Here is a 54,777-nt window from a genome sequence, read left to right as displayed (position 1 = left end):
GCACCGCCGGCAAGGACCGCACCGGATTCGCCTGCGCGCTGATCCTGTATACGCTCGGCGTTCCGGACCAGGTGATTTCGGAGGATTATCTCCTGACCAATCGCTTCTACCGGCGGGATCCCACCGCCAGCAGTGACCTGCCCGACGACGTCAAGCAGGTGCTCGGCTCGGTACAGACATCGTTTCTGGCCGCCGCGTTCGAAGCCATCGATGCCGACTATGGCGATCTCGAAGACTATCTCCGCGATGGCCTCGGGCTTGGCGCGGCCGAGCGCGCCGAATTCGAGGCGCGCTACCTCGAAGCCTGATTTGGGAGAGCTTCTCTTTAAGCCGCCGCTTCGGCTTCCATCTCGGCGTCGAGGTCGGCAATGACGTCCTCGAATGCCGAAATCGCCTGCTGGACCGCGGCGATCTGGATCAATTCCCAGCCGTTCACCGGCCCGTTGCGATTTTGCAATGCGACGACCAGGTCCCGCCGCTGCTCCTTAAGCTGAACAAGCGGTAAACCGTGGTCGGGTAGATATCTCATGGCGCAGCCCCCCTGCATGGGATGAACTCCGCTTATAGGCCAAGGACCGCTGCGATCGACTTACAGAACTCCGCTAAATTTTAGCGATCGGGCCCAATCCTTAGTCTTACGTAACGCCCTCCGCCTTCACGGCCAGTTCGATCGAACTGGTCAGGGCCTGCGTAATACAATTGGTCGCCCAATCGCTGGTATGAAGTTGTGTGTCAGCGCCATCGTCCAGTTCCTCGATCGGGATTTTATCGTCGACCCATCGCTGCATCAGGGCGAAACGACGAAAAAGATTGACGCCCTTGTCCCGGGCGACGTCCGATATCATCGACGTAATCTTGTTCGACAGATCAAGCTTGCCCGGTGGCTGCACGACCGCCCGGGTGTATTGCGAATCCATCAGCACCACATCGATCGGCCGGCCCGCGAGCAAATCCAGCCCGACGGTGATCGCCGCCTTCACCTCGTCTGGGTTATAATCCTGGCTTCGGTAGACCGCGTTGGTGCCTACCTGCCAGATGACAAGTGCCGGATCTTCGCCGATGACGTCAGACTCAAAGCGCGACAATTCCTCCGGCGCCTCCTGTCCCCCGATCCCTCGGTTGAGAACGTCGATCATCCGGCCGTAGAAGCCCTGCCGCAGAAACGTTTCCAGCCGGGGAGGATAAGGCAAGACGCCATCGGCGCCGGCCGTCGATGACGATCCGACCGCCACGACCTTGACTTTCCGTTGGTGTTTGAGTGCCTTCGCAAAATTCGGAAGCGGCTTGAAATTGAAGAGATCGAGATGCTGGTCGCACGGTCGCGCATCGGGCATGTGAACATCCTCAGCGGGAATGACGTATTGTACACCCGTATTTGGAGGCAAAGTCCCGCAGCATTGCAAATGAAATTCCCCTGACTGTAGTGTGCGCTCCCTGTGTTCGGCCGGGAGACCCATCATGAACGGAAAAGTCGTTGTCATTACCGGCGCTTCGGGCGCACTCGGCAAGGTGGTCGCCGAACAGGCGCTGGCGCGCGGCGCCCGGGTGGCCGGTATCGACTATGCGCCGGCGCAATTGCCGGCGACACCGACCCGGCTCGAACTCGGCAGCATCGATTTGACCGACGCGGCTGCGGCCAAAACGGCGATCGACGCCGTCGCGTCGCATTTCGGCAAGATCGACGCGCTGATCAATATCGCCGGCGGATTTGCGTACGAGACGGTCGCCGATGGCGATCCGAAGACGTGGGCGCGGATGTATGCGCTCAACGTGACGACGGCGCTGAACGCCTCGCGCGCGGCGATTGCGCATCTCACCGCCTCCAGCGCGGGCCGGATCATCAATGTCGGCGCGATGGGCGCGCTGCAGGCGGGCTCGGGCATGGGCGCCTACGCCGCCTCCAAGGCCGGCGTGCATCGTCTGACCGAGGCGCTTGCCGCCGAACACAAGGGCAAGATCACCGTCAACGCGGTGCTGCCGTCAACCATCGACACCGCCGCCAACCGCGCCAGCATGCCGAACGCCGATTTCGCCAAATGGGTGACGCCGAAAGAACTCGCCGATGTGATCCTGTTCCTTGCCAGCGACGCGGCCTCCGCCGTCACCGGCGTGCTGCTGCCGGTGAGCGGGCGGGTTTGAGGTAGCCAACGGCGCAGTTCCGCGGCTTCCCGCTGAACTCCTCGGGTGTTATATTGCTGGAATGACAACAGCCGAAGATATCGAAAAAGCCATCGAAACATTGCCTCCTCGGGAACTGGCGCGTTTTCGCGCCTGGTTCGAAACGTTCGACGCGGATCGCTTCGACGCAGCCATCGAACGGGGTGCCAACGCCGGCAAGCTTGACGCATTCGCGGAAGAAGCCCTTGCGGCATATCGTGCCGGGCAATCCCGCGAGTTGTGAAACACTCCGCCTCGCCAAAGTTCTGGGCGGCTTACGACGGATTGCCGCCCTCAATTGGAAACCTGGCTGACGCCAGCTTTGCTTTGCTCAAGCACGACCCACGCCACCCATCCCTTCAATTCAAAAAGGTCGGGCGATATTGGTCAGTCCGTGTCGGCCTGCGCTATCGAGCCTTGGCCGTTGAAGCTGACGATGCGCATCTCTGGTTCTGGATCGGTTCTCACGCGGATTACGATCGGCTGATCGGTTAGGAGTTCAGCGTCTTCCTCGACTTCGACTTGAGACCCATCAAACCGGGATCAACAGCCGCAGCTTCGATTTGAATCGAATGCTCTGCTTGCCGGCCAGCGCGATACCGTCGCTTTCGGCTCCTTCGTCGGTATGGGTTCCGATATATCCGATGGTCACCACCTTGCGTTCCCAGATCGGCCGCTCGCCGAAGGTCGGCGAGTGCCCCTGGTTGGTGACTTCGCCCTTCCATTTGCCGTCCGCGCAGGTGTAGGTGCCGTAGGCGTAAAAGAAGGAGTCGCCGCCGCGCAACGCAGCGTCGCGCACCACCATGACGCCCTGATCGCCACCCTGGACGCCGTCAAGCATCTCCACGGTGATATGGTAGAGGCCGTTCCTGATCATCCCGTGCGCGCCCGTCTTGTCCCGCGTACAGGATAGCCGTTCTGGCGCAGCAGGATCAAATCCCGCTGCACGCGCCCGCGGCAATCCGGGCTAGACTTGAGGCGACTGAGTCGCCCTACGCCACCGGAGCTATCTTGGAAACCGCGCTTTATCTGCCTGTCAAACGCTTCCTCGAAAAGCTCGGCTTCACGGTCAAGGGCGAAGTCGGCGGCTGCGATCTGGTGGCGCTGAGCGACGACGATCCGCCGGTCGTGGTGATCGGGGAATTGAAACTCACCTTCAATCTCGAACTGATCCTGCAGGCGGTCGATCGTGCCGGCGCCTGCGACGAGGTTTGGCTGGCCGCCAAACTGTCCCTGCGCGGCAAGGGCCGCGAAAGCGATGCGCGTTATCGCAATCTCTGCCGCCGGCTCGGCTTCGGCATGCTCGCCGTCACCAATACCGGCGACGTCGAGGTGATCGTCACGCCACCCACCACCGCCCCGCGCCGCGACAACAAAAAGCGCTCGCGGCTGGTGTCGGAGCACCGGCGGCGCAAGGGCGATCCGGCGATGGGCGGCAGCACGCGCGCGCCGATCATGACGGCCTATCGCCAGCAGGCGCTGGCCTGCGCCTCGGCGCTGTCGGCGGGACCACGGCGCGTGAAAGACCTGCGGGCCGAGATTCCCGATGCCGGAAAAATTCTAATGCATAATGTCTATGGCTGGTTCGATCGCGCCGAGCGCGGCATCTACGTCTTGACCGATGCCGGACACGCCGCACTGAAACGCTGGCCGCAGCAACGGATCGACTTTGCGGCGGCCGGCGACGCCGCGCCATAGCGACAAGCGCCATAGCGAACAAGGACGACGGAGAAACGGGGGATCAAATGATCGTGGTGACCGGGAGCGTGACGGCGCGACAGGATTCCTTCGATGAAGTTCTCCGATTAAGCCTCGAGCACGTCCATCGTTCGCGCGGCGAGCCCGGCTGCGTCTCGCATGCCGTGCATGTCGACTGCGAAAATCCGCTGCGGCTGGTGTTTTTCGAGCGATGGACCGATCGCGCAGCCCTGTTGGCGCATTTCGCGGTCCCCGCCTCGCGCGATTTCGTCCGTTCGCTGCAATCGCTGGCCGCGGCCGATACCACCATCGAGCTGTACGATGCGACCAGGCTCGAAAAACTCTAACGCATGGCTGTATTGCCACGCCAATTTCATATTGCAATGCAACATAAGGGCACCTAGGTATCTCACGATCAGATGCGAGGCCCCCGATGAGCGAAGACTGGAACACCAAATACGGCACCCGGCGCGTGCGGCGCGATCCGCCGACGCTGGAGGAAGCCATCTTCGCCGCCGTCGGCATTACCGAAGATCCGCAGCAGCAGGCGGAAATCGCCGCAGCGCTGATGGGACTGCCGTATGAGGAAGTGCTGGCCGAAGTGAAGAAGACTGGACGCGCCGTGGCGCGAACCGTCACCCGCGTGATCACGGGCGAGCAAGGCGCGCAGCGCTCTGTGGTGGTCGAGCGCCGCGTGGTCAGGCGATTCGGCAACGACAAGCGCACCGGCACCTGACGCGCGGACAAACTCGCGCCATCCACAGCATTTTCCAGCGAAAGCCTGCCCCGGACCCGATCCGGGGTGGACGCCGGTTCGCGTCAACAAAACCGACAAAGCGAAAATACCAGAGCCCGGCTCTGATTTAATCAGAACCGGGCTCCAGGATTAGCGAATGGCCGCCTGGACTCGCTTAAGCGTCAGGCCGCCTTATCCCACCCGTATATCTGCAACAGCATCTTCCAGTACGCGCGATTGAAATTCGCGATCGCGCGGCTGGCGTCGAGCGAGGTTGCAAAGGCGGCCGGCGCAGGCACCGGCTGCTTCTGCTGGGTCAGGTCGATATTCCCGGTGGATTCACCGAAGCGGAAGCTGAGATGCGCGCCGAACTTGTTGGCAAGCGCCCGCATCGCCTCGTTCTGCGCACCGGTGGTGATGCGCAGGCTGCGATAGCCCTTGGCGCGGGCCTCCGCGATCAGCTTCCTGAACAGGATGCTGCCGACACCCTTGCGCCGCACCGACGCTTCCACGCTGAAAGCGATCTCCGGTAATGAATCCGGCGATTGTTCGGGCGGATGCAGCTCCGCCGCGCCCCGAACCACGCCATCCTCGATATAGGCCATGATGATGGTGCCATCATTGGCGCACTTCTCGGCGTAGCCCTCGATGAAGCTGTCATCCATGAAGCCATGGAAGCGATCGTGGCGGCTTGTCCGGTCAAGCCGCAACAGATGATCGCGCAACAGGGGCAGTTCTTCCTGCTGGCTTAGTGTCCGAACGATGCCCTTGGCGGGCACTGGGCGGGTAATTTCATAGCTCATTTCATAAACTCCTCGTGGAAGCCCTCGAGGAGGCGTCGAATCCCTAGATGATCTATATTGTGCATCGCAACATGATACGCAAGTCCCTAGAATGCCTCATAAAACGTCAAATTTTGTTAACCGATTGTTAACCTGCCGCGCCGCTCGGCAGGCTATTTGCAGGCACTGGATTTGAGCCGGACTTTGGCCCAAACTCGCCCGGTTCCTGGAGGTCCATCGTGGCTGTCGTGCTCAACACGAGTTCTTCAGTTCCGGATCGGCGGCTTGCGGTTTGGCAGGACATCGTCTGCGACACCTTTGTCGGGCTCGATTGCCGTTCCGACATGCACGAGGCGTTTTGGGGCGCGGTTTCGCAATCGGCGGTCGGCCCTGCGGCGCTTACGCGCGTCGATTCCTGCGCCCAGCGGGTGTTCCGCACGCCATCACGGATCGCGCGCGCCAGCGAGGATTACGTGCTGGTCGCCTTGGGCAACAGCGGCGTCAACGGCGTGTATCAGGACGGACGCGAAGCGGTCGTGTCCGCGGGGCAGTTCGTCATTTACGACACCACCCGCCCCTACGAGCTGCGCTTTGACGACAGCTTTTCGCAGACCATCCTTCAGATGCCGCGCAAACTGCTGCAACAGCGCATCGGCGCGTTCGACGCGCTGACCGCAACCACGTTCTGCGGCGATCGTCCCCTCGAAGGTCTGGCCTATGAGTTCCTGGTCAGCATGAGCAAGGTCATCGATCATGTCGATCCCGCCACCGCTACCCGTCTCCTGGATCAGGGGTTGGATCTGATCGCGATGGCGTTCGCCGAACGGATGCATCAGCGTTCGCCCGACCAGTCGTTTCACCGCTCCGCGCTGCTCTATCGGCTCAAGAACTATATCCTGACGCATCTCAGCGACCCCGAACTGTCGATGTCGCAGGTAGCCGCGGCCATCGGCATCTCACCGCGCTATGCCAGCGATTTGATGGCCGACGAGCAGACCTCGTTCCGCAGCTACGTCCAGACGCAACGCCTGGAACGATGCAAACGCGATCTGTCGGATCCCGCCCACGCCGCACGGCACGTCGGTGACATCGCATTCGCGTGGGGCTTTAACGACCTCGCCCATTTCAGCCGGATCTTCAAGCAGAGGTTCGGTGCCTCGCCGCGCGAATGGCGCGAGCAGCTTCCGCATTAGTCTCCGCCACTTCTCATCGGCTTCCCCCGTCACTGCACCTTGCGCTCAGCGGTCGCCTTGGGCCGCCGATCCGCCAGTTAAGACAAGTTTTCGTGCCGCCGCGGACAAGCGCCGCGGCCGGGCGCGGCTGTAGGCTCTTGCGCAACGATTGTCTGTCTCACGAACCGGAAGGACGATGTTCATGGGTCTCGTTCATCAGAAATACAAGGTAGCGGTGGTTCAGGCGGCGCCGGTTTGGCTCGATCTCGATGCAACCGTGGACAAGACGATCGCATTGATCGAACAGGCCGCCGCACAAGGCGCGAAGCTGATCGCATTTCCCGAAACCTTCATTCCCGGGTATCCGTGGCAGATCTGGCTTGGCGCTCCGGCCTGGGCGATCGGCCGCGGTTTTGTGCAGCGCTATTTCGACAACTCGCTGTCCTATGACAGCCCGCAGGCCGACAAGATCCGCAAGGCCGTGAAGCGCGCCAAGCTGACCGCGGTGATCGGCCTGTCCGAGCGCGACGGCGGCAGCCTCTACATCGCGCAATGGCTGATAGGGCCGGACGGTGAGCCGATCGCGAAACGTCGCAAGCTCCGCCCCACCCATGCCGAACGCACCGTGTTCGGCGAAGGCGACGGCAGCGATCTTGCCGTCCATGACCGCGCCGACGTCGGACGGCTCGGCGCCCTGTGCTGCTGGGAGCATCTGCAGCCGCTGTCGAAATACGCGATGTACGCCCAGAACGAGCAGGTACACGTCGGCGCCTGGCCGAGTTTTTCGCTGTACGACCCGTTCGCGCATGCGCTTGGCTATGAGGTCAACAACGCCGCGAGCAAGGTCTACGCGGTGGAAGGTTCCTGCTTCTTTCTGGGGCCCTGCGCGGTGGTCTCGCAGGCCATGATCGACGAGCTCTGCGATAGCCCCGAAAAACACGCATTCCTGCACGCCGGCGGCGGCCACGCCGTGATCTACGGGCCGGACGGCAGTTCGCTTGCCGAGAAACTTCCACCCGATCAGGAAGGCATTTTGTATGCCGACATCGATCTCGGCATGATCGGCGTGGCGAAAAACGCCGCCGATCCCGCCGGACACTATTCCAGGCCCGACGTCACCCGGCTGTTGCTCAACACCTCCCGCGCCAACCGCGTCGAGCATTTCACCTTGCCCGTCGACGCCGAGGTCATGAGCGAAATCAGGCTGCAGGCCTGACGGTCTTCAGAAGAGCCCGCCAACCTCACGAGGAGCCCGCCATGGAATCCGCGATCCCAGAGCATCTCCGCAGCGCCCGCACCCGTCACCGTCGCGTTCCCGACGATTATGCGCCGCCTTACCCGTCCTTTGTGGCGCGCCACAAACCGAGCGTGGCGCAGGTGGTGATGGCCTATTTCGGCGTCCAGACCCGCGGCACGCCGTCGAAAGCCGCCGAGCAGGCGCTGGCATGGATCGTTTCCCGCTTCGAGCAGAATGGCGGCCCGACCCATTGGGACCGGGCGCGATATGTCGACGAAGCCGGTTTCACCAACGTCGTGACCGTGGCCTATTGGGACGATCGCGCCAAATTCGACGGCTGGTTTCCGGCAGCACGCGACGGCTGGACCGGCGAGGCGCGAACCGCTGACGGCTTAGGCACGTTCATCGAGGTGCTCTATCCATCCGTGGAAGGCTACGAAACCCTGTTCTCGTCGTTGGGTAGACCCGAGGGCGTCGCGCTGCTCGCCGACGGCATGAGCGGCGAGGTTCAGGAACATGCCTATTGGGGCGGCATGCGCGATCGCATTCCCAAGTCGCAAACCAGCGAGATGGCGCCGTCAGGCGCGGCGCATGCCGTCCGCGACGGCTCGCGTATTCGGGTGATCCCCCATGATAATCTCTGCCTGATCCGCTCCGGTCAGGATTGGGGCGACACCGAAGCCTCCGAACGCAAGATGTATCTCGACGACGTCGAGCCGGTGTTGCGGGAAGGCATGGATTTTCTGCGCGACGATGGCCGCTCGATCGGCTGTTATGCCAACCGCTACATGACGGTCGTTGCGCCCGACGGCGGGCCTCTCGAAAAGTCCTATGGCATGAGCTGGTGGAAGAGCCTCGCGGCACTGGAGCGATGGGCCGAATCGCATCCGACCCATGTCCGGATCTTTGGCGCCGCCATGAAATATCTGTCGACGCTGGGTCCATCGGCAAAGCTGCGGCTCTATCACGAGGTGACAGTCGCCCGGGCCGATGAGGCGTTCTTCGAATACGCCGGCTGTCACCCGCAAACCGGAATGTTGAACGCCGTGCAGACGGTGGATGCCGCATAGGTCGCGCACCGTCCGCGCTCCTACAACACCATCTGCGTCTGCGTCACGATCGCGACCAGCTTGCCGTCTTCGGTCTCCAGCCGCGTCTGCCAGACTTGCGTCCGCCGTCCGCGATGCACCGGCGTAGCGGTTGCGACCACGGTGGTTCCCTCCTTGGCGCCGCCGATGAAATTGGTCTTGCTTTCGATCGTGGTGGTGCCCTTGGCATCGTCGGGCAGATTGATGACCGTCGCGGCAGCCCCCACCGAATCCGCGAACGCCATGAGCGCGCCGCCGTGAATGGTGTGGTTGAGGGTGCAGAGATCGGGGCGCACCGGCATCCTGGCGACCACGCGATCCCTGTCCGCCTCGGTGAAGGTCACGCCTTTCAATTCCGCAAAAGGCATCTTCATCGACTGGATTTTCTCAAGCGGCGTCATGCATCCTCCCGTTTTTCTTTCGAGCAATTTCTTAGGAGAATGGCTGGCCCAGGTAAATCGGGCAATGACCCCTGAGGTAATGGCCACGGTGACAAGGCGCCGGGAATTCTGCATACCGTTGGCGATGCGCCACTTCCCTCCCCGCCGGATTGTCTGCCTCACCGAGGAAACGGTGGAGACGCTGTATCTGCTCGGCGAGCAGGACCGCATCGTCGGCGTCTCCGGCTATGCGGTGCGGCCGCCAAAAGTTCGGCGCGAGAAGCCGCGGATATCGGCCTTCATCTCGGCCGACATTCCAAAAATCCTGGCACTCGAGCCGGACCTCGTGCTCGCCTTCTCCGACCTTCAGGCCGGCATCGTTGCCGACCTCGTCCGTGCCGGCGTCGCCATCCATGTCTTCAACCAGCGCGACGTCGCAGGGGTCCTGGCGATGATCCGCACGCTCGGCGCGCTGGTCGGCGCGGCCGGGCGCGCCGACCAGCTTGCCGGCAGCTATGAGGCGCGCCTCGCCGACATCGCATCGACGGCCCGGCCTTCGCCAAAACCAAAAGTCTATTTCGAGGAATGGGACGATCCCCTGATCAGCGGCATCGGCTGGGTTTCCGAGCTGATCGAGATCGCCGGCGGCGAGGACGTGTTGCCGAAATTGCGGTTTCAGCAGGCCGCCAAGGACCGGATCATTTCGCCCGATGTGGTACGCGACACCGCGCCCGACGTGATCCTGGCGTCGTGGTGCGGCAAGAAGGTCGTGCCCAACCGGATCCGGCAGCGGCCGGGCTGGAGCGAAATTCCGGCGGTGCGCAACAACCGCATCGTCGAGATCAAGTCGCCGCTGATCCTGCAGCCGGGACCTGCGGCGCTCACGGACGGGCTGGATGCGATCGTCGCGGCGTTGTGGCCACAGTGACGTCGCCGCGACCGATGATCCTCCTCTATCACCCGAACCAGGGTTCGCTGCGATTTCCTGCTACTCCGCAGCAAACGAGATGGTGGATTGATCGTATTCTCCCGATCCCATTCGCCCTTCCGCAAAAATCTTGTGCTCTGCGATCCAGTCGAACGATTGCTCGAATACTTCCTTCGAATAGATCTCGAACACGATCCGCTCACCCGGACCCCACCGACGCGTATCCATGACGGCATGGAAACGATCGGGGAATTCGTTCTTGTAGTAGTGCGTGTAGGCTTCCGGCCGGAGATCGATGTCGCGCTGCGCGCTGCGCAAGGCGCGGAAGTATCGCCTGACGTCTTCCGGATCCACCGCGCCCTTGATCATGGCGGCGATCATGAAGGTGGTATCGATCACCTTGCGGAAGCCCAATTGCTCGGCCAGATAATACGGCCCGTTGAAAAGCGCCGCCGCCGGGCTCTTGCCCTCGATCAGAAGCTCCATGCGGTGAAACAGCATACCGTCTTCGAATGTCAAGTTGATCTCGCCCGGAGCCATGTACTGCTCCAGCGCCTGTATCGTCGAGTAATGGCTTCCCGACTGAAATCCGACGGAGATAGGTAAGCCCGCTAGATCGCTTGGGGTGCGCACCGGGGAATCCGCAGGCACGAAGATTCCGGAGGGCGCGACTGAATAGACGTCGGCATAGAGCTTGGCGTGACCATTGGAGGCGGCCACGTTCACCGTCCAATGGCAGGCACAGCTTACATTGGCTTCGCGCCCCTTTTCGATGCTCTGGAAGGCGCCCTGATTGGCCTTGTTGTGATGCTGCCCCTCGGTGGAGCGGATCAATTCGCGAAATTCATAGTCGAGGCCTTCGGCGCGGAAATAGCCCTTCTCCTCGGCGACCCATTCCTGCAGGCGAAAATGCGGCTCGATGATGAATTTGCTCACGGCGGATCTCCCTTAAAGCGCACCCTTGAAGGTTTCCATTTGACAGCAGCGTACCCGATGCGCGTCAATGGCGCCATGTCCGCACGGGAATAGATCATATGGCCGAAAGGGCATCATCGGAGCTGAACCTGAGAGAACTGCGGATCCTGAACGCCCTGCTGCACGAGCGCAGCATCACGCGGACCGCACAGCTTCTGGCGACCACGCAACCCGGCATCAGCAAGGTGCTCCGGCATCTCCGGGCGCAATTTGCCGATCCCCTGTTCGTCCGAAACGGCCACGCGATGCAGCCGACCGCCAAGGCCCTCGACATCGCCGATCAGTTGCGCACGCTTCTCGGGGCTGCCGACGGATTGCGCGCCTCCGTGTCGGCCTTCGATCCCGACCAGTCGGACCGCTCGTTCAGCCTGTTGCTGACCGATGTCGGAATGATCCGTTTCCTGCCGCCGCTGATCGCCCACGTTGCTGCGATCGCGCCGAGGGTCAAAATCCGGGCAACGCCGCTGGACTCACGCCAGTTCGAGCTCAAGCTGGAAGCGGGCGAGGCAGATCTGGCGCTTGGCGCGTTTCCGAAGGCGGCGCGCCACCTGCGGCGTCAGCGATTGTATTTCGACGGTTATGTGACCGTAATGCGCGATGGCCATCCCAGAATGTCGACCTTGCGGTCCCGCACCGGCTTCCTCGCCGAGCGGCATATCCTTGTCACGGCATCAGAGACCGGTCATGCCGCGCACGGGACCGCGCAGCGCGTGCTGGCGTCGCAAATATCGCCTTCGAACATCATGCTGCAGGTCCCAAGCTTCATCGCCGGCGCCATTGTCGCAGCCGAAACCGACGGCCTCACGACCTTGCCGGCGAATCTGGCGAAGCGCCTCGCCGGCCCGCTCGGGCTGACCGCCTTCGACACGCCGATTGCCTTGCCGCGCATCGAAATCGCGCAGTATTGGCATGAACGGTATCATCGCGATGCCGCACACCGCTGGTTCAGGTCGGTCACGTTCGATCTGTTTGGTTCAACGGCGCACAAGCGCCGCCGATGAACTGAGCCTGCGAAACGATCGACTTAGATCGCTTCCACTCCGCACCATTCCGCGATGAACAGCGCGGTTGCCTTGGTCGATTTGCGCAGCGAGTCCAGATCGACATATTCGTTGAATCCATGCATCGCCGCCCCGCTGGCGCCGAAGCACAGGCTCGGGATGTTGTGGTTCAGCCCATAGAACCGCGTGTCCGTCAGCGCGGTGAAAACATGGTCCTGCACCTCGCCGCCATAGACCGCAGCATACGCCTTGCCGAAGGCGGCTTCGGGGGCGGCGGAATCCTTCAGCTCATAGCCCTCGGACAGAAATCCGGACCATTCCACCTCGGGCGGATTGTTGGAGAGGAAACGATGATCGCGCGCCGCGGCCGAGACGCAGGCCAGAATCTCGTTCTGGCAATCGGCGACCGACCAGCCCGGCAGAACCGCGATCCGACAATCGACGTCGCACCAGGCCGGCACGCTGGAAGCCCAGTCGCCGCCCTTGATGATGCCGGGATTGAAATTGATCGGATGTGTCAGCGTTTTGAAATAGCGATCGCTCTTCGCGCGCTCGTTCCATTCGGCCTCGAGCTTTTGCAGCGCATGTATCAGATGATACGCCGCCATGATCGCGTTGGCGCCGGAGCCGGCCTCGAACACGTGCACGGGAAAACCGCGCACTTTCAGGCGAAACCAGATCACGCCGACCTGCGAGCGAACCATCTTGCCGTTGGTCGGCTCGGGAATGAAGCAGGCGTCGGCGCGGTAGCCGCGCTGCAAGGTCGAGAGCGCGCCGACGCCGGTGCTCTCCTCCTCGATCACGGACTGAAAGTGGATCCGCGCGGTCGGCTTCAAGCCGGCCGCCTTGATCGCATCGAGCGCATAGAGCGCGCCGATGGTGCCGGACTTCATGTCGCAGGCGCCGCGACCATACATCTTGCCGTCCTTGACGACCGGCGAGAACGGTGGCGTCTCCCACATATCCAGCGGCCCGGCAGGTACGACGTCGCAGTGGCCCTGCAGGATCAGCGACTTTCCTGCATTGCGCGATGGCCGGTAGGTACCGACCACGGTGCGGGCCTTGGAAAAATCATGCTCGATCGGGCCGAAGCCGCGCAGATCCTTCAAATCCTCGACGTCGATATGCCAGTCGTCGACCTCATAGCCGCGCGCGCGCAGGAGATCCGCGATCATGTCCTGGCAGGGTCCTTCGGCGCCGCGGGTCGATGGTATCGCCACAAAATCCCGTGTGGTCGCCAGCTGCGCATCAAAGCCGGCGTCGACGGCATCCAGGATTTTTTGTTGCGTATCGGCAGTCATTGCGGCAGCTCCAATTGCGAGTTTCTTCTTTGGTCGTGAGAGCCGGCACCCTAGCCCGGCCTCAGCCGCCGGGATATTGCACAAGACAGGCATCGCGCAAGGCTTCTTCGAGCAGACGGCCTTCCGAATAGCCACGCAGCGATTGCGGCCGCCCGACGCGGTCGCGCAGCCGCGGGCAAGGTTCCGGCGCGCCAAGCACCGTACGCACGGGAATGCGCTCGGCATATACAGGCAATTCGTAATCCTCCGCATCGTCGGCCACGCCTCTTGAGCGAATCTTGGCGGACGCCTGTTCGATCTCCATCGCGATGACCGCGGTCGCCTTGATTTCCTGTGCCGTGCTTTGCCGCAAGCTCGCGGTACGATCGGGAAAGCACCGGTCGACCATCGCGACCAGCGCGCGCTTCTTCTCCTCGGGATCGGTGACGAGGTAAGCGGTGCCGAACGCCAGGGCCGCCGCCGGTGTCGAGGGCTGGCTGTTGGCGGAAACTTACTTTCGCGCGCGACCGTTGCCTGGGTTCGTGCTTGGATTTGCCGGTCACCCCATTCCGCAGCTGATCGCGTCAGCTGAAAAATTGGCGAAGGCATCTCTCCTCGCACTGCGCGCGAACCGCAAGCCGGGCAGCGGTGGAACCGGCATCGTCAAGATGTCGAAACCCGCATCCTCGCCGTCCCGATCGGTCGGCTGAAACAGGCGCCTATGAGAATCGCCACCGCATGAATAAACTCCATCGTTGGAATAAGCGTCTCGATGGAGCTACCGGATGCCCGGCAACCGCAACGTCCTGTATCTCATCATCGCGGCGCTGGTCGTGGCCGTCGGCGTGCTCAGCTACAATCTCTATCAGGCCAAGAAGGAACCCGAGGGCCTGCAGATCAATGTCGGCCCCGACGGGCTGAAGATACAGAACAAGTGAAGGAGGCCGATTTGGCGATCATGAAGGCCTCACGCACGGCGTTGATTGCCCTGGCCGGCAGCCTCGGCCTGTGGATGCTGGCAACGCCCGCGGTCGCCGAACAGGTCTCGCGCGAGCAGGACATTGTCAATCTGCGACTGGGTCAGCGCATTCTTGTCGACGACGGATCCTGCCCGGTCGGGCAGATCAAGGAAATTTCGGGGTCGCAGATGACCGTAAACGGCGTCGTCCGCGTCCGCAAATGCATTGCGCGGCTCGGCACGAAACGATAGCCGATCGCCGCCTCGGCGCGCGGTCGCGTTACCGGCAACATTCCTGGATGTCTGAATTGCGAAATACGGCCGGGCTGGCGCCAGCTAGTTCGAAGGCTCGAACATGCACTGCAGCGTCGGCTTGGCGATCTTGGTGAAGGTCGCGCCGATTTCGGACTGCTTCGACGGCGGCACCCAATCGGTCTCGATCGTCGGCACGCCGGTTTCGCTGATGCCGCGCAGCAGGGCCTCGCGCAGGTCGGGGTCATCCACGGTGGCGGCGGCGTAGTCGTGCAGGCAGCCGCAAACAGACTCAGGATGCGCCCAGCGTCCCACCATGTGCGGGGCGCACAGTCGCACGAACTCGCCGCGCGGATCCGGCACCTTGAACAGCGACCGGAATTGAATCGTCTGGGGTTGGGGAATTTGCGGCACTTGGGCCTGCGCCGGAGCGCCCACAAGGAACGAAGCCAGGATGGCGGCGGAACAGATACGAACCGACATACAGAACCCTTACCGGCAGTTTTTTGGACGTTCCTGGCAGCGCTCAGTTTGCAGCAACAACGATCGACTGCGGAGCCTGGATCGTAACCGGCGAACCGTTGTAGGAGAAGGTGCCGATGCCGGGCAGCGAATTGTCCGAAGAACCCGCCATCGAGGGACCGGCCAGGACAAAGGCGAAGGCGAGGATGAAGCTGATGGTCCGCATCTGACTGTCTCCGGTTTCGGTGCCGGCGGTTCCCGCCGTTTCGTTGGCAGTCTGATAACCACCCGCTGTTTCCGGATATCTGCACTAAAACAGAAAATGGTTTCGTCGCACTGCAGAATTGTTTCGTCGACCTGCTGCGACGAAACAATGGCACGAAAAATTCAATGATTTCAGTCGAATGATGCGCGGAAAGCGGGACCTTGAGGGGCGAAAGATGCCGCTCGGCGCCGCTAAGGCTTGTCGATTGAATTTTGCGGCATCACGGGCCGATTGCGGCCATCACGTCAGGCGCCGGTGTCACAATGGGTGACCCGCAATAGGTGAACGTCCCGATCCCCGGCATGTCGCGATCGGCGCTGCCGGCCAGCGACGGGCCGGTCAGAACGAAAACCAGGGCAATCACATAGCTGAGTGCGCGCATCTGAATTTCTCCAATAGCCATTTGAAAATCAGACGCGCGCGGCGGCCCGCGGGTTCGACGCAGGCCGGCAAGTTTTTAACCTTTGTCTGCTGAATAAGCCGCACTGCAGCAGGGCCGGTGATGAACCAAAGCATCCCTCCGGCCGACTCAGTCGAACACCCTGCAACCTTTCTCAGAGGTTGTGCGTTGTCGTAATCCCAGTCCCGTAATCCCAGTCCAATGAAGGATAACAGTCGTGGGCAATGACAACATCGGCGTTGGCAATGGAACCGCGGCCCGCAAACCGGCCCAGCAGATGGCGGGTGCGATGTCGCAACAGGGCGGCAGTGTCCTCGGGGACAATCAATGCACCCAGCAGAAGCTGGTGCGGCTGGTGGGGTGCCGCGATGCCAAAGCCCAGTCCGACAAGGCCCGCCCCTACAAGGCGGGCGTCGAACCGAAGCAGCGGCAATTCGATTAGGCCGCCGTTCTGGTTCCCCGCCCCACTACTGGATGAACTCGCCGCATTTCTGCACTGCGCTATCGGCTGTCCCCCAAGGCATGATCGGTACCGAGGAGGTGGAGTTTTTGGGTGAGCCTTCGATCAGCTTGTCCGAATAAACCATGTAGACCAGCACGTTCCGTTTGGCATCGCAGCCACGGACGATCTGCATCTTCTTGAAGAACAGCGAGCGGCGCTTGCGGAACATGTCGTCGCCCTGCTCCAACTTGTCCTTGAATCGGATCGGGCCGATCTGGCGGCATGCCAGCGAAATATCCGAGACCTCCTCGGCAAGCCCGATCCAGCCCTTGAAACCGCCCTTCTCCGGCACCGTGAAATGACACGCCACCCCCTCGACCTGGGGGTCGTCGACGCCATAGGTCGCGAGCTTGTCGTTGGGGCTCATCCATTTGAACACCGTCGAGCGGCGGAAAATCAGGTCCGGCTCGTCAGCGGCGGCGGCCGGGCAAGCCTGCCAGAACGTCAGGGCCGACACCGCCAAAGCCAGATTTCTCCACCTTTTGTCACGCTTACCAACGGCTTGGGATATCATGAATGTCTCCGCTGAGGGCTTGCGGCCTATGTAGTGCGGAAAAGCCGCGCAGGAAGGCTGACGGCAGCGGACGACCAGCGCCGTTTAACCTATTGTGAGGCTTTTTTGCTACGCTTGCGACGAAAACGCCGGGATCACGGAAGGGTTAGAGGCCTCCCGCTGGTGAACGCGTTTCGCGTCTGCGACAACAAATGACTATCTGGACTGGGAATCGAGGATTATGCGCGTGAGCGGGCGTCGGATTTCTATAGCGAATATTGCGAACGAGCGGTTTTGGCAGATTGCGATTTTGACTGCGGTTGGCACCATCGGCGCCGCGTCGCAGGCAGACGCCGCGCTCTATTACTGGCAGGATTCTGATCCCGGCTACTATCGGCCCGATCCGATGGCTCAGCCGCGGCGACAAAAAGTACGGCGGCACCAGGCCAGGAAGGGCGAGGTGACGGAAAAGGAAACCGGCGCCAAGCCGCAGGGACCGCTGATCATCGCGGTCTCGATCGAAAAGCAGAAGGTGCGGATCTACGACTCCAACGGGTTCTTTGCGGAAAGCCCGGTCTCCACCGGCATGGCCGGCCATTCGACCCCGATGGGCGTCTTCAGCATCATCCAAAAGCACAAATTCCACCATTCCAACATCTATAGCGGCGCACCGATGCCGTACATGCAGCGGATCACCTGGTCAGGTGTCGCGATGCATGCCGGCGTGCTGCCGGGATATCCGGCGTCGCATGGTTGCATCCGCATGCCGATGGCGTTTGCCGTGAAGATGTGGAACTGGACCAAGATGGGCGCGCGGGTCATCGTCACACCCGGCGAGATGACGCCTGCGAATTTTTCGCATCCGTTGCTGGTGGCGCAGAAAGTCGCGCCGCAGCCGGCGATCGCCGACGAGCCGAAGACGGATGTGCCCGCGGTAAAGACCGACAAGGGAGCGGACGCCGGCACGGCGATCAAGCCGGAGAACTCTGAAGCGAACCTGGAGCTGAGATCGACCGTCGGTCACGCGCCTGCGTTGCCGTTGCGCGAACAAACCCACACCGCAGATGCCAGCGCCGCCATGCCGTCGACCAACGCCGCGGTCACGATGTCCGATGCCGGTAGCGCGCGGCCCGCGCCCAGCGAACCTGTTTCCGTCAAGACCGCCCCCGCGCCAACCGCCGGCGACGCCGCGAAGACCGAGGTCACGGCAAGCGAAAGCGCAAAAGCCGAGGACAAGCCCGCCGAGGCGAAGGTCGAGGCCAAGTCAGACGATGCCAAGTCGGACGACGTCAAGACCGAGGCCGCCAAAGCTGAGACCTCCACGGTAGACACATCGAAGGCCGACGAGCCCAAGGCTACGGACAAGGCTACGGACAAGGCTACCGACGAGGCGACCGAGAAGGTTGTTGAAAAGCCTGCAGAGCCCGCCAAGGCGGTCGCAGATGCCCCCGCCGCGGCTCCTGCCGATGTGAAAAAAGACATGGCGCGCCTGCCCGGCGCCGAGAAGGCCGTCGCCGCGAAACCGGAACCGCTGAAACGTACAGGCCCGATTGCGGTGTTCATCAGCCGCAAGGATTCGAAACTTTACGTTCGGCAGGAATTCAAGCCGCTGTTCGACGCCCCGGTGACGATCGCGCCCAGCGACCGGCCGTTGGGCACGCACGTGTTCACGGCGCAAGCCGACAAGAACGACGCCAATTTGTTGCGCTGGTCGGTGGTCACGCTGCCAGCGGCACGCAATGCGGCCCGAAACGACGATGACGACCGCCCTGCCCGACGACGCAAGGGCATGGCCCCCGCCGAGACGAAACCGATCCCAGTGCCGGACAGCCCGGCCGAGGCGCTGGACCGCATCGTCATCCCGCCGGATGCGATGGCGCGCATCGCGGAAGCGCTGACGACCGCCAGCTCGATCGTGGTGTCCGATCAGGGCATCAACCAGGGTGAAACCGGCGAAGGCACGGATTTCATCGTCTCGCTGCGCTAGAGCGATCGATCCAGCCATAACGGCTTGTTGAGCAGCGGCCAAACGGTCGTTGCGCTATATCCATTTGGCACGAATTCGCTGTGGTGGAGGCCGGCCATGATGAACCGCAGGACCATGATGACGGCGGCGCTGGCTGCGCTCGCCGGCGCGGCCTCGACACGGATCGCAATGGCGCAGGGCGGCATGAGCAGGATCACCGCTTACGCGTTTTCATTTCCGGCACTGACCGGCGGCGACATCAGGCTCGCCGAATTTGCCGGCCATCCGCTGCTGATCGTCAATACCGCCTCGCTGTGCGGCTTCACGCCGCAATATGCCGGCCTGCAGGAATTGTGGACCGAGTTTCACGGCCGCGGCCTGACGATCATCGGCGTTCCCTCCAACGATTTCGGCGGGCAGGAACCGGGCGGCGCGACCGAAATCGCCGAGACCGCGCAACATCAGTATGGCGTCACCTTTCCGATCGCGGCGAAGGCCGTCGTCAAAGGCCCGGACGCACATCCGTTCTACAAATGGGCGGCGCAGGCGCGGCCGAAGGATGTTCCGCGTTGGAACTTCCATAAATATTTGATTGGCCGCGACGGCTATATCGCGGACGTCTTCCCCGAATCCGTAGAACCACGGGATACGCGGGTGAAAACCGCCATTGCACGGGCGCTGGCCGACTCCTGAATTAACCGGTTCGGGGACAAATCGACCACCGGTAACGACAGCCGTTGCCTTGGCTACGCCGCTCCAACTAGGGTATTATGGGTTGGGGCAGGAATCGGACCGACGGCAAAGAGCCGGGAACGGGATCAGGATCTAAGGAAAACGCCATGCGTATTGCAGCAGGTCTGGTTTTTGCGGGCGCGGTTTCATTGCTCTCGTCTGGCGCAGCATGGTCGCAAACGCCGCCGGCCGCCAAGGCCGCCGTTGCTCCTCTGACTGCGACGGCCGCGCCGGCTCCGGCCGCAGCGCCTGCTGCTGCCGCCGCCGCTCAACCCGCGAGAGCCGCTTGCACCAACCCCAACGCACTCGGCGTCGGCCGCACTGTCGAAATCGACACCACAGGCGGACCGGGCTTCGGCTTCGAGCATTTCAAGCAACTCGACTTCCTGCGTGACAAGGAAGTCGTGCTGACCTTCGACGACGGTCCGTGGCCGGTCAACACGCCGTCGGTCCTGAAGACGCTGGCGGACGAATGCACCACCGGCATCTTCTTCTCGATCGGCAAGCACGCCACCTACTATCCGGAAATCCTGAAGCAGGTCTATGCAGCCGGCCATACCGTCGGCAGCCACACCTGGTCGCACGCGACACTCACGAACAAAAAGCTCACCGACGACCAGAAGAAGGAAGAAATCGAAAAAGGCTTTAGCGCGGTGAAATGGGCGCTGGGCGGGGTTTCGCCGTCGCCGTTCTTCCGCTTCCCGGCGCTGCAGCACCCGCCGGAAATGGTCACCTATCTCGGCGAGCGCAACATCGCGATGTTCTCCTGCGATCTCGACTCCTTCGATTTCAAGGCGAGCAAGGCGCAGCAGGTGATCGACGTCACGATGAGGAAGCTCGACAAGCTCGGCAAGGGCATCATCCTGATGCACGACTTCCACAAGCACACCGCAGAGGCCCTGCCCGAACTTTTGAAGAGGCTGAAGGCCGGCGGCTACAAGGTCGTTGCGATGAAGGCGAAAGCGCCGGTGCAGACCCTGCCGCAATACGACGAAGAACTTCTCAAGGACGCCAAGCTGCCGACGGTAAGCTCCCGCCCGGTCTCCAGCGTCGTGCAGACGATCTCGGAATAGTCGGTTCACAGCTCGACAAGCCTGTGCCGGCGCTGCGCATTGAGGGTTACGTCATCGTGTCGGGCGACGGCATGCTGGCTAATGCCGATCGCGTGATGCCGGAAGGATTGAAGTTTGACGGCGACAAGCGGTTCTTCACCGCCGCCCTCGACCATGCCGACCTGATCGTGCACGGCCGCAATTCCTACGAAGACCAGCCGAACTCGCCGAAGCGGAAGCGGGTCGTCCTGACCCGGAATGTGCGCGCGATCGCGCCCGACCCGGCCAATCCCAAGGCCACCCTGTGGAATCCGACGGGTGCATCGTTCGAAGCCGCCTGCGATCGCGCCGGCGTTGATTCCGGCACCATCGCGATCATCGGCGGTCCCTACGTGTTCGGGATGTTCATGGACCGCTACGACACCTTTTGGCTCTCGCTGGCGCCGCACGTGCGGCTGCCGGACGGAGAGCCCTGCTTCCCCGGCGTGCCCGCGCGCACGCCGCAGCAGATACTGGCCGCGCATGGCCTTAAGGCCGGCGAGCCGCAAATGCTCGACCCGGCCCATGACGTCAGCGTCACGCCGTGGCGGCGCAGCGCCTGAAACCCTTTGTTTTTGCGCGTTTGCTTTATGCGAACCGCTATCCACCCCGGATCAAGTCCGGGGCAGGCTTTCGCTCGAAAACGCTACTACGCGTCCCCGTAAATCGGCTCCGACGATCGTGGCCCGCGGCCATAGCCCGCGATGATGAACAGCGCGCCGATGATCGACAGGTTTTTCAGCGCATCGATAATCGCCTTGTCCCGGTCCGGGCTCGCGGGATTCCAGAAATCGTGGAAATAGAAGGTGACCACCAGCACGAACAGGATCAGCAGAATTGCAAAGAATCTTGCGCCGAAATTGAGCGCGATCATCAAGCCCGCAATGACCTCGAACGAGCCGACGGACAGTGCCAGCAGTTGCGGCATCTTCATGTTTGTCATGGTTTCGAGCTGCAATATGTAGGGATCGAGCAGCCCGGGGATAATGACTTTGCTCGCAATTGCCTGTGCCGTTGACTGAACGTCGAAAAGTTTGGCTGCTCCCGAATAGATAAAGAGCACGGCGAACAAAATTCGCCCGAAAGTAATCAATGCTGGCATGGGTCGGCCTCACTCAATGGCAATGCGCAAAATCGCAAGCGGCGGAGCGAAACGATTATGGGCGTTTCGCCTGCGCTTTTCAAACGAACAAATCGAAACCGCCGGCGACCCGAGCCATTTGATTTGAACTAACCAAACAGGGTCGGCTGCTGGCGGCCGGCACGCTCCTGGGCTTCGACCGCAGCCACCGCGGTCATGTTGAGAACGCCGCGCGCGGTCACCCCGGGCGTGAGAATGTGCGCGGGGCGCGCCGGCCCGATCAGGATCGGGCCAACGGGAAGCGCGTCCGCCAACACCTTGATCGTCTGGTAGGCGATGTTGGCGGCATCGAGATTCGGCATGATCAGGATGTTGGCCTCGCCTTCCAGCCTCGATTGCGGCAGCACGAGCTTCCGCGCCACCGCCGACAATGCGGTATCGGCCTGCATTTCTCCGTCCGCCTCGATCTCCGGATGCTTCTCCTTCAGAAGCTGGGTGGCCCGGCGCATCTTGCGCGAGGAGTCCGTGTCATAGCTTCCGAAGTCGGAATGCGACACGAACGCTATTCTGGGCTTGAAATTGAAGCGCTGGACATGGATCGCCGCCAGCGACGCCATCTCCGCCAATTCCTCCGCGCTCGGGTTCGGCCGCACCTGGGTGTCGGCGATGAAATAGGCGCCTTTGCTTGTGATCATCAGCGCCAGCGCCGCATAATCGCTGACCCCCGGCAGGAAGCCGATGATCTCGCGCACATGGCGCAGATGGCTCATGTAGCCGCCCTCGACGCCGCACAGCATGGCGTCGGCTTCGCCGCGCACCACGGCGAGCGCCGCGATCACGGTGTTGTTGGTGCGCACCACCGTGCGCGCCGCATCCGGCGTGACGCCGCACCGGCCGGCGACCTCGATATAGGACGTCACATAGGAGCGATAGCGCGGATCGTCCTCGGGATTGATGAGGTCGAAATCCCTGCCAGCCTTGATCGCAAGGCCGAACCGCTTGATGCGCGCCTCGACCACCGAGGGACGGCCCACCAAAATCGGCCGCGCCAGTTTCTCCTCCAGCACCACCTGCGTCGCGCGCAGCACGCGCTCGTCCTCACCCTCGGCGTAGATCACACGGACCGGCTGGGTCTTGGCCTTCGCGAATACCGGCTTCATGGTCAGGCCGGAACGGAACGCATAGCGCTGAAGCTGGGCGCAATATTCGTCGAAATTATTGATCGGCCGCGTCGCCACGCCGGAATCCATCGCCGCCTTCGCCACCGCCGGCGCAATGCGCAGGATCAGGCGCGGATCGAACGGACTCGGGATCAGCGAACCCGGCCCGAAACCCTGCGTCTCGCCGGCCTCGAAACCATGCGCGACCGCATCCGACGGCGGATCGCGCGCGAGCTGGGCGATGGCATCGACCGCCGCATGCTTCATCTCCTCGTTGATCGCGGTGGCGCCGACATCGAGCGCGCCGCGGAAGATGAACGGGAAGCACAGGACGTTGTTGACCTGGTTCGGGAAGTCCGATCGTCCGGTGCAGATCATCGCGTCGGGGCGGGCTTTGCGCGCCTCGTCCGGCATGATTTCCGGATCCGGGTTTGCGAGCGCCATCACCAGCGGCTGGTCCGCCATCGCCTTGACCATCTCCGGCTTCAGCACGTTTGGCGCTGACAACCCCAGGAAGATGTCGGCGCCGCCGATCACATCGCCCAGCGTGCGCTTGTCGGTCTTCTGCACATAGACCGCCTTCCAGCGGTCCATCAGCGTGTTGCGGCCCTCATACACGAGGCCGTCGATATCGCAGACCCAGATGTTCTTGCGTTGCGCGCCCAGCGACACCAACAGATTGAGACAGGCGATCGCTGCGGCGCCCGCGCCGGAACAGACGATCTTGATGTCTTCCAGCTTCTTGCCGTTCAGCCGCAGCGCATTGGTGATCGCGGCGCCGACGATGATGGCGGTGCCATGCTGGTCGTCGTGGAATACCGGGATCTTCATGCGCGCCTTGAGCTGCGCCTCGATCTCGAAACACTCCGGCCCCCTGATGTCCTCGAGATTGATGCCGCCGAAGGTCGGCTCCAGCGCTGCGACCGTCTCGACCACGCGCTCGATGGTGTCGGCGGCGATTTCGATGTCGAACACGTCGATGCCGGCGAACTTCTTGAACAGGACCGCCTTGCCCTCCATGACCGGCTTGGAGGCCAACGGGCCGATATTGCCGAGGCCCAAAACCGCGGTGCCGTTGGAGACCACGGCGACCAGATTGGCGCGGGTGGTCAGGGAAGCGGCTTCGGCGGGGTTTTTGGCGATCTCCATGCAGGCGGCCGCGACGCCCGGCGTGTAGGCCAGCGCGAGATCGCGCTGGTTCGCGAGCGGCTTGGTCGCCTGGATCTCGAGCTTGCCTGGTCGCGGCAGCCGATGGTACGCCAGTGCCGCGGAATCAAGATCTTCAGAATAGGACGTCATACGTACTCCCGCGTTTCCGACCCCGAACTTTGTTTCTTGGCTACGTCCAGAAGAGGTCAGCTTTCCGGCAGATTGAGCCGGATGTGAAGCACGAGCAACCGCTTGGATGCAACATCCGACGGTTTACCCATCAACAGGCCAGCAACTGGCCGATCGACGCAAATTGTCGATGCCGCCAGCACATGCTCCTCCCTCATCCGGTCATTCGACCGACAATATGACAAATTGCCCCCTGCACAATCGCCAACCGGAGTTGACCGAATGGTAAAGATACGGATGGGTCTGGCTGCCGCGATCGTGATCGCAGTGGGCGCTTTCTTCGGCCTCCAGTTCTACATGCAGCATCGGGTCGCCGGCGAGGTCGAGGCCGCGTTCGAGCAGATCCGCGCCACCGGCGGCAAGGCAAGCCATGGCAAGGTGTCGTTCGACCTGTTGAACCGCACCGTGACGGTCGCAGACATTGCCGGTGAAACCGCCGCGCAACCTCCGGTCAGCGTCAAGATTGCGAGCGTTACGGCTGCAGGCGTCAGCCAGCCGAACCCGACGCGATTCGCCGCCAACACCATCGAAGCCACCGACATCGAGGCCGGCCTGGCGATGGCCAGCCCCGGCTTGAATCTCACTTACAAGGTGCCACGGATCACCTTGAAGGATTATTCCGGTCCCGCCAGCCTGCAACGGCCACCGGCTTCCTCGTCCTTTGTCGACGTCTACCGCTTCGCCCTCGAGCAATTCGCGACCATCACCGCCTCGTCGATCACGGCCCCCAGCCTTGCCGGAACCATGAACTTCGCCGCCGCGACGCCGGGCGGAGGCGAGTTTACGTATTCGGGCTTTGCGATGCAGGGCATCAAGGACGGCAAGATCGACGTCACGAAGGTCGATGGGGTCGTTTTCAACGTCGCGATGCAGCAGGCGGGCAAGACGGAGAACATGACCGGCAGCCTTGCAAATATCGCCTCGTATGAGGTCGATATCAGCGCAGCTGCGGCCATGTTCGATCCGCAGAAGGCCAACGACGACCGCTATTACCGCGCTTACCGGCAGATCTCGGCTGGTCCCTATATCGTCACGTCCGGGCAAGGCCTGACGATGCGGATCGACGGCATGACCATCGATGACGTCGGGCTCAGGCCATCGCGGCTGCAACTGCCGGCGCTGCTGGCGATGATACCGCCGGCCGGCGCCGCGCCGCCGACGCCGGCGCAAGCGCGCGAGATGATGGAGAAGGTGGCCAAGCTCCATGAGGGCGTCCGAATCGGAAATGCCGAGATGCGCGGGCTCTCGGTCGAGACGCCGCAGGGTCCGCTGAAGCTCGCAGCAATGCGGTTCAACATGGAAAGCGGCAAGATCGGCGAACTTGCTTTCGAAGGCCTCGATACGCGTTCGCCGAAGGGTCCGGTCAAGGTCGGACGTTTCGCGCTGAAATCCCTCGACATCTCCAATTTGATGCGAACGGCGGCGCAGTTCGCCGCGCAACGGCCCGGGCCGGACCAGGCGCTGGCGCTGTTGCCGCTGATCCAGGGCGCCGAGGTAAAGGGCCTCGTCGCGCCCTTCAAAAACACCGACAAGCTGGTCAACGTCGACACACTCAGCCTGGACTGGGGCCAGTTTGTCGGTCCGATCCCGAGCCAGGCGCACTTGGTGGCGAAGCTGACCACCCCGATCGAAGCGGCCGACGCCCCGATGCTGGTTGCGGCCGGGATGAACATTGCGGCGATCGACTTCGATCTCGGCGCGGCCTGGACCGAAGCGCCGCACACCTTCGTACTGGAACCCGTGTCGCTCGAAGTCGGCAACCTGTTGAAGGCCACCGCGCGTGTCGCATTCGCCAACGTGCCGCGGGGCGCATTCTCGATCAATCCGGCGCAGGCGGCCAACATGGCGGCGCAAATCGAGGCCGGGACCATCGAACTTACGCTGCGGGACCTCGGCGGCGTCGACCTCGCGATCGCGCAATATGCGCGGACGCAGAACCTCAGCCCCGACGAAGCGAGCCGCGCCGTCATTGACGACATCAAGGCCAGCACCGCGGATGCGGCAACGACCAATCCGGACGTGGCGGCGCTCGCCGACGCGCTCGCCGGCTTCGTCGAGAGCCCGAAGGGAACGCTGACGCTCAAGCTCACGCCGCACGGCAAGGTCCCGGCGATGCAGCTGATCCAGGTGCTGAAAATCGACCCGCTGACGGCGCTGGCGCAATTTCAGGTGGAGGCCTCGACCACGCGGTGAACTTAGCCCTTGTCCGGCAGATTGAGCCGGATGTGAAGCTCGCGCAGCTGCTTCGGCGCGACGTCTGACGGCGCTCCCATCAGTAGGTCCATGGCCTGCTGGTTCATCGGGAATAGCGAGATTTCGCGCAAATTGGTGGTGCCGCAGAGCAGCATGACGATGCGGTCGACGCCCGCTGCCATGCCGCCATGCGGCGGCGCACCGTACTGGAAGGCGCGGTACATGCCGCCAAAACGCTCGACGACGTCTTTCTCGCCATAGCCCGCGATCTCGAACGCCTTCACCATCGCCTCGGGGCGGTGGTTGCGGATACCGCCGGACGCGATCTCGTAGCCGTTGCAGGTGATGTCGTACTGGAACGCCTTGATGGTCAGCGGGTCCTGCCCGTTGAGCGCGTCGAGGCCACCCTGCGGCATCGAGAACGGGTTGTGCGAGAAGTCGACCTTCTTCTCGGTCTCGTCATATTCGTACATCGGGAAGTCGACGACCCAGGCGAGCTCGAACCGGTCCTTGTCGATCAGGTTCAGCTCTTCGCCGAGCTTGGTTCGCGCCAGGCCTGAAAACTTCCAGAATTTGTCGGGATCGCCGGCGACGAAGAACGCTGCATCGCCCTCCTTCAGCCCGAGCTGGGTACGGATCGCCGCGGTCCGCTCAGCGCCGATGTTGTTGGCGAGCGGACCCGCGCCCTCGCCGCCCTCGCGCCACATGATGTAGCCGAGGCCGGGCTGGCCCTCGCCCTGCGCCCAGGAGTTCATGCGGTCGCAGAACGCGCGCGACCCGCCGCCGGTACCGGGAATCGCCCAGACCTGGTTCCTGGGGTCTTCCAGCATCCGCGCAAACACCCTGAAGCCGGAGCCGCGAAAGTGCTCGGAGACGTCCTGCATGATGATCGGGTTGCGCAAATCGGGCTTGTCGCTGCCATATTTGCGCAGGGCTTCGGCGAAGGGAATCCGCGGCCAGCCCTTGGTGACCGGCTTGCCCTTGGCAAAATCCTCGAACACGCCGGTGATGACGGGTTCCATCGCCGCGAATACGTCGTCCTGGGTGACAAAGCTCATCTCGACATCGAGCTGGTAAAACTCGCCCGGCAGACGGTCGGCGCGCGGGTCCTCGTCGCGGAAGCAAGGCGCGATCTGGAAATAGCGGTCGAAGCCCGACATCATCAGGAGCTGCTTGTACTGCTGCGGCGCCTGCGGCAGCGCGTAGAACTTGCCGGGATGGATGCGGGACGGAACCAGGAAGTCGCGCGCGCCTTCTGGCGAGGAGGCCGTCAGGATCGGGGTCTGGAATTCAAAAAATCCCTGCTCCTTCATCCGCTTGCGCATCGAATCGACGATCTCGCCGCGGGTCATGATGTTCTGGTGCAGTTTCTCGCGACGAAGGTCGAGGAAACGGTACTTAAGCCTTATATCTTCAGGATATTCCTGGTCGCCGAACACCGGCAACGGCAGTTCGGCCGCCGGTCCGAGCACCTCGATCTCGCTGATGTAAAGCTCGACCGCGCCGGTCGGCAGTTCCGGATTATCGGTGCCATCAGGACGGCGGCGCACCTTGCCGTCGATCCGCACCACCCATTCCGAGCGCAGTTTTTCGGCGTCCTTGAACGCCGGGGAATCCGGGTCGGCGACGCATTGCGTCAGGCCGTAATGGTCGCGCAAATCGATGAACAGCACGCCGCCATGGTCGCGGATCCGATGGCACCAGCCCGACAGCCGGGCGGTCTGGTCGATGTCGCTGTCGCGGAGCGCGCCGCATGTGTGTGACCGGTAGCGATGCATGGAATTTCCAAAAACAGATATTTGAGGGGTAGAATCGAGCGGCCCAAAGGGCCTGCCCGAAGTGCGGCAGGGTTTACCCGACGAGGTCAGGCGCGGCAACCAGCGCCGGGGCCGTTTTGGCCCCAAAAGCGGCGTTTTGAACCCGCCGGACTTCAACCCTTTGCCTATTCCCCAGGCGCGCCTATCTTGTTGCTCATGACCGTTCATTTCCCGTTCCAGAACACCTACGCGGCCCTGCCGGCGAACTTTTTCGCCCGGGTGGCGCCGACTCCGGTCGCCTCCCCCCGGCTGATCAAACTGAACCGGCCGCTCGCCGTCCAGCTCGGCCTCGACCCGGACCTGCTGGCCACCCCGGAAGGGGCCGAGATCCTCGCCGGCAAGCGCGTCCCCGACGGCGCCGACCCGATCGCGATGGCCTATGCCGGCCATCAGTTCGGGCAATTCGTGCCGCAGCTCGGCGACGGCCGCGCCATCCTGCTCGGCGAAGTCATCGACAAGGACGGCGTCCGCCGCGACATCCAGCTCAAGGGCTCGGGACCAACGCCATTCTCGCGCCGGGGCGATGGCCGCGCCGCGCTCGGCCCCGTGCTGCGCGAATACATCGTCAGCGAGGCGATGTTCGCGTTGGGCATTCCAACCACCCGCTCGCTCGCCGCCGTCATCACAGGCGAGAACGTGATGCGCGAGACCATGCTGCCCGGCGCGGTTCTCACGCGCGTCGCCGCCAGCCACATCCGCGTCGGCACCTTCCAGTTTTTTGCTGCCCGCGGCGATACCGACGGCGTGCGGCAGCTCGCTGACCACGCCATTGCGAGGCATTATCCGGACGCCGCGAAGGCCGAGCGCCCCTATCACGCGCTGCTGCAAGGCGTCGTCGCCCGCCAGGCCGATCTGGTCGCGCGCTGGCTTTTGGTCGGCTTCATCCACGGCGTCATGAACACCGACAACTGCTCGATCTCCGGCGAGACCATCGACTACGGCCCGTGCGCGTTCATGGACGACTACAACCCGGCCACCGTGTTCTCCTCGATCGACGAACAGGGCCGCTACGCCTATGCCAACCAGCCCCGGATCGCGCTGTGGAACCTGACGCGGCTGGCCGAATGCCTGCTGCCGCTGTTCTCCGACGACAAGGACAAGGCGATCGAACAGGCGCAATTCATCCTCGGCGAATTCGCGGAGAAATTCACGACCGCCTTCGGCGCGGGCTGGCACCGGAAGCTCGGCCTGTTTACCACGCAGGACGGCGACGATGCGCTGGTGCAGGATCTGCTCGATGCAATGGCGAAAAACGACGCCGACTTTACGCTGACCTTCCGTCGGCTGAGCGATGGCGCGGGCAATGCCGACGACGACAGCGCCAGGGCACAGTTCACCGATCCCGCAGTGTTCGACGAATGGGCCGTGCGCTGGCGCCAGCGCATTGCGGATGAGCCGCAATCCGCCGCTGAACGGCAGGCCGCAATGCGCGCGGTCAATCCGGCCTTCATCCCGCGCAACCATCGCGTCGAGGCCGTGATCCAGGCCGCTGTGAATAACGACGACTACGCGCCGTTCGAGGAATTGCTGACGGTGCTGTCGAAGCCGTTCGAGGATCAGCCGGCGTTTGCGGCGTATGCCGATCCGCCGATGCCGGACGAGCGCGTGCTGCAGACGTTTTGCGGGACGTAGCATCGTCATTGCGAGCCAACGGGTCGCGCGAATGCGCGCCCGATGACAGGCTCCGCGAAGCAATCCATCTCGCCACGCAATGAACGAATGGATTGCTTCGTCGCTTCGCTCCTCGCAATGACGTTGACAGAGCCGCCCCAAACACTGCTGTCATGCCCCGCGAAGGCGGGGCATCCAGTACGCTGCGGCGTCTCGGTTCTATCATCAACGTCTCTCGGATACTGGATCACCCGCATACGCGGGTGATGACGACTGGGGGTAGCGCTGACCTGTCCGCGTCATTGCGAGCGAAGCGAAGCAATCCATCTATCAGCGCAAGCGGAGCAATGGATTGCTTCGCGGAGCCTGTCATCGGGCGCGCATTCGCGCGACCCGTTGGCTCGCAATGACGGCTTGCTACATCCTGCACAACATGAATCCGCATCCTCGCGACGCCACGCGTCCGAGCTTTGATCTCAACTTCCGCCCTCGAAAACAGAGGGCGCAGGGAAAGCCGGGTGCGCGCTGCACCCGCGGTCTCGCGTGCAATTTGCACAAAAGAAAGCGCACACGAGCATACAGGTTCAGCGGAGAACATCCGGCCTTCCCTGCGCAATGGTTTTACGGCTTATAGCGCGCTCTCCCCGGCGACCGGCTCTCTTGCCACCGTCACTTCGCAAATACTTCCGCGAAGCTTGACGCCAGCATCGGGGCGTCAGGACCACACGACTTCGCCGTCCGCATCGGCCGCGCTCGTCAGTCGCAGCTTCCGCGTCCACCGCATCCCACCGCGCGTTTCGTGACGATCGCGAGCCGCCCCTCTTCCTGGGTGAGACGCGCGGAGAAACACCACTGATTTGCCCGACGCGACAAGCGGAATATTTTTTGTAAGGGGGCTGGACAGGATTTACTGATTTGCCCGTCGGGCAGAAATTGTAGGATCGGCTTCGCTGCGCTCTACATGGAGTAGAAATTGTAGGATGGGTAGAGCGCAGCGAAACCCATCAATAGCTCGTGGATGCTGATGGGTTTCGCTGCGCTCTACCCATTCTACGTACTACGCGCTAATCCTCATCGGCTTCCTGCGTTGACTGCCATCGCGCCTCATCGGCCCTCAACCGAGCCATGTCCGGAGTGAACTTGATGTCGAGCTTGTCGAGAATTTTCGGCAGAATTTGATGAATCATTCGCATCCCGGTGATCAATTCATTCATGTACATATCCGGGTGCAGATTGCTGTTGTTGAACCCAAGCGCTTCTGCTTCGGCTTTATGGCCAAGGGAATCGTGTGAGTCATAGACCATGTCCATGATTTCGGCTCGCAACGGCGCTCCGGTGCGGATGGCGCGATTTTTTAGCTTGGTCATCCACCTCTTGTAGTCTTTTTCGGTTTTGCGTTTGAATTCGAGGAAGTTGGGCGCAAAGGCCAGACCAACCTTGATGTCGCGACGTACTTCAACGTCTGGTTGCGCTATTTCAAGTTTGCTGGCCGCAAGCGACAGCAGGCACGGCTCGATGTCGTCGAATCCATCGATAGGATTTCCATCGTCATCTTCCAGAAGCTCATCGACGTATGCCACGTAGAACCCATAGACGTCGGTGTAAGCGCTGTAGATTTTGCCGATCAGGTTAGCGAGGGGGTGTTCATCGAATAACTCGTATGGTTCTTCGTCGGCTAAGGCGTTTTTCAAATCCGTCGGAAATGCTTTTGGTGGCGCTACACCCATATCATTCAACGTAAGCACCGTTTGACCGCAGAGGATGTCCAATGTCATCTCGTCGCCTGCCGCGTCTGACAATGGTGCAGTGTTATATCCGGTCTCGCCACCTTCGTTGGCCATATCTGCCAAATACTTGATGACTTCTCTCCACTGCTTGGCCGCCCTGGGCGAGCCTGCCCATACGACAAGGCTCGGGTCGGCATCGCCGATTTTCGAGAGCTCACGCAGGCGCTTTTCCATTTCCGAAGACATGTGTTCGCCGTTCTTCCACTTGGTGACTTGGGTCGGCGACACGCCAAGCCGTAGCGCCAATTCTTTTTGACTGCACTTCAGAGTAGTGAGCGCAATTTCAACCAATTCTGCCGCGTACATTTTTCTGTCCTCTGCCGTTTTACTAAATTCTGACACAGCGTATGGGTAATTACGTAAATGAGCGGAGCGAAGCCATCCGCAGTGCTGCTAACTGGGACATGGATTGCTTCGTCGCTTCGCTCCTCGCAATGACGCTGATATGGTCGTGGCTTGGCAGCCGCGCGGCACAATGCGCCCGAAGAGGGAGATCCCGCGCCTCTCAAGCCAAGGAAAGCCGTCATGGCTAAGAGACTTGCTCCCATGCATCCCGGTGAAGTGCTGCGGGAAGAATTTTTATTGCCGCTCGGGCTGTCGCCCGGCGCGTTGGCAAAAGCCTGCAGCGTTCCGCGAACGCGCATCGAGCGATTGTCGAATGAAGAAACCGGCGTGACCGCCGATACCGCGCTGCGCCTGTCGAAGGCGTTCGGCACTTCACCCGAGTTCTGGCTGAACCTTCAGACCGATTACGACATTCATGCGAAGCGGCAAATCGCCAAGGACCTCGTGAAAATAGAACCGGTCGGAACGAAGGCGGCCTAGCGCCTGGGATAGGAGGAGCCAACGGGTCTGGCCTTCGGCCGGCCCGATGATAACCTCGCCATCCCCCATGCCCTGACAAAAGCCAAGACTTCTGCTATTGTCGAATGGAAGCGACCCATGTTGGTCAAGAGAGCGCCATGCCCCACGAACGCATCGAATTGAACCCGAACATCATGGACGGCAAACCGGTCGTTCGTGGCACCCGTGTTCCGGTAGAATTGGTTTTGCGCAAACTCGGTGCCGGCATGTCGGTGGAGGCGATCCTTGCCGACCACCCGCGGCTAACACATGACGATATCCTGGCCGCGCAAGCATTTGCGGCCGATTACCTCGCCGACGAAGACATCGTCTACGGCTGAATGTGCGCTGGCTCGCTGACGAATGTGTCGCGGCACCCCTGGTCGCGTTTCTGCGTGCGGCCGGCCACGACGTGCTTTATGTCGCCGAAGCTTCCGGAGGCTTGAGCGATACCGATGTCATCGCGCTCGCGCTGCAAGAGGAACGGCTCCTGCTTACCGAGGACAAGGATTTCGGCGACCTCGTATTTCGCCGGCGACGCGCGGTCCCCGGTGTTGTGTTGATGCGGATCGCCCCCGAAAGTCCGGCACTGAAGACAATGCGATTAGGGGCTGCGATCGAACGGTATGGCGAAGGGCTTTTTGGCTGCTACATGGTGATCGAGGAAGGACGTTTCCGGTCTCGTCGGTTGTGAAGCGAGCAGCTCAGGGTTGATGGGTTTCGCTGCGCTCTAGCCATCCTCAGTACTAGAGTCCTGCCTTGAAGGCGCCGGAAGCGAGTGAATTCGCCAACCGCAGTGACGCTGAAGTTGTTTCATACCGCTGACCGTCCAATTGGATGTCGTAGTGTTCGGGGAGCCAGCTCAATTTATTCTCGATGCCCTTAGTTATCGGCTCACCCGCGATGCCGAAAGAACTCAATGGCCAGATCCCCGCAGGGACGATCTCCAATGTGGCGCGAACCAACTTTGCTTCGGCACCAAAACTCTTCCCTATGTCGAGCGGATCGACTCTCTCTACTGTCATCGGATCGTTCAGGTCGCGAAAGCGAACCAGCAGTGGCAGGCTGGTCAGCGGCAGTTCGCGCTTGCCGGACAGGCGCGAAACCTGCTTCACGCCCTCTTCGACCGGTCTCGGAAGACTGCCCCCGGGAAAATTGAACGCGCGAAGCACGATCCATTCCGGCCCTGACCGGCTATCGGTATCTGCCTTGAGCAGCGCGAACAACGTTCCGCGGGAGCCGAGGTCGAGGGCGACCGCTTCACCTCTGAAATCGACCACGAGTTCGTGCTGCCCAGCAAACTCAGACTGCTTGCTGTAGGTCACCTCGTTAACACTCGATCCCGTCTTGGGCTCGCCATCCACCAACGCCTCGAACGTTAGGCGGTATCGCACCGTTACGCTCGGATAGGCTACCATGTGGAACACAACCGCGGCTGCGATCAAAGCTACGGCGATACCGAGCCGCTTCATTCCAAAAACCCCATTGACGCGGGGGCGACCGACCGCCCTTCCATCGCCATACATGGACCAGCTTTATTGACAATTCGCTTCGCCCAAAGGTTGCAAGCAGCGCGCGGCCGTTAACCCCACTTCTTAAGCCCCCATCCACCATCGCGCTCGCCGCCCCGGCCTTAACCACATCGCTTAACAACCCCTCAATCCAACCCCGACAAATCTAACGGTTTATCGGGGGAGATTGCCGTGGACGCCTTTGCTTTTGAATTCCTGGGACTGGCGATAATCGCGCTCTGTCTCGTCGTGCTTGCCCTGCCCGGAAAGCGGCCGTCGCGGAACATCCGCTACGAGTGATCACGGGCGCGGAACGATCCGCCATTTGGCCGGCCGCTCCCCCCAAGGCCGCGGCCGGCCGCGATGCCTGCGCGGAAAAGCGGTGCCTTGCCTCAAACGCAGGGCCAAAATTCGTCCAAAGACCCTTGACATACCAGCGCTTTCGGCAGAACGCCTGTCGTAAGCGTCATGGACTGTTCATGGATCTGATTACCACCACTTCCGACCTCGCGGCTGCCTGCGACCGCCTCTCCAAGCACCCGGTCATCACCGTCGACACCGAGTTCCTGCGGGAGACGACCTATTACCCCCTGCTCTGCGTCGTGCAGATGGCGAGCGCGGAGGAAGCCGTCGTGGTCGACACGCTGGCGCCGGGCATCGATCTCAAGCCGTTCTTCGAGTTGATGGGCAACGAGGCCGTTCTCAAGGTGTTCCACGCCGCCCGGCAGGACATCGAGATCGTCTGGCACCAGTCCGGCACCATTCCGCACCCGATCTTCGACACCCAAGTGGCGGCCATGGTGCTCGGCTATGGCGACAGCATCGCCTATGACCAGCTGGTCGAGCGCATTGCCGGCCACCGGCCGGACAAGACCCACCGCTTTACCGACTGGTCGCGCCGGCCCTTGAGCGAAGAGCAGGTGCACTACGCCGTCTCCGACGTCACCCATCTGCGCGACGTATTCGCAGCGCTCGACGCCGACCTGAAGAAGCGCGGCCGCAGCGACTGGGTCAGCGAGGAGATGGAAGTCCTGACCTCGCCAAAGACCTATGATTTCCACCCCGAGCGGGCCTGGGAGCGGCTGAAGACGCGGGTGCGCAAGCCGAAGGAGCTGGCGGTGCTGATGGAAGTCGCGGCCTGGCGCGAGCAGGAAGCGCAGAGCCGTGACGTGCCGCGCTCGCGCGTACTGAAGGACGACGCGCTCGGCGATATCGCGACCCACGCCCCGACCAGCCTCGAACGTCTCGCCAATTTGCGCTCGCTGCCGAAAGGCTTTGACCGCTCCAAATGGGGCGCCGATATCGTCGCGGCCGTGCAGCGCGGCATCGCCCGCGATCCCTCGACATTGCCGAAGATCGAAAAGCCGCGCGGCAATTCCAATGGTGCGGCGATCGTCGAGCTGTTGAAGGTGCTGCTGCGGATGACGTCGGAACGTCACGCGGTCGCAAGCAAGGTGATCGCCACCGTCGACGATCTCGAACAGATCGCCAACGACGATCAGGCCGACGTCGCCGCCCTGCACGGCTGGCGGCGCGAATTGTTCGGCGAAGCGGCGCTGTCGCTGAAGCACGGCAGGCTGGCGCTGGCGATCGAAAAAGGCCGCGTGGTCCGGGTCGATCGGGATTAGGTCTTACCTCGCCCCGCTTGCGGGGAGAGGTCGGATCACATCGCAGATGTGATCCGGGTGAGGGGGTACAGGTCTCCCGTCACGTCACAACTCATTGAGGCAGCCCCTCACCCCAACCCTCTCCCCGCAAGCGCGGGGCGAGGGAGAAGTCACCGCCCTACCACTTGAACTCGACGCCCACCACGCCCTGATGCGACTGCAAGGCGGCGCGGAATTTGGCGTCGTAGTTGATGTACAGCCGCGCGGTGTTGGTCAGGCTGAGCGAGGCCGACGCGCCGGCGTCGGCGCCATACTGGCTTTCGCCGATGCCCTGCAGCGTAATGTGCTGGGCGCCGAGGCTGACGGTGATATCGCCAAAGTTCTGCACGAGGTTGTCGACGAACTTGCCGTAGGCCGACAGATCGAGAATCTTCTGATCGAAGATCCAGTAGTGCCCGACTTCGGCACCAACAAGCACGCGCATGCGGTCGACAGTCGCGCCGGTCGCCATGACAGGATCGAGGCCGCCCATCTCCTGGAGCGATCCGGTCCTGGCGTGGACATATTCGAGTCCCGCTTTGGGCACGATGCGGCTCTGGTCCTTGTCGAGATAATAGCTGAGCTCGGTCAGCGCGCCGTCCAGCCTCGCATTGTAGCCTGATGTCGCCAGACCAAAGCCGGTGTCGCGGCTGGAATGGATGTTGCCAAAGCCGTGCACCAGCGCCACGGCCCAGGTCCACGGCCCCTTGTCGACGGACGCGTTGAACCCGAGCTGCGTGAGATTGATCGACGCCGTCTGCAGCGCCAGCGGCACGTCGATGGCGGTGCGGCTCTGGTCGACCGAAAAGCCGACATTGATGCCGGGTGCAACCCGCGCACCGATCCCGGCGACGCCGCCCCAGGTCGTCCGGTTGTCCCCGACGAAGTCGAGGATCGGACCATTGGTCGCCGAAATGCCGTAGCCCTCGAACCAGGTCCGGTAGCGCGGGCCGTCGGCCGCTTCCGAGGCGCCGCCGCCGCCCGGATTGTTGCGCAACATGCGGTTGAAGCCGTTGGTCGACTGATTGCCGAGCCGCTCCAGAAAATTGCTGCCGAGATTGGTCACGGTCGCGCCTGCCGACAGATCGGAATTGATGACATTCGGCGTCGGACTGGGAGAAGGCGATGGGGTCGGCGTGGGAGTTGGCGTCGGGGTTGGCGTTGGGGTTGGCGTGGGTGCGAGCTGCGCATGCGCCGCGGAGGCGACGCCGATCCCGAGCACGAACGCCACCGCGGCCAGCCGCGCCAGCGCGCGACCGGCCCCGATCGTCCCTTTTCGCGAAGGTCGCGATGGGCAGCGCATGCATTCCATTCCCAAGAGGAAGCGCCAGCTCGAAAATGCGCAAATCCCGATCAACTCTAGCCGATTTGCCCTGAGTTCCCCGAGAGCGTCAATCGGTCGGGCCGCTCCGCGGCCGTCGAATACCGGCCGTTGTGCTTCCGCTGCCACAGGTGACCCTCGTCATCCTGAGGTGCGAGCCTTGCGGTGCACTTGCACCGCTGGGCGAGCCTCGAAGGATGGGCTGCACGCACCGTGGCTATCATCCTTCGAGGCTCGCCGAAGAGGCTCGCACCTCAAGGATGACGAGGATAGTGCGGGTTCGCTGTTTCGATTTAGTGAGCTCAGTTCCAATTCGCCTTGGGCGAAATCAGAATATCCTCCGCCCCCCCATTCCCCGATATCCTGCAGAGATCGCCGTCCAGGCGGACCTTGCCGCTGGCCAGCAGCCGCAGCGCCTCAGGATAGATGCGGTGCTCGATCCCGAGAATCCGCTCCGCCAGTGTCTGCGGCGTGTCGTCATCGGCCACCGCGACCGCCCCCTGCATCAGGATCGGGCCGGCGTCGGTTTCCGGGATCACGAAATGCACGGTGGCGCCCGAAATCTTCACGCCCGCCTTGAGCGCCTGGCCGTGCGGGTCGAGGCCCGGAAACGACGGCAGCAGCGAGGGATGGATGTTGAGCATTTTGCCGTACCACGCCTTGACGAATGCGGCGGTGAACAGCCGCATGAACCCGCCGAGGCAAATCAGCTCGACGTTGTTCTCGTTGAGCGTCCGCTGCAAGACCGCCTCGAACCCGGCGCGATCCTTGCCGAACGGCTTGCTTTCGATGACTGATGTCGCGATGCCGTTGGCGGCGGCGGTCGCCAGACCGGGCGCATCGGCGCGGTTGGAAATGACGGCAACGATCTCGGCCGGGAAATCGGCTGATTTGGCGGCCCCGATCAGGGCGGCCATGTTCGATCCGCGTCCGGAAATCAGGATGGCGACGCGGCGTTTCATCTGGAGAGATCGAGGTGACCGTTATAGACCACGCGATGCTCGCCGTCGGCCGCGATCACTTCGCCGAGCACGGCGACGGTTTCGCCGCTTGCGGTGAAGATTTCGGTGACCTGCTCGATGGCGTCTGGCTTCACGATCGCGATCATGCCGATGCCGCAGTTGAACGTGCGCAGCAGTTCGAGTTCGGCGATGCCGCCCTGTTCCGCCAGCCATTTGAACACCGGCAGCACCGGCAGCCGCGCGAGGTCGATGCCGACGCCGAGATGCTTCGGCAGCACGCGCGGAATGTTGTCGGTGAAACCGCCGCCGGTGATATGGGCGAGGCCCTTGACCGCGCCGGTCTCGCGGATCGCGCGCAGGCATGATTTCACATAGAGTTTGGTCGGCGCCAGCAGCGCACCGCCCAGCGTCATGACGGGCGAGAACGGCGCCGGCGCGTCAAAGCCGAGGCCGGATTGCTCGACGATCTTGCGGACCAGCGAAAAGCCGTTGGAATGCACCCCCGACGAGGCGAGGCCGATCACGGCATCGCCGACGGCGATGTCGGAACTCGGCAACAGCGTGCCGCGCTCGGCAGCACCCACCGCAAAGCCCGCGAGGTCGTAGTCGCCATCCCTGTAGAGCCCCGGCATTTCCGCGGTCTCGCCGCCTATCAGGGCGCAGCCGGATTCCCGGCAGCCTTCGGCAACGCCGGCGACGATCGCGGCGGCCGCTTCCGGATCGAGCTTGCCGCAGGCAAAATAGTCGAGGAAGAACAGCGGTTCCGCGCCCTGCACCACGAGGTCGTTGACCGACATCGCCACCAGATCGATGCCGATGCCGCCATGCAGCCCGGTCTCGATCGCGATCTTGACCTTGGTGCCGACGCCGTCGGTCGCCGCCACCAGCACCGGGTCCTTGAAGCCGGCGGCCTTGAGGTCGAACAGCCCGCCGAAGCCGCCGATCTCGGCATCGGCGCCGGCGCGGGCGGTGGCGCGGACCATCGGCTTGATGAGATCGACCAGCCGGTTGCCGGCATCGATATCGACGCCCGAATCCGCGTAGGTGAGCCCGTTTTTGCGGTCGTTCATGCCTAATTCCAGATGATGACGGCTGGTTACGAAGAATTCCGCGATCCTGCAATGGCTCGCAAGCGAAGCGCGAATATACTATGTAGATAACAACCGGCTCACCCCGCAAAGGGCCGGATCCTTTGCGAAATCAGGCCGGTAGCCGGGAAGCGACCGAGTTGAGTATTCCGACCTCTATTCCGAACATGATTACGCTTGGCCGCATCATTCTGGTGCCGGTCATCGTCTGGGCGATCGCCTCCAGCCAGATGGAAATCGCGTTTGCGATCTTCGTCATCGCTGGCGTCAGCGACGCCGTCGACGGCTTTCTGGCCAAACGCTTCAACATGGCGAGCGAACTCGGCGCCCTGCTCGATCCCCTGGCCGACAAGGCACTGCTGGTATCGATCTATATGGCGCTTGGCATCTGGGGCGCGGTGCCACGCTGGATCGTCATCCTCGTGGTCTCGCGCGACATCATGATCGTGACCGCCGTGATTGTGTCATGGTTGTTCGACAAGCCGATCCCGATGAAACCCTTGATGGTGTCGAAGCTCAATACGGTGTTCCAGGTGGCGTTCGCGGCCCTGGTGCTGGCGTCGCTCGGATTTGGTTTTCAGCCAAGGCCTTACGACCTGATCCTGATGGGTTTTGTTACGGTCTTTACTTTGGTTTCGGTCTCCCTCTATCTCGTCGAGTGGGTGCGGCACATGAGCACGATCGAGGCAAGGTAGTGGCAGCCAGCGTTCATCCTCGTCAGCTTGCCTTCGCGCTGCCCCATGCAGAGAGCCTGACCCGCGACAATTTTCTGGAAGGGCCGGCCAATGAAGCCGGCCTCGCGCTGGTCGAGAGCTGGCCCGACTGGCCCAACCGCATCATGCTGCTGGTCGGTCCGGAAGGCTCGGGAAAAAGCCATCTCGCCTCGATCTGGGCCGAACGGTCCGGCGCACGCTCGACCTCCGCGCATGCGCTGACGGCGGCCGCGGTGCCTGGCGCGCTGGCGACCGGCGCGCTGGTGGTCGAGGATCTGAAGCCCGGCGATTTCGACGAACGCGCGATGTTTCACCTGATGAATCTGGCGCGCGAGGACGAAGCCTATGTGCTGATGACGGCGCGCATTGCGCCATCCGCCTTCGAGGTCGAATTGCGTGACCTGCGCTCGCGGCTGCGCGCGGTGCCGTCGGTGTCGCTGCTGCCGCCCGACGACTTGCTGTTCCGCTCCCTGATCGTCAAATTCTGCGCCGACCGCCAGTTGAGCGTCGACGAGACGGTCGTGAGCTATCTCAGTACCCGGATCGAACGCTCCTACGCGGCGGTCCGCCAGGCGGTCGAACTGCTCGACACCGAGGCGCTGCGGCTGGGCCGGCCGGTGACCCGGGCGCTGGCTGCTGAATTACTGCGCAACGCCTGATCCGGCGCGCTTCCCGCCTTGACGCCGGCTGCGGCCGGAACATCAATGTCATTGAAACGTCATTGCCGTAACACATGGTTTGCGCGGCTTCCGTCTAGCTAGACGCACGCGCGGGCCCGGAATGGATTAAAACTTCATGGATTCGGTACAAGCCATTGAAATCAAAGAAAAAGATGTAATCGCCGAGGGCCCGCCCGCAATCGCGACCAGCCCCGAACGCTTCATCAATCGCGAGCTGTCCTGGCTGCATTTCAATCGCCGGGTGCTGGAGGAAGCGGTCAACCCGGGGCATCCCGCGCTGGAGCGGGTGCGGTTCCTGTCGATTTCCGCCAATAACCTTGATGAGTTCTTCATGGTCCGCGTCGCCGGCATCAAGGCGCAGGTCCGCGAAGGCATCGCCGAACGCAGCCCCGACGGGGCGACGCCGTCCGAGCAGCTCGTCCTGATCAACGAGGCCGTATCACAGCTCGCGAGCGATCAGCAGGCGATCTGGAGCGATTTGCGCGCCACGCTGTCCGAAGTGGGCATCGTCCTGGTCGATGGCCGCGACGTCACCAAGGCCGAGCGGAGCTGGATCGAGGATCATTTCCTCCACAACATCTTCCCGCTGCTGACGCCGCTCGCGATCGACCCGGCGCACCCCTTCCCGTTCATTCCGAGTCTCGGCTTCACGATCGCGCTGCAGCTGGCGCGGGTCTCCGACGGCAAGCCGATGAACGCGCTGATCCGCATGCCCGGCAAGATCGACCGCTTCATCCGCATGCCCGCGGGCAAGGACGGCGCGGTGCGGCTGATCACGCTGGAACAGGCCACCGGCCTGTTCATCGGAAAACTGTTCCCAGGCTATACCGTCAAAGGCCAGGGCGCGTTCCGCATCATCCGCGACTCCGAACTCGAAATCGAGGAAGAGGCGGAAGATCTGGTCCGCCTGTTCGAGACCGCGCTGAAGCGGCGGCGGCGCGGATCGGTGATCCGGCTCGAACTCGAAGCCAAGATGCCGGAAGAGCTGCGCGCGTTCGTGCAGCAGGCGCTTTCCACCGCCGACGACGAGATCTTTCTGGTCGACGGCGTGCTGGCGATGAACGAATTGTCGCAGCTGACAAGGCTCGACCGGCCCGATCTGGAATTCACCCCCTACGTTCCGCGCCATCCCGAGCGCGTCCGCGACCACGGCGGCGACATCTTCGCCGCGATCCGGCAGAAGGACCTGATCGTCCATCACCCTTACGAATCCTTCGACGTCGTCGTCCAGTTCCTGCAACAGGCGGCCCGCGACCCCGACGTCGTCGCCATCAAGCAGACGCTCTATCGCACCTCGAACAATTCGCCGATCGTGCGCACGCTGGCGGAAGCGGCCGAGGCCGGCAAATCGGTCACCGCGCTGATCGAGCTGAAGGCGCGGTTCGACGAGGAAGCCAACATCCGCTGGGCGCGCGACCTCGAACGCGCCGGCGTCCAGGTCGTGTACGGCTTCATCGAACTGAAAACCCACGCCAAGCTGTCGATGGTGGTGCGCCGCGAGGGCGGCAATCTGACCACCTATGTGCACACCGGCACCGGGAATTATCATCCCGTCACCGCGCGCATCTATACTGATTTGTCCTACTTCACTTCGGACCCGGTCATCGGCCGCGATGCGGCGCGGGTGTTCAACTACATCACCGGCTATGCCGAGCCCAGCGACATCGAGAAGATGGCCGTGTCGCCGCTGACCTTGCGCAAGCGCATGCTCGAGCACATTCACGGCGAGACCAATTATGCGCGCCACGGCAAGCCGGGCGCGATCTGGCTCAAGATGAACTCGCTGGTCGACCCCGACATCATCGACGCGCTGTACGAGGCGTCGCAGGCCGGCGTGGCGATCGAACTGGTGGTGCGCGGCATCTGCTGCCTGCGGCCGGGTCTGCCCGGACTTTCCGAGAACATCCGCGTCAAATCCATCATCGGGCGTTTCCTGGAGCATGGCCGAATCTACTGCTTCGGGATGGGCCAGGGCCTGCCCTCGACCAAAGCGGCTGTGTATATCTCCTCCGCCGACATGATGCCGAGGAACCTCGACCGTCGCGTCGAGATCCTCTGCCCGCTGCAAAATCCCACGGTACATCAGCAGGTTCTCGAGCAGATCATGGTCGCCAATCTGAAGGATACCGAGCAGAGCTGGCAGTTATTGCCCGACGGGTCGTCAACGCGTATGAAGGCCGCGAAAGGCGAAGAGCCGTTCAATCTGCACAACTACTTCATGACGAATCCGAGTCTGTCAGGCCGTGGAAAGTCTCTCAAGGAATCTTCGCCGCGCCGCCTCACACGCCGGAACGAGCGCCAGCCCTCGTCATAAGGGATCCCCGAAATGAAGCGGCCGCGCAAACGCGCCTCAAGCGTCGCGGTCATCGACATCGGTTCGAACTCGGTTCGTCTCGTGGTCTATGAGGCCATGGCGCGCAGCCTCGTCACCATCTTCAACGAGAAGGCGCTGTGCGGCCTCGGCCGCGAGGTGCAGAGCACCGGCCTGCTGGCGCCCGATGCGGTCGCCAAGGCGCTGACCTCGCTGCGGCGGTTTCGCGCCCTGTGCCGGATCCAGAAGGTCGGCCGCGTCTACGCGATCGCCACCGCCGCCTGCCGCGACGCCTCCAACGGCGCCGATTTCATCGCCAAGGCCGAACGCATCTGCGGCGTTCCGATTGAAATCCTGTCGGGCCCGCGCGAGGCCAAGCTGTCCGCGCTCGGCGTCGTGTCCGGCATCCACAATCCCGACGGCATCGTCGGCGATCTCGGCGGCGGTTCGCTCGAACTGATCGATGTGCACGGCAACCGCGTTCGCAGCGGCGTGACGCTGCCGCTCGGCAGCCTGGCGCTGCAGGATCTGTCGCACAAATCGCTGAAGCGCGCCGGGCGCATCGTCCGCAACGATCTCGTCGACGTCGCCCAGCTCAAGGCAGGCCGCGGCCGCACCTTCTATGCCGTCGGCGGCACCTGGCGCGCGCTGGCGCGCATCCACATCGTGCAGAGCGGCTATCCGCTCCGGGTCATGCACGGCTACTCGATCCCGGCCGCGGACGCACTGGATTTTGCGCGCCGCCTGCGCCGCCTCGTCGCCGCCAACATGCTGGCCAATATCGAAATCGTCGCCGACGCGCGGCGGCCGCTATTGACCTATGCGGCGCTGGTGCTCGAACACATCATCCAGGTCGCCAAGCCCAAAACCATCGTGTTTTCGACCTTCGGCGTGCGCGAGGGCCTGCTCTACGAGATGTTGCCGCAGCCCGAGCGCGCCAGGGATGGATTGATCTGCGCGGCGCAAACGCTGAACGGCCTGTTGTCGCGATCCGCCCGCCATGCCGAAGAGCTGATCGGCTGGACCGATCGCCTGGTCAGGGTCGTCAAACTGCGCGAAACCGACGAAGACCGCCGGCTGCGCCATGCCGCCTGCCTGTTGTCCGACATCGGATGGCGGGTGCATCCCGATCATCGCGGCGAAGAGACGCTGAGCCTCATCACCAACGGCAATTTCGGCTCGATCAGCCACCAGGGCCGCGCCTTTGTCGCGCTGTCGGTGTTCTATCGCTATGCGGGCCTGAGCGAGGAAAACGAACCGCCGGCGCTGGTTCGCGAACTGGTGCTGCCGGCGATGGACGAGCGCGCCCGCGTGCTCGGCGCCGCCTTCCGCGTCGCGCACCTGATCTCGGCGGCGCGAACCGGCGTGCTGCCTGCGACCCACTTCCGCAGCCGCGGCCGCAAGCTGATGCTGGTGTTCGAGCACCAGATGGTCGATCTGGTCGCCGACCGCGTCGGCAGCCGCTTCAAGCAACTGGCGCGGCTAATCGGCCGCTCAGGCTCGATCTTGCGGCGCTGAGACCGACGCCTCACATTGGCGCCGGCTATTTATGCCGGTAGGAGGTGTTGAAGCTTCCGCCTTCGCCAGATCCATCCCACGATCAGCACGACGATCGCGCCCAGCAGCGCGCAGGCGATTTCGCCGCCGTTTACGCCGACGAACAGCGGCGCTACGCCCAGCAGGGTCAGCAGCGCGTCGAACTCGGTGCCGGCCAGACTTTCCCACAGGCTTTGCAGTTTGGGATGGACCGCGGCATCGTTCGCAATGACGTCACCGGCGATCCAGCCGAGCAACGCGGCACCAGCCCAAATCAAAACCGGGAGATAGGTGATGAGGGCCATGATCAGCGCCGCGCCTGCGATAATCAACGGGATGCTGCTCGCCAGTCCGATGATCAGGAGCGGGACACTGCCATTGGCGGCGGCGGCGACCGCGATCACGTTGTCGAGACTCATGATGATGTCCGCAGCCACCACGATCTGCACCGCCGCCCATAGATGCGACGCCGACTCGACCCCCTCCTCGTCCCTGTCCTCCGGCACCAGCAATTTTGCGGCGATGACGATCAGTGCCAGGCCGCCGGCCAGTTTGAGATATGGCAGTTCCATGACGGTGGCGACGATCGCGGTGAAGACGATCCGCAACACGACGGCTGCCCCGGCGCCGAGGATCATGCCCCAAAGCCGCTGGCGCGGCTGCAGTCCGCGACAGGCAAGTGCAACCACCAGCGCGTTGTCGCCGGACAGCAACACGTTGATCCAGATGATCTTGGAAAGCGCTACCCAGAACTGCGGATGATGGAGTTCAGTGCCGAATTGCGTGAAAAATGCACCGATCGCGGAAGCGCCAGGAAATTGCGGGAACCAGTTCAATCCGACCTCCACCAGCGACTGCGAAGCCACTCGCTAGCGCAAAACGGCAGGAGCGTCTGGCGGCTATTTGTCGCAAATCGGGAAGGCGGGTCGCCGACAGCAACGGGCCGTCAAAGGCCCGAAACCGAGGTGGCGTCAGACCCTCACGGGCGCCACGATCTCCTGCAGCTTGCGGCGGCGCCAGATCGATCCGACGACGAGCACGATGGTCACACCCAGCAGGGCGAGCACGAGTTCATCGATCTCGCCGTCGAGCTTGAGATGCTTCACAAACCCGAACATCGACGAGGTGGTGTCGATATTCAGACTGACGTCACCGTCGAGCATTTTGCGAAGTTGCGGCGCAATCGCAGGATCGGTTGCGATCACATCGCCGCCGATCCAGCCCAGCAGCGCCGCGCCCAGCCACACCAGGATCGGCATCCGGTCGAGGATCATCATGATCAACGCGGCGCCCGCGATAATCATGGGAATGCTGACCGCAAGGCCGAGCACCAGCAGCGGAAGCTGGCCATTCGCGGCGGCGGCGACTGCGATGACGTTGTCGAGGCTCATGACGATATCGGCAATCACGACGATGCGGACGGCGTGCCAGAGGCTGGTGCCTTCGGCGATATCGTCGCCGGCACCTTCCGGCACCAGCAGCTTGGTCGCGATGGACAGCAGCGCAAGGCCGCCGATCAGCTTCAGATAGGGCAGAACCATCAATGTAGCGACGATGCCGGTGAACAGGATCAGCAAGACCACCGCGATCCCGGCACCGATCACCATGCCCCACACCCGCTGCCGCGGATGCAGGCCCCGGCACGCCAGCGCAATCACCAGCGCGTTGTCGCCCGACAGCAGGACATTGATCCAGATGATCTTGCCGACCGCCAGCCAGAACGACGGCGTCTGCATGTCGGTTTTGAACTGCGTGAAAAACGCACCGATATTGGCGGGATCAAGTATCTGCCATAGCCAATTCAAAGCCCAATCTCCCCTGGCACAATCGGCCGCCCCCGCGGCTATGACCGGTTAAAATGTCGCGCCATCGGTTGCGTCAATCAACCGACGATTTCATTGCCGGAGAAGAATTGCGCGATTTCGATCGCAGCGGTCTCCGGCGCGTCGGAACCATGCACCGAGTTTTCGCCGATCGACTTCGCGTGGGCCTTGCGGATGGTTCCCTCAGCCGCCTTCGACGGATCGGTGGCGCCCATGACGTCGCGATGCTTCAACACCGCACCCTCGCCTTCGAGCACCTGGACCACGACCGGGCCCGAGATCATGAAGTCGACCAGTTCGCCGAAGAACGGGCGCTCCTTGTGGACCGCGTAGAAGGTTTCGGCGTGCTCGCGGGTCATGCGAACGCGCTTCTGGGCCACGATCCGCAAGCCCGCCTTCTCGATCAGCGCGTTGATCGCGCCGGTCAGATTGCGCGCCGTCGCGTCGGGTTTGATGATCGAGAAAGTGCGTTCAATCGCCATGATTTCGTCCTTGAAAGGCTGGTGGGAGTTGCGGCGCTTATATCGGCGCCAACGGCGCACGGCAAGCGATCGAACGGCGTCGTAACGCCCTGAATTACAACAATTTCACGAAGGTGAACCCTTTCTGTAGCGGCCGTCCCGCTTTCGTTCACCTGGGCCGGCGTAGGCTCTTCGACGATCGGACACCGCGCAGGCTCGCTCGATAGCTGAAAGGGGTGTCACGGGAGATCTCACCGATGGCGCAAAGCCGCGCCGAAACCTTGAGGAGACGATCATGTTACGCAAACTCTCGCTTGTCGCAGTTGCCGCGGTTTCACTGGGTGCGGCCGCATTGGCGCCGACCTCCGCCTCTGCCTGGGGTGGTTGGCACGGCGGTTGGCATCACGGCTGGGGTTGGGGTGGACCGCGCGTCTTTGTCGGCGGACCCGTCTATTACGGCGGCGGCTATGGCTACGGCGGCTGCTATGTGCGGCGCCTGGTCCCGACCCCCTGGGGCCCGCGCTGGCGCCTGATCAACCGCTGCTACTGATCTGACCTGACCTCCCCTGACTTAGCCCCGGCCACCCGCCGGGGCTTTTTTTCGATTCCGGGGGAACCGATCGGAAGGCATTGGTCCTTTTTTTCGGTAATGCGGATGATTGGCCGGCGGCCGGAAACAAATGGCGGCTTTGCGACTTGAATCTGCAGGATTCAGCACACGAATTGGAACTCGCATGAACAGCCGAATCAACAACCAGCACGACGAAATCGATCACAAGACGTGCCGATCGATCTGCGACGCCGTCGGCGAACGGCTGCAGCAGAGAATGCGCCCCGATAATTCTCCCTCCTCCCATCTGCAGCTACTGATAGACGAGTTGCGCCGGCGCGACAGCGAGGACGGACGGAGGTTGTCGAATTAGGGTCTGTTCGGTTCCTGACTGCATCAGAACCGGGATCGAGGGCAGCGTGCCCATAAATCGAGGTCAGAACTTGCTCGATGCGGTCACGCTTGAGAACTCACCATCGAAAGTCGCGGCCGCCGACCAGCCGTTTCATGCATTTCAGCCCGAAGGAGAGCCGCGACCTGCGTTGCTCTATTCAAATGCAGCGGGCCGCCACTGCAACGCTGCCCAAACCTTGCGCTTCTGGTCGGCCATGGCCTTTTGGCTGATCGAGCGGAATTCGGGGTTTTTTGCCTGAAATCCGCAGCCGGATTTACCGAATAAACGGTTGCGTTTGGCGGCGGCTCCGGTGACAAGGCCGCATGCTTTCAATCACTGACATATCGATCCGGATCGCCGGACGGCTACTGATCGACGACAGCTCGGTCCAGATCGTGCCGGGCGCGCGCGTCGGCTTCGTCGGCCGCAACGGCGTCGGCAAATCGACGCTGTTTCACGCGATCCGCGGCGACCTGCCGACCGAGTCCGGCAGCATCACGATCCCGCCGCGCTGGCGCATCGGCAGCCTCGCGCAGGAGGCGCCCGATGGCCCGGAAAGCCTCGTCAATGTCGTGCTGAAGGCCGACCTCGAGCGCGATGCGCTGCTGCACGAGGCCGAGACCGCTGTTGATCCGCACCGGATCGCCGAAATCCAGACAAGGCTGGTCGACATCGACGCCCATTCCGCACCCGCCCGGGCGGCTGCGATCCTGAGCGGCCTCGGATTTTCGACCGCGGATCAGGCGCGGCCCTGCTCGGAATTCTCCGGCGGCTGGCGCATGCGCGTCGCGCTCGCCGCGACATTGTTTTCGGCGCCCGACCTCTTGCTGCTGGACGAGCCCACCAACTATCTCGATCTCGAAGGCACGCTGTGGCTGGAAGACCATCTGGCGAACTATCCGCGCACCGTCATCGTCATCAGCCATGACCGCGATCTGCTCGACACCTCGGTCGACCAGATCCTGCATCTCGATCGCGGCAAGCTGACGCTCTACAAGGGCACCTACTCGTCGTTCGAGGAACAGCGCGCGACGCGTGAAATGCTCGACGCCAAGCACGCCAAGCGCCAGGCCGACGAGCGCAAGCGGCTGCAAGCCTTTGTCGATCGTTTCAAGGCCAAGGCCTCAAAAGCCCGCCAGGCGCAATCCCGCGTCAAAATGCTGGAGCGGATGAAGCCGGTCACAGCACTTGTGACCCAGGACGTGCGCGAGATTTCGTTTCCGGTGCCCGAAAAGATGCTGTCGCCGCCGATCATCGCGGTCGACGACGTCTCGGTCGGCTACGATCCGAAAAGCCCGGTGCTCAACCGCGTCACACTGCGCATCGACACCGACGACCGCATCGCGCTGCTCGGCTCCAACGGCAACGGCAAGTCGACGCTGGTCAAGCTGCTCGCGGGCAAGCTGCCGCCATTCTCCGGTTACGTCACGCGCGCGGAAAAACTCTCGGTCGGCTATTTCGCCCAGCATCAGGTCGACGAGCTCAACCTCGACGGCTCGCCCTACGATCACGTCCGCAAGCTGATGCCGGATACGCCCGAGAGCAAGGTTCGCGCCCGCGTCGGCGCGATCGGTTTCTCCGGCAAGGCCGGCGACACCGTGGTCAAGAGCCTGTCGGGTGGCGAAAAGGCGCGGCTGCTGCTCGGACTGGCCACCTTCTTCGGCCCCAACATGATCATTTTGGACGAGCCGACCAACCATCTGGATATCGACAGCCGCGCGGCGCTGGCGGAAGCCATCAATGATTATCCGGGCGCCGTCATCATGGTCTCGCATGACCGCTATCTGATCGAAGCCTGCGCCGATCAATTATGGGTAGTCGCCGACCGCGCGGTCACGAATTTCGACGGCGACCTCGACGACTACCGGCGCATGGTGTTGTCGGCGCGCGGCATGCGCACCGCGTCGCGCGATCGCGGCAACAATGAGCGCGGCAACGGCCGCGACAAGCCGGAACGCGCCAGACCCGAAAAGCGGACGCCGCTGAAGCAGCGGATCGCGGAGGCCGAAGCCGAGATCGAACGCATCAACGGCATCATCGCCAAGATCGACACCGCGTTAGCACTGCCGGATCTGTTCACGCGCGACCCGAAACAGGCCGCCCAGCTCAGCAAGGCCCGCGCCGGCGCCGCGAGCGCTTTACAGCGGGCCGAGGAAGCCTGGCTGGAGGCCAGTTCGCAATATGACGAGGCCACGGGATAAGGCGTCTTCGCGTTCGGTGGCTTCATCCTTCGAGATGCGGCTTACGCCGCTCCTCATCAGGATGAGGTCTTAGACCCTCATGGTGAGGAGCGCTTCTTCGCGCGTCTCGAACCATGAGGCCAGCGGACGCGTGGCCATCATTCTACCCAAGCGGAATGCAGCTTACGTTGCCGCCGGCTTCTTCTTCGCTTTGGGCTTTGCCACTTTCGGCTGCACCACCGGCTCGGGGCCGCGCTCGATCGAGGTCAGCCGTCCCGCGGTGAAGGTATAGATTCCGGCGCGCTGGCCGTGCGAATAATTGATCACCGCGACCCGGTCGCCGCGGCCGTTGTTCGACAGATTGACGCTGTCGGGCGCGCCGATGCCGCGCACCACGTCGCATTCGGTATGGCCGAGCGCCACGGTCCCCGACGTCGATGGCGCCGGTCCGCCGGCAGCCTGCGCATTGGCATCCGCCGCGCCCGGCGGAGGCGCCATGCCCGGACAGCCGCCGTCGGCGCTGACCAGATCCTCGGCCAGCACCGGCTTGTCGGGCGTGAGCGGCGGCGTTTCAATCGAGACGTTGCGCACGAACACCCGGCCGGTGCGCGAAAACCAGTCCGCATCCTTCGACAGAAGCTCGGATGCGCCGCCCGAGCAGCCCGCCATCACGGGGGCAAGCACAAGCAACGCCAGCAGTGGTTTTCGCTTGGGTGTTCCGTCTCGCACGCTGAACCAGGCTCCTGCCGCTGGAGCCAGTTCGGTTCAAGACCGAGGCTCCCGTCTTCTGTTTTACCGGTATCCACCCCGCATCAGGTTCGGGGCAGGCTTTCGCTCGAAAATGCTTTAACTACTTGTCCGAACATCACTTTGCGGCATGACCGTGGCTGCCCGCAAGGCCGGCGTCAGAAACCACAAATTATCATTAATTGCCAGATATGCTATTGCCGCCGCTGCCAGCGGCCCCGCTCGTCGACCTGCCAATACGTCACCTCGAACCCGCGCGCCTTGCAATCGGTCCAAACGCCGCGCGCCGCGGCCAGCGCCTCGGCGTCGTCGCCGTTGAACACCAGAACCACCCGCTCGTAACTGTCGGAGTCGGCCGGCAACGCCGCATTGTCGATCAGGAACCTGACATTGGCCCGGTTCGGATTGCCCTCCTCAATCGAGAGGATGATGGGCTGATCCTGCGCGTCGCCGGCGCGCCAGGTGGCGTGCGGCAAAAACGAATCGTCGTTGTAGGTCCACAGATGCGCGTCAAGCGCGTCGGTGCGCTCCTGCGACGTCGATTGCACGACAACGCGCCAGCCGCGCTCGATCGACTTTTCGAGCAAGGGCGGCAGCACGCTTTCGAGCGACATGTTCTGCAGATGATAGAACAGGACTTCCGTCATGCGATGGCGGCTACTTCGTGGTTTCGTAATACTCCGTGACCAGCCGCTCCAGCAGGCGAACGCCATAGCCTGAACCCCAGGAGTGGTTGATGTCGGTCTTCGGCGCCCCCATCGCGGTTCCCGCGATGTCGAGATGCGCCCATGGCGTGTCGTCGACGAAACGCTGCAGGAACTGGGCGGCGGTGATCGACCCGCCGTTGCGCGCGCCGGCGTTCTTCACGTCGGCAAACTGCGAGTCGATCATCTTGTCGTATTCCGGGCCGAGCGGCATGCGCCAGACGCGCTCGCCGGTCTCGATCCCGACCTTGGTCAATCGCTCGGCGAGTTCATCGTTGTTGGAAAACAATCCGGCATGCTCGGTGCCGAGCGCCACCATGATCGCGCCAGTGAGGGTTGCGAGATCGACCATGAATTTCGGCTTGAACTTCTTCGCCACGTACCAGAGCACGTCAGCCAGCACCAGGCGGCCTTCGGCGTCGGTGTTGATGATCTCGATGGTCTGCCCCGACATCGAGGTGACGATGTCGCCGGGACGCTGGGCGTTGCCGTCGGGCATATTCTCGACCAGGCCGATGGCGCCGACCGCGTTGACTTTCGCCTTGCGCGCCGCGAGCGCATGCATCAGCCCGACCACGCAGGCCGCGCCTCCCATGTCGCCCTTCATGTCCTCCATGTTGGCGGCGCCCTTGATGGAAATGCCGCCGGTATCGAAGCAAACGCCCTTGCCGACGAAAGCCACCGGCTGTTCGCCTTTCTTGCCGCCGTTCCAGCGCATGATCACGGTGCGGCCCGGCCGCGTCGAGCCCTGAGCGACCCCGAGCAGCGCGCCCATGCCGAGCTTGGTCATCGCCTTGACGTCGAGAATCTCGACGTCGACGCCGACCTTCTTGAGCTGGCTCGCCCGGCGCGCGAACTCTTCCGGATACAGCACGTTCGGCGGCTCGTTGACGAGCTCGCGCGCGATGATCACGCCGTCGACGATGTGCTGTTCCGGCGCGAACGCTTTTTTCGCGGCCGCGACGTCGCCAACCGCAATCGAAACGTCGGCGCGGACCGCGCCGTTCTCGCCGTCCTTCTTCTTGGTCTTGTAGCGATCGAATTTATAGGCGCGCAGCCGGATACCGGACGCGATCGCGGCCGCAGTATCCGGCTGCATCGCGCCGTCGGCGAGTTCCGCGATCACGGTAACGGCATCGCTGCCGGCGTTCAGCTTGCCGGCGATGACGCCGCCGAATTTGAGAAAATCCTTCTCCTTTATATCCGACGGCTTGCCGGTGCCGACCACGATCAGTCGTGGTGCCTTGATCCCCTCCGGCGCCAGAATATCGAGCGTGGATCCGCTCTTGCCCTTGAACGCATTGGTGGCCGCCGCCCGCTTGATGGTGTCGGCCGCTTTTCCCAGCGCTTTCCGGGTCGCCGCGCCCGACTTCAACGTGTCGTCGCAAAACACCACCAGAATGCCGCGGGACGCGGCGGAAAACGGGACAAAGCCGACCTTGACGGCGTCGGACATAGGTAAATCCTCCAGGAATTCAGGGCTGTTTGGCGGGGCCGGATAGCGGCCCCGAGAACGCGACTAGATAGGCGATAAGGTATTCGGAATGCTCTCTTTGGTGGTGGCCCAAATCGATCAGGGCCTCGGGTTTCGCTCACTATGACCTGTCTGCCGCCACGCTGCCAAGGCTGCCGTGGCCGAGAGGTCACATCCGCCGAATTATTAACCATATAGCAAGGGTGCCATGGCCCGGCCATTTTGTTGACGGATCAAAGGGATGCTAGTGAGAGAGTAGACGACTGGATGGTTAGGCGGCGCGACCAAAGGGGACCTCCTAACAGGGATTGGTCGCATCGCATGTCCGGGGCGCAAGGTGGGATCGTGCGGTAGACGATGGGGTCGATCGACAAGTATATCTTCCGCACGACGCTGGCGTCGTTTGCGCTGGTCCTGGTCAGCCTGACGGGCGTGATCTGGATTACGCAGGCGTTGCGCGGCATCGACCTGATGACCAGCCAGGGCCAGACCATCATCACCTTTCTCGGCATCACCAGCCTGGTGATTCCGGCGCTGGTTCTGATCATCGCGCCAATCGCGCTGATGATCGCGATCTCGCACACGTTGAACAAGCTCGCCACCGACTCCGAAATCATCGTGATGAATGCCGCCGGCCTGTCGCCGTTCCGGCTGTTCCGCCCGTTCCTGTACGCCACCTGCGTGGTGGCGCTGATGGTCGCCTTCATCGCCTCCTATCTCGCCCCCGACGGCATGCGCCGGATCAAGCAATGGGATGCCGAAATCACCGCCGACGTGCTGACCAACATCCTGCAGCCCGGACGATTCGCCCAGCTCGACCAGAACCTGACGATCAGGATCCGCGAGCGTCTGCCCGGCGGCGTGCTCGGCGGCATCTTCGTCGACGACCGCCGCGATCCGAAGGAACGCGTCACCATCATCGCCGATCATGGCACGGTGATGAAGAACGGCAACGGCTCGTACCTGATCCTCGAGGACGGCAATCTCGAACGTTTCGAGGCCGGCAAGCGCGACCCGGCGCTGGTGGCGTTCGGCCGCTATGCGTTCGACATGTCGAAATTCTCCAATCAGGGCCGCGACGTCGCGCTCGGGATTCGCGAACGCTACCTCTGGGAATTGATGTCGCCCGAGCCCGACGATCCGATCTATCAGCAATTGTCCGGCCAGTTCCGCGCCGAATTGCATGACCGCTTCATGTCGCCGGTTTATCCCTTCGCCTTCGCCGCGCTGACTTTCGCGTTTCTCGGCACCCCGCGCACCACCCGCCAGAGCCGCAATTTTTCGATCGGCGGCTCGATTCTCGCGGTGTTCGGCCTGCGCATGGCGGGATTCGCCTGCTCGGTCGTGACGGTGAAAACGCCGGCCGCAGCACTGCTGCAATATTCGATGCTGGTCGCCGCGATCGCGATCGGGCTGTGGATGATTCTCGGCGGCGTCGTGGTCGAGCCGCCGGCCGCGCTGATCGAGGCCATCAACAAGTCGAACGCGCGCATCGCGCGATTGTTCGGACGGCCGGCCACAGCATGAGCATGATGACCAACACGCTCGGGCGATATTTCGCCGGCCGCTTCGTGATCTCGGCGGTGGGCGTGTTCGCCAGCATCTTCGTGCTGCTGGTGCTGGTCGATTACATCGAAATGGTGCGCAAGACCTCGGGCCTGGTTTCGGCCTCCGCCATCACGGTGGCCGAGACGTCGCTGTTCCGGGTGCCGCAGTTGCTGGAAAAGCTGATGCCGTTCTGCGTCCTGATCGGCGCGATGACCTGCTATCTCGCGCTGTCGCGGCGGCTCGAACTGGTGGTCGCACGCGCCGCCGGCGTTTCCGCCTGGCAGTTCATTGCGCCGGCGCTGGCAAGCTCGATCATCCTCGGCGTCGCGGCGACCACCGCCTATAACCCGATGTCGGCGAACCTGCGTGAGCTCTCCAAGCGGATGGAGGCCGAACTGTTCGGCTCGGCACCGGGCGGCGGCATCCAGGATGCGTCCGGCTTCTGGCTCAATCAGGTCAACAGCGAGGGCCATTCGATCATCAACGCCGCCCGCAGCGAGCAGCAGGGCGTCCGGCTGACCGGCCTGACCGTGTTCCGATTCGATCCGGATTTCCAGTTCAAGGAACGAATCGAAGCGCGCGAAGCGTCGCTCGAAGAAGGACGCTGGGCGTTCAAATCGGTACGCAGATACTCCCTCGACAAGCCGCCGGTCGACCAGGACGATTACTATCTCGTGACCACCCTGACCCCCGCCCAGGTCCGCAACAGCTTCTCCACCCCGGAGACTGTGTCTTTTTGGCAA

General features: G+C 62.8%; 60 protein-coding genes and 2 pseudogenes (2 of these 62 running past the window's edge). 36 read left to right on the top strand and 26 right to left on the bottom strand.

What is annotated here, in order from left to right; translation table 11 throughout:
- Positions 1–308, top strand: the end of a protein-coding gene (locus NL528_RS20525) for a tyrosine-protein phosphatase (protein ID WP_309184474.1). Its footprint begins 439 nt before the window's first position; only the last 308 of its 747 coding nucleotides appear in the window; its start codon lies beyond the left edge, outside the window; its stop codon occupies positions 306–308.
- A 17-nt stretch (positions 309–325) separates the two neighbouring features.
- Here NL528_RS20525 and NL528_RS20520 read toward each other — a convergent pair whose 3' ends face one another.
- Positions 326–529, bottom strand: a complete 204-nt coding sequence (locus NL528_RS20520) for a hypothetical protein (RefSeq protein WP_074277330.1) — start codon at positions 527–529, stop codon at positions 326–328.
- Positions 530–635: 106 nt separating this feature from the next.
- Positions 636–1,334, bottom strand: a complete 699-nt coding sequence (locus NL528_RS20515) for an SGNH/GDSL hydrolase family protein (RefSeq protein WP_309184473.1) — start codon at positions 1,332–1,334, stop codon at positions 636–638.
- A 124-nt stretch (positions 1,335–1,458) separates the two neighbouring features.
- Between NL528_RS20515 and fabG the strand changes: the two genes are divergently transcribed.
- The 3 genes from fabG to NL528_RS20500 all read left to right on the top strand — a co-directional run bounded on the left by fabG (position 1,459) and on the right by NL528_RS20500 (position 2,652).
- Complete coding sequence (fabG, locus tag NL528_RS20510; protein WP_309184472.1) at positions 1,459–2,139, top strand: 3-oxoacyl-ACP reductase FabG; 681 nt, start codon at positions 1,459–1,461, stop codon at positions 2,137–2,139.
- A gap of 61 nt (positions 2,140–2,200) precedes the next feature.
- Positions 2,201–2,401 (top strand): hypothetical protein, encoded by a 201-nt coding sequence (locus NL528_RS20505; RefSeq protein WP_309184471.1) that lies wholly within the window; start codon positions 2,201–2,203, stop codon positions 2,399–2,401.
- Positions 2,398–2,652 (top strand): hypothetical protein, encoded by a 255-nt coding sequence (locus NL528_RS20500; RefSeq protein WP_309184470.1) that lies wholly within the window; start codon positions 2,398–2,400, stop codon positions 2,650–2,652. Before NL528_RS20505 ends, NL528_RS20500 begins: the two co-directional genes overlap by 4 nt.
- 37 nt (positions 2,653–2,689) lie before the next feature.
- Here the strand turns inward: NL528_RS20500 and NL528_RS20495 are convergent, their stop codons facing one another.
- Positions 2,690–3,034, bottom strand: coding sequence for a hypothetical protein (locus tag NL528_RS20495; protein WP_309184469.1), 345 nt, complete (start codon positions 3,032–3,034; stop codon positions 2,690–2,692).
- A gap of 134 nt (positions 3,035–3,168) precedes the next feature.
- On the opposite strand from NL528_RS20495, the gene NL528_RS20490 reads away from it, so the two are divergent.
- The 3 genes from NL528_RS20490 (at position 3,169) to NL528_RS20480 (ending at position 4,591) form a co-directional block, all read left to right on the top strand.
- Positions 3,169–3,855 (top strand): DUF2161 family putative PD-(D/E)XK-type phosphodiesterase, encoded by a 687-nt coding sequence (locus NL528_RS20490; protein WP_309184468.1) that lies wholly within the window; start codon positions 3,169–3,171, stop codon positions 3,853–3,855.
- Between the two features lie 47 nt (positions 3,856–3,902).
- On the top strand, positions 3,903–4,202 hold the full coding sequence (locus tag NL528_RS20485) for a putative quinol monooxygenase (protein WP_309184467.1): 300 nt from the start codon (positions 3,903–3,905) through the stop codon (positions 4,200–4,202).
- Between the two features lie 86 nt (positions 4,203–4,288).
- On the top strand, positions 4,289–4,591 hold the full coding sequence (locus NL528_RS20480) for a hypothetical protein (RefSeq protein ID WP_074277333.1): 303 nt from the start codon (positions 4,289–4,291) through the stop codon (positions 4,589–4,591).
- Positions 4,592–4,773: 182 nt separating this feature from the next.
- Here the strand turns inward: NL528_RS20480 and NL528_RS20475 are convergent, their stop codons facing one another.
- Complete coding sequence (locus tag NL528_RS20475) at positions 4,774–5,394, bottom strand: GNAT family N-acetyltransferase (protein WP_309184466.1); 621 nt, start codon at positions 5,392–5,394, stop codon at positions 4,774–4,776.
- Positions 5,395–5,612: 218 nt separating this feature from the next.
- Between NL528_RS20475 and NL528_RS20470 the strand changes: the two genes are divergently transcribed.
- From NL528_RS20470 to NL528_RS20460, 3 genes are all read left to right on the top strand, one after another.
- Positions 5,613–6,566 (top strand): helix-turn-helix domain-containing protein, encoded by a 954-nt coding sequence (locus tag NL528_RS20470; RefSeq protein WP_309184465.1) that lies wholly within the window; start codon positions 5,613–5,615, stop codon positions 6,564–6,566.
- Positions 6,567–6,747: 181 nt separating this feature from the next.
- The gene (locus NL528_RS20465; RefSeq protein WP_309184464.1) at positions 6,748–7,761 is read left to right on the top strand and encodes a carbon-nitrogen hydrolase family protein; all 1,014 of its coding nucleotides are present in this window, start codon (positions 6,748–6,750) and stop codon (positions 7,759–7,761) included.
- A gap of 41 nt (positions 7,762–7,802) precedes the next feature.
- Positions 7,803–8,852 (top strand): phenylacetaldoxime dehydratase family protein, encoded by a 1,050-nt coding sequence (locus tag NL528_RS20460; RefSeq protein WP_309184463.1) that lies wholly within the window; start codon positions 7,803–7,805, stop codon positions 8,850–8,852.
- Positions 8,853–8,872: 20 nt separating this feature from the next.
- Here NL528_RS20460 and NL528_RS20455 read toward each other — a convergent pair whose 3' ends face one another.
- A complete protein-coding gene (locus NL528_RS20455; RefSeq protein ID WP_309184462.1) occupies positions 8,873–9,271 on the bottom strand; it encodes a PaaI family thioesterase in 399 nt (132 codons plus the stop codon).
- Between the two features lie 124 nt (positions 9,272–9,395).
- Between NL528_RS20455 and NL528_RS20450 the strand changes: the two genes are divergently transcribed.
- Complete coding sequence (locus NL528_RS20450) at positions 9,396–10,178, top strand: cobalamin-binding protein (RefSeq protein WP_309184996.1); 783 nt, start codon at positions 9,396–9,398, stop codon at positions 10,176–10,178.
- 60 nt (positions 10,179–10,238) lie between these two features.
- Here NL528_RS20450 and NL528_RS20445 read toward each other — a convergent pair whose 3' ends face one another.
- Complete coding sequence (locus tag NL528_RS20445; RefSeq protein WP_309184461.1) at positions 10,239–11,114, bottom strand: hypothetical protein; 876 nt, start codon at positions 11,112–11,114, stop codon at positions 10,239–10,241.
- Positions 11,115–11,212: 98 nt separating this feature from the next.
- On the opposite strand from NL528_RS20445, the gene NL528_RS20440 reads away from it, so the two are divergent.
- Positions 11,213–12,154, top strand: coding sequence for a LysR family transcriptional regulator (locus tag NL528_RS20440; protein WP_309184460.1), 942 nt, complete (start codon positions 11,213–11,215; stop codon positions 12,152–12,154).
- Between the two features lie 23 nt (positions 12,155–12,177).
- Here the strand turns inward: NL528_RS20440 and NL528_RS20435 are convergent, their stop codons facing one another.
- Positions 12,178–13,455, bottom strand: a complete 1,278-nt coding sequence (locus tag NL528_RS20435; protein ID WP_309184459.1) for an ArgE/DapE family deacylase — start codon at positions 13,453–13,455, stop codon at positions 12,178–12,180.
- A gap of 61 nt (positions 13,456–13,516) precedes the next feature.
- Positions 13,517–13,912: pseudogene (locus tag NL528_RS20430) on the bottom strand (pyridoxamine 5'-phosphate oxidase family protein); the annotation flags it as partial.
- On the opposite strand from NL528_RS20430, the pseudogene NL528_RS20425 reads away from it, so the two are divergent.
- From NL528_RS20425 to NL528_RS20415, 3 genes and pseudogenes are all read left to right on the top strand, one after another.
- Positions 13,902–14,144 (top strand): annotated as a pseudogene (locus tag NL528_RS20425) (hypothetical protein); the annotation flags it as partial. The pseudogenes NL528_RS20430 and NL528_RS20425 sit on opposite strands and share 11 nt — an antisense overlap.
- A gap of 75 nt (positions 14,145–14,219) precedes the next feature.
- Positions 14,220–14,372, top strand: coding sequence for a hypothetical protein (locus NL528_RS20420; RefSeq protein ID WP_309184458.1), 153 nt, complete (start codon positions 14,220–14,222; stop codon positions 14,370–14,372).
- Positions 14,369–14,644: a DUF6719 family protein gene (locus tag NL528_RS20415; RefSeq protein ID WP_375144032.1), complete on the top strand. Its 276-nt coding sequence runs from the start codon at positions 14,369–14,371 to the stop codon at positions 14,642–14,644. The genes NL528_RS20420 and NL528_RS20415 overlap by 4 nt, the downstream gene beginning before the upstream one ends.
- Positions 14,645–14,728: 84 nt before the next feature.
- Here the strand turns inward: NL528_RS20415 and NL528_RS20410 are convergent, their stop codons facing one another.
- From NL528_RS20410 to NL528_RS20400, 3 genes are all read right to left on the bottom strand, one after another.
- Positions 14,729–15,127: a hypothetical protein gene (locus tag NL528_RS20410; protein WP_309184457.1), complete on the bottom strand. Its 399-nt coding sequence runs from the start codon at positions 15,125–15,127 to the stop codon at positions 14,729–14,731.
- 43 nt (positions 15,128–15,170) lie between these two features.
- Positions 15,171–15,332, bottom strand: a complete 162-nt coding sequence (locus NL528_RS20405) for a hypothetical protein (protein ID WP_309184456.1) — start codon at positions 15,330–15,332, stop codon at positions 15,171–15,173.
- A 259-nt stretch (positions 15,333–15,591) separates the two neighbouring features.
- Entirely contained in the window at positions 15,592–15,753 is a 162-nt protein-coding gene (locus tag NL528_RS20400) for a hypothetical protein (protein ID WP_309184455.1), read from the bottom strand.
- A 235-nt stretch (positions 15,754–15,988) separates the two neighbouring features.
- Between NL528_RS20400 and NL528_RS20395 the strand changes: the two genes are divergently transcribed.
- A complete protein-coding gene (locus NL528_RS20395; protein WP_309184454.1) occupies positions 15,989–16,213 on the top strand; it encodes a hypothetical protein in 225 nt (74 codons plus the stop codon).
- Between the two features lie 25 nt (positions 16,214–16,238).
- On the opposite strand, the gene NL528_RS20390 is transcribed toward NL528_RS20395, so the two are convergent.
- Positions 16,239–16,787, bottom strand: coding sequence for a CreA family protein (locus NL528_RS20390; RefSeq protein ID WP_309184453.1), 549 nt, complete (start codon positions 16,785–16,787; stop codon positions 16,239–16,241).
- Positions 16,788–17,007: 220 nt separating this feature from the next.
- Between NL528_RS20390 and NL528_RS20385 the strand changes: the two genes are divergently transcribed.
- From NL528_RS20385 to NL528_RS20370, 4 genes are all read left to right on the top strand, one after another.
- Positions 17,008–18,753 carry a L,D-transpeptidase family protein gene (locus NL528_RS20385; RefSeq protein WP_309184452.1) on the top strand — a complete coding sequence of 582 codons (1,746 nt, stop codon included), beginning with the start codon at positions 17,008–17,010 and terminating at the stop codon, positions 18,751–18,753.
- 96 nt (positions 18,754–18,849) lie between these two features.
- Complete coding sequence (locus NL528_RS20380; protein ID WP_309184451.1) at positions 18,850–19,425, top strand: glutathione peroxidase; 576 nt, start codon at positions 18,850–18,852, stop codon at positions 19,423–19,425.
- A 146-nt stretch (positions 19,426–19,571) separates the two neighbouring features.
- A complete protein-coding gene (locus tag NL528_RS20375; protein WP_309184450.1) occupies positions 19,572–20,537 on the top strand; it encodes a polysaccharide deacetylase family protein in 966 nt (321 codons plus the stop codon).
- Between the two features lie 23 nt (positions 20,538–20,560).
- The gene (locus NL528_RS20370; protein WP_309184449.1) at positions 20,561–21,118 is read left to right on the top strand and encodes a dihydrofolate reductase; all 558 of its coding nucleotides are present in this window, start codon (positions 20,561–20,563) and stop codon (positions 21,116–21,118) included.
- A gap of 86 nt (positions 21,119–21,204) precedes the next feature.
- On the opposite strand, the gene NL528_RS20365 is transcribed toward NL528_RS20370, so the two are convergent.
- Together NL528_RS20365 and NL528_RS20360 are read right to left on the bottom strand one after the other, a co-directional pair.
- On the bottom strand, positions 21,205–21,657 hold the full coding sequence (locus NL528_RS20365) for a DoxX family protein (protein ID WP_309184448.1): 453 nt from the start codon (positions 21,655–21,657) through the stop codon (positions 21,205–21,207).
- A 128-nt stretch (positions 21,658–21,785) separates the two neighbouring features.
- Positions 21,786–24,095 (bottom strand): NADP-dependent malic enzyme, encoded by a 2,310-nt coding sequence (locus NL528_RS20360; protein WP_309184447.1) that lies wholly within the window; start codon positions 24,093–24,095, stop codon positions 21,786–21,788.
- Between the two features lie 261 nt (positions 24,096–24,356).
- On the opposite strand from NL528_RS20360, the gene NL528_RS20355 reads away from it, so the two are divergent.
- Positions 24,357–26,327: a hypothetical protein gene (locus tag NL528_RS20355; protein ID WP_309184446.1), complete on the top strand. Its 1,971-nt coding sequence runs from the start codon at positions 24,357–24,359 to the stop codon at positions 26,325–26,327.
- A 2-nt stretch (positions 26,328–26,329) separates the two neighbouring features.
- Here the strand turns inward: NL528_RS20355 and aspS are convergent, their stop codons facing one another.
- Positions 26,330–28,105, bottom strand: coding sequence for an aspartate--tRNA ligase (gene aspS, locus NL528_RS20350; RefSeq protein WP_309184445.1), 1,776 nt, complete (start codon positions 28,103–28,105; stop codon positions 26,330–26,332).
- Positions 28,106–28,300: 195 nt separating this feature from the next.
- On the opposite strand from aspS, the gene NL528_RS20345 reads away from it, so the two are divergent.
- On the top strand, positions 28,301–29,776 hold the full coding sequence (locus NL528_RS20345) for a protein adenylyltransferase SelO family protein (RefSeq protein WP_309184994.1): 1,476 nt from the start codon (positions 28,301–28,303) through the stop codon (positions 29,774–29,776).
- Positions 29,777–30,819: 1,043 nt separating this feature from the next.
- On the opposite strand, the gene NL528_RS20340 is transcribed toward NL528_RS20345, so the two are convergent.
- A complete protein-coding gene (locus NL528_RS20340; protein WP_309184444.1) occupies positions 30,820–31,848 on the bottom strand; it encodes a helix-turn-helix transcriptional regulator in 1,029 nt (342 codons plus the stop codon).
- A 219-nt stretch (positions 31,849–32,067) separates the two neighbouring features.
- Between NL528_RS20340 and NL528_RS20335 the strand changes: the two genes are divergently transcribed.
- The 3 genes from NL528_RS20335 (at position 32,068) to NL528_RS20325 (ending at position 33,079) form a co-directional block, all read left to right on the top strand.
- On the top strand, positions 32,068–32,367 hold the full coding sequence (locus tag NL528_RS20335; RefSeq protein WP_309184443.1) for a HigA family addiction module antitoxin: 300 nt from the start codon (positions 32,068–32,070) through the stop codon (positions 32,365–32,367).
- A 137-nt stretch (positions 32,368–32,504) separates the two neighbouring features.
- Positions 32,505–32,726, top strand: coding sequence for a DUF433 domain-containing protein (locus NL528_RS20330; RefSeq protein ID WP_309184442.1), 222 nt, complete (start codon positions 32,505–32,507; stop codon positions 32,724–32,726).
- 2 nt (positions 32,727–32,728) lie between these two features.
- Positions 32,729–33,079 carry a DUF5615 family PIN-like protein gene (locus tag NL528_RS20325; protein WP_309184441.1) on the top strand — a complete coding sequence of 117 codons (351 nt, stop codon included), beginning with the start codon at positions 32,729–32,731 and terminating at the stop codon, positions 33,077–33,079.
- Positions 33,080–33,131: 52 nt separating this feature from the next.
- Here NL528_RS20325 and NL528_RS20320 read toward each other — a convergent pair whose 3' ends face one another.
- Positions 33,132–33,857 (bottom strand): hypothetical protein, encoded by a 726-nt coding sequence (locus NL528_RS20320; protein WP_309184440.1) that lies wholly within the window; start codon positions 33,855–33,857, stop codon positions 33,132–33,134.
- Between the two features lie 518 nt (positions 33,858–34,375).
- Here NL528_RS20320 and rnd point away from each other — a divergent pair.
- On the top strand, positions 34,376–35,524 hold the full coding sequence (gene rnd / locus NL528_RS20315; protein ID WP_309184439.1) for a ribonuclease D: 1,149 nt from the start codon (positions 34,376–34,378) through the stop codon (positions 35,522–35,524).
- A gap of 157 nt (positions 35,525–35,681) precedes the next feature.
- Here rnd and NL528_RS20310 read toward each other — a convergent pair whose 3' ends face one another.
- From NL528_RS20310 to purM, 3 genes are all read right to left on the bottom strand, one after another.
- Positions 35,682–36,845 carry an autotransporter outer membrane beta-barrel domain-containing protein gene (locus NL528_RS20310; protein ID WP_309184438.1) on the bottom strand — a complete coding sequence of 388 codons (1,164 nt, stop codon included), beginning with the start codon at positions 36,843–36,845 and terminating at the stop codon, positions 35,682–35,684.
- A gap of 320 nt (positions 36,846–37,165) precedes the next feature.
- Positions 37,166–37,825, bottom strand: a complete 660-nt coding sequence (gene purN / locus NL528_RS20305; protein WP_309184437.1) for a phosphoribosylglycinamide formyltransferase — start codon at positions 37,823–37,825, stop codon at positions 37,166–37,168.
- Positions 37,822–38,895, bottom strand: coding sequence for a phosphoribosylformylglycinamidine cyclo-ligase (gene purM / locus NL528_RS20300; RefSeq protein WP_309184436.1), 1,074 nt, complete (start codon positions 38,893–38,895; stop codon positions 37,822–37,824). The genes purN and purM overlap by 4 nt, the downstream gene beginning before the upstream one ends.
- A 158-nt stretch (positions 38,896–39,053) precedes the next feature.
- On the opposite strand from purM, the gene NL528_RS20295 reads away from it, so the two are divergent.
- The 4 genes from NL528_RS20295 (at position 39,054) to ppx (ending at position 44,135) form a co-directional block, all read left to right on the top strand.
- Entirely contained in the window at positions 39,054–39,608 is a 555-nt protein-coding gene (locus tag NL528_RS20295) for a CDP-alcohol phosphatidyltransferase family protein (RefSeq protein ID WP_375144031.1), read from the top strand.
- Complete coding sequence (locus tag NL528_RS20290; RefSeq protein WP_309184435.1) at positions 39,608–40,285, top strand: chromosomal replication initiator DnaA; 678 nt, start codon at positions 39,608–39,610, stop codon at positions 40,283–40,285. Before NL528_RS20295 ends, NL528_RS20290 begins: the two co-directional genes overlap by 1 nt.
- Before the next feature lie 136 nt (positions 40,286–40,421).
- Complete coding sequence (locus NL528_RS20285; protein WP_309184434.1) at positions 40,422–42,620, top strand: RNA degradosome polyphosphate kinase; 2,199 nt, start codon at positions 40,422–40,424, stop codon at positions 42,618–42,620.
- 12 nt (positions 42,621–42,632) lie between these two features.
- Complete coding sequence (gene ppx, locus NL528_RS20280; RefSeq protein WP_309184433.1) at positions 42,633–44,135, top strand: exopolyphosphatase; 1,503 nt, start codon at positions 42,633–42,635, stop codon at positions 44,133–44,135.
- Between the two features lie 29 nt (positions 44,136–44,164).
- Here ppx and NL528_RS20275 read toward each other — a convergent pair whose 3' ends face one another.
- From NL528_RS20275 to ndk, 3 genes are all read right to left on the bottom strand, one after another.
- Complete coding sequence (locus NL528_RS20275) at positions 44,165–44,989, bottom strand: TerC family protein (RefSeq protein ID WP_309184991.1); 825 nt, start codon at positions 44,987–44,989, stop codon at positions 44,165–44,167.
- A 135-nt stretch (positions 44,990–45,124) separates the two neighbouring features.
- On the bottom strand, positions 45,125–45,958 hold the full coding sequence (locus NL528_RS20270) for a TerC family protein (protein ID WP_309184432.1): 834 nt from the start codon (positions 45,956–45,958) through the stop codon (positions 45,125–45,127).
- Positions 45,959–46,035: 77 nt separating this feature from the next.
- Positions 46,036–46,458, bottom strand: coding sequence for a nucleoside-diphosphate kinase (gene ndk / locus NL528_RS20265; protein ID WP_309184431.1), 423 nt, complete (start codon positions 46,456–46,458; stop codon positions 46,036–46,038).
- A gap of 274 nt (positions 46,459–46,732) precedes the next feature.
- Here ndk and NL528_RS20260 point away from each other — a divergent pair, with 274 nt between their 5' ends.
- The 4 genes from NL528_RS20260 (at position 46,733) to NL528_RS20245 (ending at position 49,582) form a co-directional block, all read left to right on the top strand.
- Positions 46,733–46,987 (top strand): sulfur globule protein precursor, encoded by a 255-nt coding sequence (locus tag NL528_RS20260; RefSeq protein ID WP_309184430.1) that lies wholly within the window; start codon positions 46,733–46,735, stop codon positions 46,985–46,987.
- A 184-nt stretch (positions 46,988–47,171) separates the two neighbouring features.
- Positions 47,172–47,360, top strand: coding sequence for a hypothetical protein (locus tag NL528_RS20255; RefSeq protein WP_309184429.1), 189 nt, complete (start codon positions 47,172–47,174; stop codon positions 47,358–47,360).
- A 70-nt stretch (positions 47,361–47,430) separates the two neighbouring features.
- A complete protein-coding gene (locus tag NL528_RS20250; protein WP_309184428.1) occupies positions 47,431–47,640 on the top strand; it encodes a hypothetical protein in 210 nt (69 codons plus the stop codon).
- A 64-nt stretch (positions 47,641–47,704) separates the two neighbouring features.
- Positions 47,705–49,582, top strand: coding sequence for an ABC-F family ATP-binding cassette domain-containing protein (locus NL528_RS20245; RefSeq protein ID WP_309184427.1), 1,878 nt, complete (start codon positions 47,705–47,707; stop codon positions 49,580–49,582).
- 162 nt (positions 49,583–49,744) lie between these two features.
- Here the strand turns inward: NL528_RS20245 and NL528_RS20240 are convergent, their stop codons facing one another.
- The 3 genes from NL528_RS20240 to NL528_RS20230 all read right to left on the bottom strand — a co-directional run bounded on the left by NL528_RS20240 (position 49,745) and on the right by NL528_RS20230 (position 52,468).
- Positions 49,745–50,230: a hypothetical protein gene (locus NL528_RS20240; RefSeq protein ID WP_309184989.1), complete on the bottom strand. Its 486-nt coding sequence runs from the start codon at positions 50,228–50,230 to the stop codon at positions 49,745–49,747.
- A gap of 272 nt (positions 50,231–50,502) precedes the next feature.
- Positions 50,503–50,955 carry a DNA polymerase III subunit chi gene (locus NL528_RS20235; protein ID WP_309184426.1) on the bottom strand — a complete coding sequence of 151 codons (453 nt, stop codon included), beginning with the start codon at positions 50,953–50,955 and terminating at the stop codon, positions 50,503–50,505.
- A 10-nt stretch (positions 50,956–50,965) separates the two neighbouring features.
- Positions 50,966–52,468 (bottom strand): leucyl aminopeptidase, encoded by a 1,503-nt coding sequence (locus tag NL528_RS20230; RefSeq protein ID WP_309184425.1) that lies wholly within the window; start codon positions 52,466–52,468, stop codon positions 50,966–50,968.
- A 375-nt stretch (positions 52,469–52,843) separates the two neighbouring features.
- Here NL528_RS20230 and lptF point away from each other — a divergent pair, with 375 nt between their 5' ends.
- Together lptF and lptG are read left to right on the top strand one after the other, a co-directional pair.
- Positions 52,844–54,013, top strand: a complete 1,170-nt coding sequence (lptF, locus tag NL528_RS20225) for an LPS export ABC transporter permease LptF (protein ID WP_309184424.1) — start codon at positions 52,844–52,846, stop codon at positions 54,011–54,013.
- Positions 54,010–54,777, top strand: the 5' portion of a protein-coding gene (gene lptG / locus NL528_RS20220) for an LPS export ABC transporter permease LptG (protein ID WP_309184423.1). The gene runs 330 nt beyond the window's last position; only the first 768 of its 1,098 coding nucleotides appear in the window; the start codon lies at positions 54,010–54,012; its stop codon lies beyond the right edge, outside the window. Before lptF ends, lptG begins: the two co-directional genes overlap by 4 nt.

The organism is Bradyrhizobium sp. Ash2021, from assembly GCF_031202265.1.
Taxonomy (GTDB): Bacteria; Pseudomonadota; Alphaproteobacteria; order Rhizobiales; family Xanthobacteraceae; genus Bradyrhizobium.
Note: the sequence above shows the minus strand (reverse complement) of the source record. Positions and strands in the feature narration are given on the sequence as shown.

What these genes read in the sequence shown, in the direction of transcription:
- NL528_RS20520 (WP_074277330.1), bottom strand. Translation starts at nt 529, where the DNA reads ATGAGATATCTACCCGACCACGGTTTACCGCTTGTTCAGCTTAAGGAG.
- NL528_RS20515 (WP_309184473.1), bottom strand. Translation starts at nt 1,334, where the DNA reads ATGCCCGATGCGCGACCGTGCGACCAGCATCTCGATCTCTTCAATTTC.
- fabG (WP_309184472.1), top strand. Translation starts at nt 1,459, where the DNA reads ATGAACGGAAAAGTCGTTGTCATTACCGGCGCTTCGGGCGCACTCGGC.
- NL528_RS20505 (WP_309184471.1), top strand. Translation starts at nt 2,201, where the DNA reads ATGACAACAGCCGAAGATATCGAAAAAGCCATCGAAACATTGCCTCCT.
- NL528_RS20495 (WP_309184469.1), bottom strand. Translation starts at nt 3,034, where the DNA reads ATGATCAGGAACGGCCTCTACCATATCACCGTGGAGATGCTTGACGGC.
- NL528_RS20485 (WP_309184467.1), top strand. Translation starts at nt 3,903, where the DNA reads ATGATCGTGGTGACCGGGAGCGTGACGGCGCGACAGGATTCCTTCGAT.
- NL528_RS20480 (WP_074277333.1), top strand. Translation starts at nt 4,289, where the DNA reads ATGAGCGAAGACTGGAACACCAAATACGGCACCCGGCGCGTGCGGCGC.
- NL528_RS20475 (WP_309184466.1), bottom strand. Translation starts at nt 5,394, where the DNA reads ATGAGCTATGAAATTACCCGCCCAGTGCCCGCCAAGGGCATCGTTCGG.
- NL528_RS20465 (WP_309184464.1), top strand. Translation starts at nt 6,748, where the DNA reads ATGGGTCTCGTTCATCAGAAATACAAGGTAGCGGTGGTTCAGGCGGCG.
- NL528_RS20460 (WP_309184463.1), top strand. Translation starts at nt 7,803, where the DNA reads ATGGAATCCGCGATCCCAGAGCATCTCCGCAGCGCCCGCACCCGTCAC.
- NL528_RS20455 (WP_309184462.1), bottom strand. Translation starts at nt 9,271, where the DNA reads ATGACGCCGCTTGAGAAAATCCAGTCGATGAAGATGCCTTTTGCGGAA.
- NL528_RS20450 (WP_309184996.1), top strand. Translation starts at nt 9,396, where the DNA reads ATGCGCCACTTCCCTCCCCGCCGGATTGTCTGCCTCACCGAGGAAACG.
- NL528_RS20440 (WP_309184460.1), top strand. Translation starts at nt 11,213, where the DNA reads ATGGCCGAAAGGGCATCATCGGAGCTGAACCTGAGAGAACTGCGGATC.
- NL528_RS20435 (WP_309184459.1), bottom strand. Translation starts at nt 13,455, where the DNA reads ATGACTGCCGATACGCAACAAAAAATCCTGGATGCCGTCGACGCCGGC.
- NL528_RS20420 (WP_309184458.1), top strand. Translation starts at nt 14,220, where the DNA reads ATGCCCGGCAACCGCAACGTCCTGTATCTCATCATCGCGGCGCTGGTC.
- NL528_RS20410 (WP_309184457.1), bottom strand. Translation starts at nt 15,127, where the DNA reads ATGTCGGTTCGTATCTGTTCCGCCGCCATCCTGGCTTCGTTCCTTGTG.
- NL528_RS20405 (WP_309184456.1), bottom strand. Translation starts at nt 15,332, where the DNA reads ATGCGGACCATCAGCTTCATCCTCGCCTTCGCCTTTGTCCTGGCCGGT.
- NL528_RS20400 (WP_309184455.1), bottom strand. Translation starts at nt 15,753, where the DNA reads ATGCGCGCACTCAGCTATGTGATTGCCCTGGTTTTCGTTCTGACCGGC.
- NL528_RS20390 (WP_309184453.1), bottom strand. Translation starts at nt 16,787, where the DNA reads ATGATATCCCAAGCCGTTGGTAAGCGTGACAAAAGGTGGAGAAATCTG.
- NL528_RS20385 (WP_309184452.1), top strand. Translation starts at nt 17,008, where the DNA reads ATGCGCGTGAGCGGGCGTCGGATTTCTATAGCGAATATTGCGAACGAG.
- NL528_RS20380 (WP_309184451.1), top strand. Translation starts at nt 18,850, where the DNA reads ATGATGAACCGCAGGACCATGATGACGGCGGCGCTGGCTGCGCTCGCC.
- NL528_RS20375 (WP_309184450.1), top strand. Translation starts at nt 19,572, where the DNA reads ATGCGTATTGCAGCAGGTCTGGTTTTTGCGGGCGCGGTTTCATTGCTC.
- NL528_RS20365 (WP_309184448.1), bottom strand. Translation starts at nt 21,657, where the DNA reads ATGCCAGCATTGATTACTTTCGGGCGAATTTTGTTCGCCGTGCTCTTT.
- NL528_RS20360 (WP_309184447.1), bottom strand. Translation starts at nt 24,095, where the DNA reads ATGACGTCCTATTCTGAAGATCTTGATTCCGCGGCACTGGCGTACCAT.
- NL528_RS20355 (WP_309184446.1), top strand. Translation starts at nt 24,357, where the DNA reads ATGGTAAAGATACGGATGGGTCTGGCTGCCGCGATCGTGATCGCAGTG.
- aspS (WP_309184445.1), bottom strand. Translation starts at nt 28,105, where the DNA reads ATGCATCGCTACCGGTCACACACATGCGGCGCGCTCCGCGACAGCGAC.
- NL528_RS20345 (WP_309184994.1), top strand. Translation starts at nt 28,301, where the DNA reads ATGACCGTTCATTTCCCGTTCCAGAACACCTACGCGGCCCTGCCGGCG.
- NL528_RS20340 (WP_309184444.1), bottom strand. Translation starts at nt 31,848, where the DNA reads ATGTACGCGGCAGAATTGGTTGAAATTGCGCTCACTACTCTGAAGTGC.
- NL528_RS20335 (WP_309184443.1), top strand. Translation starts at nt 32,068, where the DNA reads ATGGCTAAGAGACTTGCTCCCATGCATCCCGGTGAAGTGCTGCGGGAA.
- NL528_RS20330 (WP_309184442.1), top strand. Translation starts at nt 32,505, where the DNA reads ATGCCCCACGAACGCATCGAATTGAACCCGAACATCATGGACGGCAAA.
- NL528_RS20320 (WP_309184440.1), bottom strand. Translation starts at nt 33,857, where the DNA reads ATGAAGCGGCTCGGTATCGCCGTAGCTTTGATCGCAGCCGCGGTTGTG.
- rnd (WP_309184439.1), top strand. Translation starts at nt 34,376, where the DNA reads ATGGATCTGATTACCACCACTTCCGACCTCGCGGCTGCCTGCGACCGC.
- NL528_RS20310 (WP_309184438.1), bottom strand. Translation starts at nt 36,845, where the DNA reads ATGCGCTGCCCATCGCGACCTTCGCGAAAAGGGACGATCGGGGCCGGT.
- purN (WP_309184437.1), bottom strand. Translation starts at nt 37,825, where the DNA reads ATGAAACGCCGCGTCGCCATCCTGATTTCCGGACGCGGATCGAACATG.
- purM (WP_309184436.1), bottom strand. Translation starts at nt 38,895, where the DNA reads ATGAACGACCGCAAAAACGGGCTCACCTACGCGGATTCGGGCGTCGAT.
- NL528_RS20285 (WP_309184434.1), top strand. Translation starts at nt 40,422, where the DNA reads ATGGATTCGGTACAAGCCATTGAAATCAAAGAAAAAGATGTAATCGCC.
- ppx (WP_309184433.1), top strand. Translation starts at nt 42,633, where the DNA reads ATGAAGCGGCCGCGCAAACGCGCCTCAAGCGTCGCGGTCATCGACATC.
- ndk (WP_309184431.1), bottom strand. Translation starts at nt 46,458, where the DNA reads ATGGCGATTGAACGCACTTTCTCGATCATCAAACCCGACGCGACGGCG.
- NL528_RS20260 (WP_309184430.1), top strand. Translation starts at nt 46,733, where the DNA reads ATGTTACGCAAACTCTCGCTTGTCGCAGTTGCCGCGGTTTCACTGGGT.
- NL528_RS20255 (WP_309184429.1), top strand. Translation starts at nt 47,172, where the DNA reads ATGAACAGCCGAATCAACAACCAGCACGACGAAATCGATCACAAGACG.
- NL528_RS20245 (WP_309184427.1), top strand. Translation starts at nt 47,705, where the DNA reads ATGCTTTCAATCACTGACATATCGATCCGGATCGCCGGACGGCTACTG.
- NL528_RS20240 (WP_309184989.1), bottom strand. Translation starts at nt 50,230, where the DNA reads ATGGCGGGCTGCTCGGGCGGCGCATCCGAGCTTCTGTCGAAGGATGCG.
- NL528_RS20235 (WP_309184426.1), bottom strand. Translation starts at nt 50,955, where the DNA reads ATGACGGAAGTCCTGTTCTATCATCTGCAGAACATGTCGCTCGAAAGC.
- NL528_RS20230 (WP_309184425.1), bottom strand. Translation starts at nt 52,468, where the DNA reads ATGTCCGACGCCGTCAAGGTCGGCTTTGTCCCGTTTTCCGCCGCGTCC.
- lptF (WP_309184424.1), top strand. Translation starts at nt 52,844, where the DNA reads ATGGGGTCGATCGACAAGTATATCTTCCGCACGACGCTGGCGTCGTTT.